Below are 55,751 nucleotides of genomic sequence, written 5' to 3'. Positions count from 1 at the left end.
CCGGGTTGTCCTGGACCTCCTGAGGGCAGAAGAGGCGATGATGCTTCCCCTTCACCTGGTCGAGGCGATAGCCGACCGCCGCGAGGAAAGGGGCGCTCGCCTCCAGGATCACGCCGTCGGGCGAGAAGACGATACTGGGCGTATGAGCGGTCAGGGCCCGGTACAGCGGGGTTCTTCGTATTGTCGTCAGCATTCAGGGCCAGTCTGTTCGGTTTGTCGGATAGCGCCGCGTCCAGGTGTTATCGGCCATGGAGGGAAATGCTTGAGCGAAATGACAGTGGGGCCGGACCGACGTACGTGGCCGTGACTCGGGACCGAAGAGCGGTGTCATGCTGCCGAGGCATAAAGAATCAGGAAACTCTAAATCTTTTAGAGGACTGGAGAGACGGCGATACTTGCTGCAGGAGCGCGAGAAGGCGAGCCCGGTTTCTGGTGGCGTGATGCCGGGTCTCGGTCGGCATCGCGGCGAGGGCGGCGGTAGCAGTGGCGGGGATGGCGACAGAGCGGTGTCTAGAGCCCTGCATCGTTCATCGCGGGGCTAACGGTCACCGGTGCTCACCGTGCTCAGGGGGTGAGCCGCCAGTAAAACATCCCGGCTTTCTTTCGAAGAATCGTGGCGGAGACATGGCTATCGCAGGGCCTTTCCGCCAGTCCGACACACACATGCAGCGGCAGCAGGTGCTCCTCCCGGGGGTGGCAGAACCGGGCATGGGGGGCCTGCTCCCAGTGTGTCAGTCGCTCGGCTCGTTCCGCCTCCTCGATCTCCCCACTGGCGCAAGTCTCCTCGAGCCAGTCTTCGAAGGCCTGGTTGCGGGCCCGAATGGCCGGGGTGTCGGGCGTGTAGAAGGCGCCCATGTTATGGAAGGAAAACCCGGACCCGATCACCAGCAGGTCGTCGATGTCCAGCGCCTGCAACGCACGCCCGATGGCCAGATGCGTCGAGGCATCCAGGCTGTTCACCAGCGACAGCTGCACGCAGGGGATGTCGGCCTCGGGGTACATCAGCTTGAGCGGCACGAACAGCCCGTGATCGAAGCCCCGCTGATCATCGAGTCGCGCAGGTATCCCGGCCTGCTCCAGCGCCTGGTGGACCTGCCGCGCCAGTGCCGGCTCACCCGGGCAGGGATACGCAATCTCGTAGGCCTCGGGCGGGAAGCCGGCGTAATCGTAGATCAGCGGCGGCCTGGCCCCCGAGGTGATCGTCGGCAGCGCTTCCTCCCAGTGGGCGCTGATGACCAGGATGGCGGCGGGTTTGCGCAGCCGGCCAGCGAGCTCCGTGAGCCGCTCCACCATCTCGAGGTGGTCCGGATCTCCCAGCAGCGGCATCGGGCCGCCGCCATGGGCGATGAAGAGAACATCGGTCGTGGTGCTCATGACTGTCGCTTCTCCCATCTCGTAATGTGTTCGTGAACCGTTCGGATTTCATCAGATCTCGCCGGGCCAGCGCGGCTCCTCTGCTCATCCTGCACCGGCTGACAGTTCTCCTGCCAGACTCCGTTTACCAGCATGATCCTGTTCTCCTGTGGCGAGGGGCCTCCCCAAATATGAGGAGGGCCGGTCAGGCGATGAGGGTCGCGCGGCATCTGGACGATCACTCTCCGGCGACGGCGGGTTGCCGGGCTCGGGTATCCGCGAAGCGCTCCAGCAGCAGGTTATCCAGCGCGAACCGTCCCGCCCCCTGAACGGTCAGGGCCAAGGTGACGGCGAACAGGGTCAAGGCATACTCGTAGCCGTTGTTGGCCATGAACAGGCCGTTGCCGATATGCACGGTGAAGATCGCCACCAGCATCGTGAAGGCCGACACCAGCGCCGCCGGACGGGTCAGCAGGCCCAGCACCAGCGCCAACCCGCCGAAGAACTCGGCGCTACCGGCCATTAACGCCATCAGGGTGCCCGGCTCCAGGCCGATACTCGCCATCCACTGGCCGGTGCCTTCTAGCCCATAGCCACCGAACCAGCCGAAGAGTTTCTGCGCGCCGTGGGCGGCCAGGGTCAGGCCGACCGGCACCCGCAGAACCATGGCGGCAACACCGCCGCGGGAGTGGAACAGGGCCTTGGCGAATTGCGTATTCATGAGAGTCACCTCGATGCTTTCGTTGTGGGTGGGTGATCGAGGCCGTCGCCCCGGTCGATGCAGCCACTCTACTCACATCCGATTGAAAGACTAAGGCGACAATTATTGCTTGTTCATCAACATAGCGTTGATAATCGGGATAAGCACAACGTCAGGAAGAGCCGATGGACCGTATCGATGCCATGCGGGCCTTCGTCACGGTGGTGACGGAAGGCAGCTTTACGCGTGCTGCCGAGCGGTTGGAGACCTCTCCACAGCTCGTCAGCAAATATGTCTCCCAGCTCGAGCAGCATCTGGGCGTGCGCCTGCTCAACCGCACCACCCGCAAGGTCCACCTGACCGAAGCGGGGGCACGCTATCACCAGCGCGCCCTGCAGGTGCTCAACGACATCGATGACATGGAGCACCAGCTCGGTGACCTGCACACCCAGGCCAAGGGGCGGCTGCGGATCAGTGCGCCGGTGTCCTTCGCCATTCGCCACCTGGCACCACTGCTGAGCGACTTTCAGCGTGCCCATCCCGCCGTCGACATCGACCTGCAGCTGAATGACCGCAAGGTCGATATCGTCGAGGAGGGCTTCGATATCGCACTACGAATCGGTCACCTGAAGAGCTCCTCGCTGATCGCCAGGCGCATCGCGCCGGTCCGCCTGCTGATGTGTGCGTCGCCGGCCTACCTCAAGCAGCATGGCACCCCTCGGCGCCTGGAAGATCTCGAAGCGCATCGCTATCTGCGCTATAGCTATATGGAACTGGCGGCCGGCGAGACGATATCCAGATGGCTGTCGAGCCGAGACCCGCATCACGGCGGTGATATGGTGAGCAACAACGGGGACGTGCTGGTCGAGGCGGCCATCGCCGGCGCCGGCATCGCCCTGCAGCCCACCTTCATTTCCGGCCCCGCGATCAAGGCAGGAACACTGAGGGTCATCCTGCCGGAGCACGCGCCCGAGCCGATGTCGCTCTATGCGGTGTACGCCCACCGTCAGCTGTTGGCGAGCAAGGTGCGCTGTTTCATCGACTTCCTGGAGGGCTATTTCGGCGAACCGCCGTTCTGGGACAGATTTGATTGACGCAAGGGAGATCGAGGGTCTTGTCGGCAAGCACAGGATTGGCGGCTTCAATCAGTCCTGATGCCTGTCCATGGCTTGGACCCAAAAGAAAAGGGAGATGAAGATGCAACGCAAATCTATTGGCGTTGTGCTGTCTTGCGCGGCACTGGTCGCGGGTGGTTATCTTCTGAATCACCGCAAGACACGAAAGCACGCCCCAGGCAGCATGCGGCCTTCGATGTTCGAGCGGATGATGACAGCCATGCCCGAGGACGCTCCACCGAAAGTGATCTCGACGGTCATGCCGAGATTGCAGGCACAGAACGAAGAAATTCTTGCCCTTCTCAGGGAGCAGAACGAGCTTCTCCGGGCAGCGAAGCGAAGCAAACAGTAAGTGAAGCAAATAGCCGTCAGGACGCTGGACCGCCCCGCCCACCGCCACCCTTAGCGCGCAAAGCCAGGCCGCCTATCTCGGCGCGCCCCATGACCCGCAACGCAGCTATGACGAGACCCGAACGGCGCAGCCGCTCTCCGAGCAGGAACTCCCTGGGCTGGAAGCGCGACTGGCAGATCGTCGACTGGCTCATCCAGTCCGAGGCCTGGCCCTGTTCGTGGCCACCGTATGGAACCCATACTAAATCCATGGAGAACCACAACGAAAAACCGCCACCCGGCATGATCCGTAAGTGGCGGTTTCTCTGATAGTCGTGGTCGGAGCGACAGGATTCGAACCTGCGACCTTTGCAACCCCATTCCGTTTTCAGGACATGTGAGCATGAACAGAAACTAGCTAAGAGTTCCATTTATACCCTACAAAACCTAGGGTTACGAAAGTATTAGTGTGTTGTGGTTGTGGCTCAATGTGGCGCAATATAGCCTGTACCTGTCACCTATTTGTCACCTGGGAATCAGGACATCATGGCAGGCATCACAAAGATGAAGCTCACAACCAAGGCATTAGCCCAACTGGCTAAGCAGCCGCCCACTGTCGACGTGTGGGATACCGAGCTTCACGGATTCCATGTGCGAGCCACCAAGCGTGGCCTAGCTTTTCGTCTCCATTTCCGTACCAAGGCGGGCGAGCGACGCATGATGACCCTTGGCCGCTACGGTGACCCCTTGACGGCGGCTGAGGCTCGTCAACGGGCACGGGATTTACTGGCGTCCGTAACCCAGGGCGGCGATCCGAAAGCCGAGATAGACGAGACCAAGGCCGAAGCAAAGCGCCAGCAGCAGCAAACCCTAGGCGTATACCTGAAAGGCCCTTACACGGCGTTCCAGCATCGCAAGAAGGATGGCAAGGGCACGCTGCGCAGAATCGAGAAGGACTTCGCTGGCTGGCTGGACAAGCCGATGGGTAGCCTTTCACGTGCCGATGTGGAGCGCTGGCAGGCCGAGCAGGAAGCAAAGGACACGCCGCTGGCCTTCAGTAGCCTGAAGCGATCCTATGACGCCATGCATGCCATGCTGGCGCATGCAGCCGAGCGCAAGGTCATACCAGTCAACCCGCTGTCTGGGGTGAAGCTACAAAAGCCCGCCATGACTGAGGAAGACATGGCTGTTCAGGCGGCCCAACGGCGGTATCTGGAGCCGAAGGAGGTGGAAGCGCTGTTTCAAGGCCTGGATGCCTACCAGGATCGAAAGCGCGAGCAGCGTCGGCAGAGCCGGGGCCACGGTAAGGCGTTCCTGCCTAACCTGGATGATCTCACCTATGTGGATCACGTCGTGCCGTGGGTGCTGACCATGTATTACACCGGCTTCAGGCCTGGTGACCTGTTCGGCCTGCGCTGGGAGCACGTCAACCTGGACTTCCGCACCATCCGTAAGGTGATTGAGAAGACCGCCCACCATCATCCGGAGCCGATGTCCTTCCCGCTGTCCAGCGCAGCGTCGGACGTGCTCAAGACATGGCACAGGCAACAGGGTCAGCCTAAGACTGGCCTGGTATTTCCGTCCGCACGAAACGGCAAGCGTATGAGCCAGACGGCGATGCAAAGGCCGTGGGCAAACGTGCGCCAGCTGGCCGGGCTGCCGCACGATCTTCTGTTGTACAGTCTGCGGCACAACTTCGCGTCCCAGTTGGTCATGGCCGGCGTCGACCTGTTGACCGTATCCAAGCTGATGTCTCATTCAGACATTCAGACCACCATCGCGCACTACTCCCACCTTGCCCCTGACCACAAGCGAGATGCCGTGGAAACGTTCGCCAGGACAGCTAGGAAGCAGGGGAGCGCTACCGGCAATGACACGCCGCTGACTGTTGTTTGATAAGGCTGACCTCACCCCATTAGCTGGCTAGCACCGATCACTCGGAAGCATGGTTGCTTCACCACGCCTGTCAGCTTCCTGCTTCACCTGTAGCATTGAACGGAGTCCCAAGACGATGACATTGGAAGCCGTAGTCGCGAAGCACTATCGCGACTTCATCACTCTGGAGGATATTCTCCGGAGCATCTCCGAAAAATATCGGTGCCCGTTGGAGAAGGCATTGCTCGTCGTAGACGAGTTGCTTACCCCTGCCGTTGGACATGGGGCACTTTCCCTGTACGGAGCAGGAGAGCTAAGGCCCCGAAAAATGGTCCGACCCCAGGGCGCCTGGAAGGCACTGCATGAGGGGATGAAAGAGAAGCGCCTCGACAGCGACGCAAGCAGGGCTTATCGGATGATCCTGTTTCGTCGCGAAGAGATTAAAACCCTCCTGGATGAGGCAGGCATTCCCCTCGACACGACGCCGTGTTCGCTCAAGGGTAAAGACGGTGATTCCGCCAAGCATGAAACCCAATATGACGGCTCAATATCGCAACTGAAAGCCCGCATTTTGGAGTTAAAGACGGAGCTCGAAGAGGCTAATGCCGAGATTCATAGGCTCAGCTGTCTTGCTCCACTATATCCCACGAAGCTGACGAAAATAGTCAACGAGATCCAGTGTAACCACTGGGGCGGCTTTGACCCTCACACGGGCAAGCATCGTCCGAACCAGAAAGCCATCATACGGGAGGCTATGAAGACACATGACCTCTCCGAGCGTACCGCGCTCGCAGCGACATTAGTTGCCGCACGTAACGATGAAGATGTGATGTAGCACTCATAGTACTAATGTCTAGCCTCAGGGTAAGAAACCCATCAACCACGCGGGTTTTTAGCCACCCTGAGGGTGCTATGGAGTAGCTACCCTCAGCCCTCAGGGTATTGCCCTCAGGGTTCCCCTCACTCCCATCCTAGAGGCGCCACTCACCCACATAGGGACGCCTCTATGCCCACCAAGCGCAAAGAACCCGGCGACATTGTCGCCGATGCCCTGACTCGCTACCAAGCTGGACTTGATCCTGCCCTGATAGAACTTCCCGAAGTGGCCGTCTTCCCTGGACTGATACCGGCCCAGCCGGCCACTGCGAGGAAATCTCGCAGAACCGGACAGCTCCTGGGGCGACCTGCACCTCCTTTCATCAAGCGAGGGCGCCTCGTCCGTTACCGACTCAAGGACGTGCTGGATTGGCTAGACGATGCACCCCCTACCTATCACTCGAATGCCGAGGCAATTATGGCCCGCCTCCACACACCGGAGACGGAAAGTGAAGGCCACCAGGAGTTTCTGTCATGAGCCGCTGGAAAAAACTGCCAGGCCCCTCATTGCCCACCAGTTTGGCTTTTGAGGGACGTCGTGCGCGCAGATCTAGGTTCTGGTTATCGGGGGATGCGATCCCATCGGTGCCGACGAAGACAGAAAAGATGAAGAAGAAAAAGGCGAGGAAGGCAGCGGCAAAAGCGAGAAAGAGGAAGCAACGATGACGCATCGATACGTACGAGAAAATCCTGACAGGAAGTTTCAAAATACGGAGTTTATCGATGGTTGATGGTAGAAGAAATCCCGCCATTGGCGGAGGGAAAGTGCATGGTGATACATGCGATATCCTTTTGCATTGTGCCGAAGATGATGGCCGAAATTCTAGCCTATTTATGGCTGATGAGGGCTTCATATCTGCTGCCTTCTGTTCGGGATATGGCCAATATCACAGCGCTGAAAATGAGTCGGAAGATCAACGCCGCCCCTACGTCGATATCAAGTGGACCGACATCATTGAGCGGATGAAAAACCCTCAGAACGTACCCAAGAGTGGAGCCCAATGGGCCATCTTCTCGACGCACCCGTCACGGACATTTGAAGAGCAACGCCAGAAGGGCCGCTTTCATGTGCTGGCAGTCGATCTGGATCGTGACCCGCCTCCTGTGAAGGATGCGGTGGTGCGTATTTCCAACCTGGTCAGGGCCGATGTTTGCACCTACACCAGCCGGAGCGCCAAGTGGGATGAGCCGAAGTCGCGCACCCTGATCCCTTTGGCCACGCCGATAGATGGCCGCCGGTATGAGCTCTTGCAGGCATGCCTCAACGACCGCCTGGAAGCAGGGGGGCTCACCCCTGATCGCGCGACCGAGCGGGCCGCACAACTGCACTACCTCCCCAACCGGGGAGAGTATTACGAGACCGCGACGATGGAGTTCCTGGGCACCCTCGACTGGCAAGCGGAGTTCGGCGAAGAGCTGGCAGCCAAGGAGGCGAAGCTGGCCGACCATGAGGCATCCCAACGCCGTCGCCAGGAAGAGTCCGCCCGGAAGTTGAAGGAGCGCCAGCAGCGTCAGGAACAGACCGGCGAGCGTTCGCCTATCGACGCCTACAACGCCGCATACTCTCTGCGCGAGGTGTGGGAGTCCTTCGGTGCCACCTGGCATGGCCGGCGCGGCAGGTCACCCATCAGCACGTCCGGGACGTACGGCATCACCCTGTCCGATGATGGCCAGCACTGGCACTCGTTCCATGCAAGCGACGTGGAGGCCGGTATCGGCACCACCGACGCTACGGCCGTCGGCTGCTGGGGGGATGCCTTCGATCTGTTCGTTTACTTCGAGCACGATGGAGACCGCAACGCCGCCCTGAAGGCGGTGGGCGACATGTTTCAGGTGGAGCCTGGCGTCACCCTCTCCATGCACAACCAGCGGGCCTTCATGCAGGCACAGTCCCATCCCTCGCCCGAGGAGGAGTTCGCTAGCCAGGCTGATCAGGCTGCCGAGAGGCAGCCCCGCCCCTTGCCTGACCCCATGCCGCCAGTGCCACCCTTCGACGCCGAGAAGCTGCTGCCTGCCCCCCTGCGGGGCTATGCAGAGGATGTAGCCCATCGCCAGCAGTCGCCTATTGAGTATTGCGCCGTAGCCGCGCTGGTCGGCCTGGCCGCCGTGGTAGGGCGCAAGATCCTGATGCGTCCAAAGCAGCACGACGACTGGACGATCACGGCGAACCTATGGGGCGCCTTGATTGGCGGGCCTTCCGCAATGAAGTCTCCGGCGCTCGGAGCCATGCGCTTCCCCCTAGATGACATCGAGGCTGATGCCCGTCGCGCTCACGAGCAAATGCAAGCCATCCACATAGGTGATGCCGAAATCGCCGAGATGGAGCACAAGGCCGCCAAGAAGCGGGCCGAGAAGCTGGTCGCTGAAGGCAAGAGCGACGAGGCCAAAACCGTTCTGGAGGAGGTGGACTCCCTGGCGGAGCCACCCGAGCACCCGCCGCGCCTGATCGTCAACGACGCTACCGTCGAGGCTTTGGGCGAAAAACTGAACGAGAACCCCAATGGGGTCCTGCTGTTGCGTGATGAATTGTATGGCTGGGTGGCCAAGATGCAGCAGGAGGAATACGCCAGCGACCGAGCCTTCTACCTGGAGTGTTTCAACGGCAGCGGACGGTACACCTACGACCGAATCGGCAGGGGGACAGTAGCGGTTGAACACTGCATCCTGTCGATCATCGGCGGCATCCAGCCTGCGAGGATCGCCAAGCTGGTGCGCGGAACAACCCGAGGCACAGACGACGACGGCCTGCTACAGCGTTTCCAACTAGCCGTGCATCCCGACCCCGTACCGTCCTGGCGTTGGGTGGATCGACCACCCTCCCGCCAGGCGAGAGAAAGGTATCAAGGAGTCTTTTACCAGCTGCACGCGCTGCCGGCCCCACCCGAAGATGGCGAACCACCCCACCGACACTTCTCCCAGGAGGCGCAGGCCGAGTTCATCCGTTGGTCGGAAGCCCTGCACCGCGAGGCACGAAGTGGGGACCTGCCCCCTGCCATGGAAGCCCACCTGCTGAAGATGCCCAAGACAGTCTGCTCCCTAGCTCTGCTGTTTGCCCTGGTGAACGGTGAGGAAGAGGCGGTCGGCTACGACGCGACACTGAAGGCCTTGGCATGGGCGGATCTCTTACGCCGACATGCTGAGCGTCTCTATAGCGCCGCCACAAGCCAGAACGTGTTGGGGGCCAAGTTGATCTTGAGCCGGAGAGAGAAGCTCCCCCAGCCGTTCAAGGCGAAACAGGTTCAGCAGCGCGGCTGGGCGGGACTGGACACCACCGAAGCCGTCGGGGCCGCCCTCGACCTGCTCGAAGACCACGGCTACCTGACACCTATCGAGACGCGGACCGGTGGTCGGCCCCGTGTCGATTACTACTGGCATCCCAGTCTCGTGACGAGTGCAGAACATCACTCAAAAGCGGCGGGTGACACCCCCCGTAACCCCCCTAAACGGGCTTTACGGGGTTTACGGGGCGTCCCACCTGACGCTGCTGCGGATAACACCCCGAACTCTGCTCCCAGCGAAGGGCTACCTGACGACGATGACGACTGGCTGCACTGAGACGAGACCCGGGAGGCTGCCAGGGGGCTGGCAGCCTAAGGCATGACCTAGAGAGAACGATAATGGCCTACAGAAAGGAAATCCCCCACACGCAAGCAGAACTATGCGAGCTGCTGGAATATGACCCCCAAACCGGTCGGCTAACCCGGCGAGTCGGCTGGAGAACAAGACTGGACTTGGCTGGCGCCGAAGCCGGATGCCGGCGCCGTCGGCCCAACGGTATTCCGTCTAGTGTCCTCATGAGCCTCGGCGGGTCGGAGTACCTCGCCAGTCGGATCATCTGGAAACTGGTCCACGGAGTGGACCCTTCCGGCGAGATCAGCTCTCGAAACGGCATCCCGTGGGACCTTCGCCTTGCCAACTTCCGTGACGGGCCCCGTCAAAGCACCTCTCGCAACCAACGGGGGAGATGCACCAACACCAGCGGATACACCGGCGTATGCTGGAATGCCCGACGGGAGGAGTGGCAGGTGCATATCACCCTTGACGGCAAGCTCCACCACCTTGGTACTTCACCGACAAACTCGCCGCAGCCGTCGTGGCGGCTCAGGCGCGGCTGGAGGCAGGCTTCACCCTCCGCCACGCCACCGGCGGGCACCAGGAGGTGATTGACCGCCTGCCCGATTGGGTGTTGGACCAGGCGTCTAACACCTAGTTATCCGGGTGTGCAGCGGCGGTATTGTTGTATCAAGTGCTGGTCGTGTTAGGAACGCCATGGTAGCTGCGCCCTTTAGCCCAGCCGGTACAAAACCTAGGTTTTGTCCGAAAAGTCTGCTCGCAGGCAACGGTCTATGCACGCCAGGCATACCATGGCCCTGAAGCTGCTGGCTAATTTGTCGTAGCGGGTGCGGACCCGGCGCAGCTCTTTGATCCACCCGAAACAGCGCTCGATGATGTTTCGCTCTCGATAACGGGGCTTGTCGAAGCCTCGCTGGGCGCCAGGACGCGGTTTTCGCTTCATCTTGCGCCGGGCAATGATCGGTTTCATGCGGTGCCGGTCGCAGTAGCGGCGAAGAGGGTCGCTGTCATAGCCCTTGTCGGCCACGATGTAGCGACAGCGCTTACGTGGTCTCCCCCGGCTTCCAGACAGATGAACGTGTTCCATGGCGGGGATGAAGTGGCCTGTATCCGAGTCCTGCCCGGGCGAGAGCGTGAAGGTCAGCGGCCATCCATGCCGATCACAGACCATGTGGATCTTGGTCGTCAGGCCGCCTCGGCTGCGGCCCAAGGCATGGTCTACGGGCTCTTGGTATCCCCCTTTTTGCCGCCTCCAGAGGCGGCACGGGTGGCACGGATCGACGTCGAATCGATCATCCAGGTGTCCAGATCCATCAGGCCATCCTCTCGCAAGCGGAGCTGGAGACGCGCCAGGATGGTCTCGAAGGTGCCGTCATCGCGCCACTGGCGGAACCGGTCATAGACGGTCTTCCACGGGCCGAAGCGTTCTGGCAGATCGCGCCACTTGACGCCCGAGCAGAGGATCCAGAAGATGCCGTTCAGCACCTGGCGGTCATCGCGGCGGGGGCGCCCCGTTCTCTGCGGCGGCGACACGATGTCCTCGATGATGGCCCAGCCGTTGTCGGAGATCTCGTAGCGTCCTGCCATGGGTCACCTATGCTGCTGTGGCATAGATGACATTAGCAAATTCGAGTTTTCGGACAAAGCCTAGGGTTCGAGTTGGCCAACCCGAAAATTGGGCGAGGGGGCATCAGTAGTATCGCAAGAAGGTAGCCGGCCCAACCCCGGGGGGTGGGCCGGTCGCCCATTCTTTCCCCGTCTGACTTTCACTTCCTTCCCATCCTGCCACACACGGGTCTGGCTAATGCCACCATTACTGGCGCCCAGGATGGTCAGCTAGCCCTAGCGGGGTGGTCGGACCTCATAGTCTCTTCAGGACTCTAAGCCAATTAGAGGAAGAACTTATGGATTAATGCGTTAGCGGACCTACTTGGATGATGCGCAGCGCAATCAACAGCGCATCACCATGCAAGCATAGGCGTTGAGCCGTTCGGCGTGCCCGAGAGCACTGGCCAGCCCAAGGCACCTAAATCAGTGTCTGGCTCGTTACTGCAGGAAGTCAGTATCTGTTTCCATCTCGGAAGGTGCTGGGGGCCCGACGGTCTGTAGACGCCGCGCCTGACCGTCTACCACATGGTGATCCTGCAGCTGCTCGGCCAGATCCCGCAGCGCCTGCATACCGCTTGCCACCGCTTGGCTGAGCTCCTCGGCGTCCATCTCCTCAAACGAGGGGTTGGAATCCAGGTCCGCACTTTCGTCCGCGATCTTGTGCCCGGCGTGCTCCAACACCCAGCGGGCCGCGTTGTAGCGAGTGGCAGCGGGTGTAGTGGGGGCCATCAGGTCACGCATGGTGTCCACTGCCTGGGCGGCGAGGTCCCCTTTCAGCGCAGCATCCCGCCGTTGATGCAGGGCCTCAACAACATGAGGGAGCCTCATTAGTCGGTAAGCCTCGACAGCAGGTGCCGAAAACCCTGCCAGCCTCGCAGCTTGTGTTCGCGCTACACCTTTCGATGCGTGGGCAACGAATATCATCTGTTTATCGGTAAGCTTTCGTGACATTTATCTACCAATCCTCTTCAATAAAATATCTATAGGATGCCGACAGTATAGGACAATGGCGATAGATAGTTGTAGACAAAAACTACATCTATCGGCAAAGAAGACGTAGCATAAATTACTGTGAAATGAACCTTTCTAATCACCAAACCTCAGCTACACTGGCCTTGTGGATGTGGTCGAGTGAAGCGTTATTTTCTCCGTATGACAGGTGTTTTTCACCATGATCAAGGGCCATGTCATGATGGATATATGGCAGGGATTGAGAATGACTGTGAAGTGATTACAAAGTAAATGCTGAGTCTTCAAGAAAACGGCCTGCCGTCTCTCAATGGGTTTCTCAGCCATGCGAAGCCAGTCGCCATTTGCATACGGAAGACAGACTTCGAGTAAATTGTTGAAAACAAATAGGAAATTCGGAGTATTTCTTTTGGATGTACGCAGCAGTGGTAAAGTTTAATTAGAAGTGTTTGGATGGTTGGCTAGTATCAACTAAATTAGCATGGATGCGGTCCTTGGGGGCATGATGCCGACGTTTGCAGAGATTAATCCAGTGGCTCGAGCGGTATGGGCCAAAAGTGGTGCCCCTCCCGGACATGGCTTGTTAGCCCATATGCTGGATGTGGCTGCAGCGGCAGAAGTGCTCCTGGAGCATGAGCCGAACAGCACACTGGAGTATTTTGCCAACCAGCTGGGAATGCCAACATCCTCTTTCGTCCGCTGTGCCGCAACCCTGGTTGGCTTGCACGATTTCGGAAAAGCGGTGCCCGGTTTCCAAGCCAAGTGGTCAGAAGGCCGCCAGCAGTGTGAGATAGCCGGACTATCTTTCAGCACGCCATCTTTGAAAGTCACCGATCATGCTCGAGCCAGTGGCGCGCTGCTGCGTGAACACCTTATGGCTCTCGGCTTTGAGCGCCCCTGGGTGCTATCGGTGCTGCAAGCCCTTAGCGCGCACCATGGATACAACTTTCACCTACAGGAGCTGAATAGCTCAACCCCACCATTTGAAGCCCCTGCGTGGGCCAAAGTGAGGGCACTGCTTTTCTCCACTTACTGGAATGCCATGGCGCCGGAGAGGGTGCCGGCAACTGAGGAGGTCTCGCTTGCCTTGGTGGAATGGCTAGCTGGCTTGACCAGCGTTGCCGACTGGATCGGTTCCAATCCAGACTGGTTTCCGCATGGCGAACGGGCTCCTTCCTTGCATGGGCACTTTCATGTGGCTAAAGGGCTCGCGTGCCACGCACTGAAGGAAATCGGCTGGTCCAGTTATCGACCCTTGCTGCCATGTGGCGATTCAACCGATGAGCGACTGGCTCAGGTGCTGAATCGTGACGATGTGGTAGCCAGGCCCCTTCAGCGGTGTGTTGACCAACTTCTCAGTGTTGCCCAAGGGCCGGCGTTGCTTCTCGTCGAGGCCCCGATGGGGGAAGGCAAGACGGAGGCGGCCTTTCTCGCCTATCTGCGCCTGCAAGCCGCGAACAAGCACCGTGGCCTGTATGTAGCACTACCGACGCAGGCAACTGGAAATGCGATGTTCGGTCGGACCCTGGCGTTTCTGAAGGCCTACGGAAGCGAGCAGCCACTCGACATCCAGTTAGTGCATGGAGGGGCCTTGCAGGACGAGCGAGTACAGCATCTCAGGGGGATCCATGGTGAGCGGGACGCAGACATCACCTGTTCTACCTGGTTCTCCCATCGGCGCAGGGGCCTTCTGTCTCCCTACGGTGTCGGCACCATCGATCAGGCCTTGTTCGCCACACTCAACATCAAGCATCACTTCGTCAGGTTATGGGGGCTCTCCAACAGGGTGATCGTGCTGGATGAGGTCCATGCCTATGACACCTACACCAGTGGATTGATCGAAACCTTGCTGCGTTGGCTTCGGGCCCTGGGTTCCTCCGTGGTCCTGATGAGTGCCACGCTCCCGGAACATCGGCGCCAGTCTCTGCTGCAGGCTTGGGGGACGCCATGGGACAAGGTTTCGGCAATCCCATACCCCCGCATGCTGATGGCAGACAGCCAGGGGGTTCAGGGGGATACCTTTGAGTCGCGGCCTCTCTCTCCGATCCATCTGCATTCGACTGGTGAAAGCCTGGAAACGCTGGCGGGCTATGCCATCGAGCAACTCAAGGCCGGAGGTTGCGGTGCCATCATCGTCAATACGGTCAATCGCGCTCAGGGGCTATATCGATTGCTGTGTCAATCGATAGGAGAGGATGCCCAGCTCATTCTATTTCATGCTCGATACCCGGCTGATGAGCGCAGTGCCAGAGAGCGACTCGTTCTGGACGTGTTCGGTGATCAGCACGCGACACGCCCGGACAGGGCACTGTTGATCGCGACGCAAGTGGCTGAACAGTCCCTCGACATCGATTTTGATTTCCTGCTTTCGGATCTGGCTCCCGTCGATCTGCTCCTTCAGCGAGCTGGGCGTCTGCACCGCCATGAGCGGCGGCGGCCCAAGGCACATGGCGATCCGCGATTCACCGTCGCTGGGCTGAAACCAGAGCGGTTGCCGGAAATGAACCAGACCGCTTGGGCCTATGTTTACGAGTCGTATGTGCTGGGACGAACCTGGGCCTTGCTGTCACGCGAGCATACTCTGCGGATGCCCCATGACATCGATCGTTTGGTGCAGGCTGTTTATGGCGATACTTCCCTGCCAGAAGACCTGGATCCTGCGGCCAAGGCCTATATCGAGGGAGATGCATATAACCAGCATCTCATCAGGTTAACGGCCGAGCGTCAGCAGGCCGTCAACATTGCACTGGACCCTGATGACGAACCACAGGTTGCCTATCTGGACAAGCCTCGGGGGACAGAAGATGGCGATGGCCTTGGGCTGGTCAACCGAACGCGCTTGGGGGATGACTCCATCACCGTCGTCCCCGTCCATCAGGTGAGGGGCGGGTGGGCGATTCATCCCGGGGATGCCCCCTTCGACCCCCAGCACATGATTGCCGATGACCTGGCCAGGCAACTCTGCGCCCGCCAACTCAACCTCTCCCGCCGAGATATCGTGCGCGATCTTGTCCGGCAGGAGACACCACCTGCGTTTGCGGCCCACCCCTTGCTGAAACACATGAGGCCACTTGTCCTGGAGGACGGTGAGCTTCTGGTGGGCAGGCTGGTCGTGACTCTGGATCAGGAACTGGGACTGGTTTACGCGTCGGCTGTCGCCGATGAGCACCATGAGGAGAAGTCATGACCACGCGTTTCAACCTGCTCGATGAGCCCTGGCTGACGGTTCGCTTCTGCGATGGCGAGGTCCGAGACATTGGGCTGCTCGAGCTGTTCGCGAAGCTGGAGGAGATCAGTGAGCTCGCCGAGACGTCACCTCCGAGCCTGATAGCGGGGTACCGCCTGCTATTGGCCATCACTCATCGGGCCCTCTCGCACCATGGCGGAGTCTGGAAGGACAAGGATCGTGCTCGTTGGTATCGCGATGGCTTCCCCGTAACGGCGTTGCACGACTACCTCGAGCATTGGCGTGATCGGTTCTGGATGTTTCATCCCGAGATGCCCTTCATGCAGGTGGCTGCGCTGATGGGCATCGAGGAGACGCAACACAAGCAAAAGCCATGGACCCAGGTGTCCTTGGCCAGTGCGAACGGGAACATGCCCATCATGTTTGACCACTCCTGCGATCTGGAGCCTGAACCAATCACGCCAGCAGCCGCGATGCGTGTCTTGCTAGGCTTCCTCCAGTGCACACCAGGGGGGCTGGTCAAGACCATCAAGACATCCGACAAGGCGGGCCCCTTGGCCAATACCGCGGGCGTGCTTCCAATGGGGGGCAACCTTCAGCAAACCCTGTGTTTGGCGCTTCACCCGGCCAGAGGCCGGGAGGATGTTCCCAGCTGGGAGCGTCCCCCCTTGGAGCGTTTGGACCTGACAGCCCCTCCCTCGCTCGCGACTGGGCCCAACGACAGATATTCCCGTCTCAGCCGTGCCGTGCTCTTCGACCATGCCGGCGATGACCAAGTGCGATGGTTGCGCCTGGCGGTGGGGGATGCCCTGCTCGAAGACGCCAATGCGCCTGACCCGATGGCCAGTTACCGTGCCGGCTTCAACCGCATGGAGAGACTGGGCTTCACCGAGGGCAGGGCGTTCTGGCGAGATCTACCCGCGTTGGTGCCCGATGCCGAAGGCAAGGCGTCACAGCCGGCCGCCGTCCTCGGGTGGGCGGCCAACCTGAATGCCTATCTGGACTCACGGCAGGTCGATCAGCCACTGCTGGTGGCCGGCGTTGCCAGTGACCAAGCCAAGTTGCTGCGTTGGCGGAGCGAGCGGCTCTTCCTGCCGGCCAACCTGCTCGAGAATGTCCAGCTGGCCGGCTTTCTACGCGGTGAGATCCAGCGTGCTGAATCCCTGCACGACCGGATTGAGATGCTGGCGAAAAACATGCTTGCCGAGTGCATGCCCGAGCCCCATCGCAAGGACACCCAAGCTCAGGCGCTTAAGGTCGTGGCCACCGGGGGGGCGGCTGCCAAGTTCTTCGCCTCGGTCGAGCGCAGCGTGCCGATGCTGCTCCAGTACATCAGCGCAGGTGATGGGGACAAGGCGACACATTACTGGTCCGCCTGCCTGGCTCAGGCAGCCGAGGAGTGCTGGCAGGTGCTGAGAAGGGAAGCAGGATATACCCCCAGTGCGTTATGTGCCGAGGCCAAAATGTGGCCCCGATTTCGCAGGCTGCTGCTTCAGCTCCAGCCTGACGCTTCGAACTCTGAACTCTTGGAGGAGACCCGCACATGAGCGACTTTGCTCAGGACTTCGTGGCGCATCTGGTCCAGCTACGAAAGGGAAACAGCGGTGCGATGGCGGTACTCCGTCGCAGCTTGAGCTTTTCGCCGGGGGCCTATCCACCGGCATACCCATTTGTGGAGCGGTTCGTCCCATCGAAACGGCATCCACAGGACGCACGTCGATTGGCGCTGTACGTGGTGGCTGGCTTGTTTGCGCTTCATCCGGTGTCTGCGGATCGCAGCCTTTCCAGCAGCCTGGGTGAACTGATGCAACGACGTGAGAGCGCCAGCATCGAAAAGCGCTTCATTGCCCTTCTGGGGGCAGACCCGGAGACGCTGCCGGTTTACCTGAGGCAGGTGATCACCCTGCTGGCCGCAGACGATCTCGGGCTCGACTATGCCAGGCTGCTCAACGACCTGAGTTTCTATCTGAACACCTGGCTTGACCCCGAGCATCGCGACCGGATTCGGCAGCGTTGGGCGCGTGACTTCTATCGAGCGCTGACGCAGGACGCCCATTCGCCAACCACGACCCAAGAGTGAGAGAGCCATCATGAGCCTGTTTATCGAGTTCCACCTGATCCAAAATTTCGCCCCTTCCAATCTCAACCGCGATGACACGGGGTCGCCAAAGGATGCCATCTTTGGTGGTCATCGTCGGGCAAGGGTGAGCAGTCAGTGTTTCAAGCGCGCCATCCGCCTGGCATCACAGGATATGGAGCTCTTGCCTTCGGAACACCGTGCCACACGGACACGTCGCCTGCTGAAGCTGCTGCAGCAGCGGTTGGAAGGTCGTGACCCCGAAGAAGCCAGAGAGAAGGTCAAGGCGGCACTTGCCGCGGCCGGGCTGAAACTGAAAGACGACGGTAAAACAGAGTACCTCCTGTTCCTGGGGGAGCGTGAGATTGCCGGCATGACGTCACTGATCAACGAGCACTGGGACACATTGGTGTCGGAGCCGGAGAGCGAGACCGACAAGAAAAGAAGCAAGAAGCAGGTGAAAGCCAGCTTGCCGCCGGACGTCGTCAAGCAGGTCAAGGGCTTGCTGGATGGGGGGAAGGCCGTCGATATTTCCCTCTTCGGTCGTATGCTGGCGGACCTGCCGGGTGGAAAGAAGGATGCGGCGTGCCAGGTCGCTCATGCCATCAGCACCCATCGGGTCGAGCGCGAGTTTGATTATTTCACCGCCGTAGACGACGTGGAGGACGACGATGAGAGCGGGGCTGGCATGATCAATCATGTGGAGTTCAACTCCGCGACCCTCTATCGCTATGCCGTCATCGACATGGGCAAGTTGGTGAAAAACCTCCAGGGTGACACGGACCTGGCCCTTGCTGCTCTCGAAGCCTTTGTCCTGGCCAAGGTCCGCGCCGTGCCCACGGGCAAGCAGAATTCCTTTGCGGCCCACAACATGCCGGCGTTTGTGGGAGTCTGTTTCCGACATGCGGCCCCCATGAACCTCGTCAACGCCTTCGAACGCCCGGTATTTCCTCGCCAGGACAAGTCGCTGACGGACCTGTCGGTGTCCGAGTTGGACCGGCATGAGACCCACCTGGCCGGCGTGTATGGCGATACCCGGGATCACTGGGGCTACCTCGACCTGACCGGCGCATGGGCAGAAGGAAAGGGCGAAGCGCAGCCTGACCTCTCCTCGTTGGCGGAGTGGGTGAAGACCCAGGCCACCGAGAAGATGGAGGCCTGATATGGCAACGTTACTGCTGCGCCTGCAGGGGCCCATGCAGTCCTGGGGGACCACGAGCCGGTTCGATGAGCGTGACACCCAACTCGAGCCATCAAAGTCGGGAGTACTGGGACTGGTCTGCGCGGCACTCGGGCGTGACCGCAGTGAGCCACTCGATGACCTGGCGTCGCTGCGCATGGGGGTTCGTGTCGACCGTGAAGGCATTCCGATGCGCGATTATCAGACAGCCAAGGGAGTGGCGACGGCAGAGGAGGGCAAGCCCAAGCGTGAGCGTACCGTCGTCAGCCCTCGCTACTTCCTGTCCGACGCGGCATTTCTGGTAGGCCTGGAAGGCGCGGACCAGGCGTTTCTGGAAAGCCTGCAGGCCGCACTATGGTCACCTGTCTGGCCCTTGGCACTGGGGCGGAAGAGTTACACGCCAAGCCTACCTGTTGGCCTGCCAGATGGGGTTCAGCAGTCGGACCTGCTGACCGCACTGAAGCAGTGGCCTGCCCTCGTTCTCCCCGTGGAAGACAGTCTTCGACTGGTGCTGGAAGATCCCCACGAGGGGTCCATGCGCCTTGACCAGCCGATTGCGCCCTTCGCAGAGCGGCGTTTCGGGCCGCGACTTGTGAAACAGGAAGTGATGCATGTACCTGACACGATTGACGCTTGATCCTCGCAACGCCCATGCCCGTCGCGATCTGGCCGATGCCTATGACATGCACCGCACGCTGGTGCGGGCCTTCGTCCGTGACCAGAACGGCACACCCGAGAGGTTTCTCTGGCGCCTTGAGTCAGGGCCAACGGCGTGGGCCACACCGACTCTGCTGGTGCAAGCCAAAGTTCCCGGCCATTGGGACGTCCTGGAGGCCCTGCCTGGCTACCTTCAAGAACCTGCCCATACCAAGGTGATCAACCCTGACAGGTGGGTTCAGCCCCAGCGAGAGTATCGTTTCCGGCTGGTGGCCAACCCGACCGTGACGCACGCCGGGAAGCGCTATGGCCTGGCGGGCGAGGGCGAACAGTTGGCCTGGCTGGAGCGTCAGGGCGCGCGACATGGGTTCCAGGTCTCCTCCGCGCTGGTCTCCGCGAATGACGTGTTGGAAAGCCGCAACAGGGGCCAGGCACCGATCACGGTCAAGCGGGCCTGTTTCGAGGGCGTGTTGAGAGTGGATCAGGCGGACGGCGTTCGCCAGGCCCTGGTCAATGGCCTCGGTCCGGCCAAGGCGTTCGGCTGTGGCCTATTGAGCCTGGGGCGCTGCTAGTACCTCTTGGCCAGAAAGTGCATCGGTCTGCGCAGGGGGCGTCTACTCCGATGCCTCGCTGGGGGTCATCGTGCCATTTCCCCCAGCCCGCTCTTTAACAAGATGCTTGGTGGAATTTCCGAGCCATAAAACTTCCTATTGATTCAAGCGTGTAGAAGAAGAGTATTCCCCGCGCGAGCGGGGATGAACCGTTCACTTGTCCCATGATGATTCTCCTGAGTTAGTACTCCCCGCGCGAGCGGGGATGAACCGTTCCAAGGCATGACGCTTCCCCTGGACGATGGGTGTTCCCCGCGCGAGTGGGGATGAACCAAAGACCCGCGCCGCCGCCCTGCAAGCTCTGTCGTGTTCCCCGTGCGAGCGGGGATGAACCGGTCAACGTCGGTATGGGCAATACCAACCCGGAGTGTTCCCCGCGCGAGTGGGGATGAACCGTTGTCCAGGTACTCCACCAGCACTTCGACCTGGTGTTCCCCGCGTGAGCGGGGATGAACCGCAGATCGGCTCGCCCGTAGCACAGTCGGTCACGTGTTCCCCGCGCGAGCGGGGATGAACCGTGGGGCAACAACCGGCCGTGCAAGATCAAATCGTGTTCCCCGCGCGTGCGGGCGCGCGTGCGGGGATGAACCGATGTCGGGCTTGCAGGGGTACTGCCCGCCCTGATGTTCCCCGCGCGAGCGGGAATGAACCTTACATGCAGGGCTGCGGCGACATGTCGATGGAGTGTTCCCCGCGCGAGCGGGGATGAACCGGTGCTGAAGGTGCGTCGCTTCGGCTACAACGCGTGTTCCCTGCGCGAGCGGGGATGAACCGCTCGTCGACTGGCTGCGCAACGACCGCCGATCGTGTTCCCCGCGCGAGCGGGGATGAACCGGTGACCAAGGGCCACAGCCACGGCGCCGAGATGTGTTCCCCGCGCGAGCGGGGATGAACCGACCTACTTCGTCGCCAAGATCCTCAACAAGGCGTGTTCCCCGCGCACGCGGGGATGAACCGGACTATGGTAATGAGCCGACCGTTGCCGCTGTGACGTTCCCCGCGCATGCGGGGATGGACCTTGGTAATACGGCTTCTTTAACAAGTGGCCCGAGTGCTCCCCGCTTGAGCGGGGATGAACCGCGCCGAGGCGCGCACCTGTACTGGCAATGCCCGTGTTCCCCGCGCGAGCGGGGATGAACCGTGGTCGGCGGGGCTGCGATGGCCTCGGTCATAGTATTCCCCGTGCGAGCGGGGATGAACCGCGCTCGACGTAGCCGCGGCAGACCTTGAGCACGTTTTCCCCGCGCTAGCGGGGATGAACCGCGAGGTCCGCAGGTGGAGGATGGATACACCAGGTGTTCCCCGCGCGAGCGGGGATGAACCGTTGTCGACCACCAACTCGTGACCGAAGAGGTTGGGTTCCCCGCGCAGGCGGGGATGAACCGGTCGCCTGGATGCCGATGGTCAAGGGCGTGCTGGGTTCCCCGCGCACGCGGGGATGAACCGCGAGGCAGTAGCTACCCCGAGGATGCGACGCTGGGTTCCCCGCGCACGCGGGGATGAACCGTGGTACACCGACGCCGCTTGCACGACCGAGCAGTGTTCCCCGCATATGCGGGGATGAACCGTACTTCGCCTTGTCGATCTGCAGTTCGACCTTGTGTTCCCCGCTCAAGCGGGGATAAACCGCACATGACCGACGAGCTGTGGCCGCACATGACGGGTTCCCCGCTGCGCGGGGATGAACCGATTTGGGAGCAGGATGACCCCGCCGGCCTATGGGGTTCCCCGCATGCGCGGGGATGAACCGGTCGAGGACGTGCGCTACATCCTTACCCCGGTTTGTTTCCCCGCGTGTGCGGGGATGAACCGCAGGTCAAGCTCAAGGCTGGCTATGCACGTGAATGTTCCCCGCGCGAGCGGGGATGAACCGAACTATGGTAACGAGCCGACCTTTGCCGCTGGGACGTTCCCCCCGCAAGCGGTGATGAACCGTTCGGGATCAGGTAGGACCGCTCGCCAACAGTGTGTTCCCCGCACCTGCGGGGATGAACCGTTCGGCTTCTTCGATGAGTACACCCAAGATAGGCGTTCCCTGCGTGAGCGGGGATGAACCGATCCTGATCGAGCGAGGTACCTTCGAGGTGGAGTGTTCCCCGCGCGTTCGGAGATGAACCGCGCTCGCCGATATTCGCCTGGCGGCTCATGGGACCTCCTTGGTGCTTTCAGTATAAGGCCTGGAGGTGTCTACGAAACCCGGGGCGATTCATGCTGGATTCATTGAAAAACCTCTGGTGGTGTCTTTGTGCCGTTGAGTGGATCAGGAAAGCCCACGGCTCATGCCGCACTGGCCTCTTTCAGCCGGTGAGTGAGCAGCGTCGGTGCCTCGCGGACCTCCTCGAGGCTGTAGAGGTGCCACCCGACCAGTGTTTCAGGAATGGGATTCGCTCGCCCTTGGTCGGTCCATATCCCTATCTTGCGCTCTGGCCAGGCGAGTTCGAAGGAGCCGACGACTGTCTTGGAGCCATCCTGCACATCCTGGCCGACGACAGGTTCGGGCAGCTCGTTGTCCATGACCCACTCGGCGATGGGAATGGCCTCCTTGCTCAGATGCTGGGCCCATCCGGGCAGCACGGCATAGGGGTCGTCGAGGATGTGCTCCGCCACATGACGCTTGAGCTTGTCGATTTCCTCGAAGACCTGATAGCCGGCCTTGCTGGCGGCCATTACCACCTCGGATTCCTCGTTGAGCAGCAGCACGGCAGGTCCGTCGAGACCGGGCTGGAAGCCATCGGGCCATGCCAGGTCGAGAATTGCCCTCGGAATACCGGTGTGAGCGTCGACCAGCTCATGCTCCAGCTCACCGCTCGGCAGCTTCTGTGCCTCCATCCATTGCTGAAGATCGCGGAGTTGCAGCTCCTCTTCCTCGGATTCGATCCCGCCGGGTATGTCGCGGCTGGGTGCCGGCGTGGAGGCTGTCTCGTAGCTGTCATCGAAGGGATAGAGCTCATCAAGCAGAGCATTCGTGGCCTGTGCCAGCAGCTCCCGGCGCGCCTTGAGGAACTCGGGATAACGGTCGATCTGCCAGAGCGTCTCGTCCATCGGCACCCACTGGCTCTGCAAGGCAGCGGGGTAGTTTCCGCGCACCTCTTCGAAGTACTCCACCGGCAGGCGATTGGAAATGCTCAGGTTCGACCCCTTGGTGAGGAAGCAGAAGTTCGCCAGGGAGTTGATCTGCTTGCGGTCATAGCCATATTCGCGCAGCCGATGCTTGGGGAAGATATGGTGCAGCTCCAGGCTAGAGTTGCTGCCCAGCATGTTCTTCTTGAGGGCAATACCTAGCCCCCAGTCCTTGGCTTCCCCGACCCGGGTCAGCATGTAGAGCAGGGAATAGAAGCGGTTGCCGCGGGTATGGCCGGAGAAGTGGTCGGCGCGTACCTTCAGGCTGCCTCGCCACAGGTGCAGCTCCTGGATCAGTGCCTGGATGCCATCGGGCTGGTTGTCGAGCAGGATATCGAGATCGCGTGAGAGCACGCTCTCGGTGGAACCGGAGTAGCGGCCCCAGATCGCCGAGTGGATGTACCAGTAGAGCATGGCATCCTGAGAGGACTTGTCGGTGATCTTGCCGCCCTGCTCCTCAATATGGCGCACGAGCACCGGGAAGGCGTAGTGGCCGGTCAGTACCTGCTGGTGGTCGAGTCCCAGGCGGTCACCGATCACGTCAAGCAGATAGCTGATGTGCTTGATGGCCTTGTTCAGGCCGCTGACGAACTGTTGGCCATCCAGGTCATGAATGAAGACGAACCTGGCCTCGTTGGTGGTCAGTGTGGTGATGCAGCGCAGCAGCCAGTCCAGCGAGAAGTGGAAGCCCTGCGCCTTCCAGTCCTCGAGCGCCTGTCGCATGCGCGCTCGTGCATCCGGCTGGGTGGAACAGATCCGTGCCAGCGCCAGGTCGCCCTTGGAGAGCTTGGTGCCGCCGCTGTTGACCTTGTTGAAGATATCGACGACCACGTCCAGCGTCTTGTCCTCGCCGGAGATCTGCTCGACATGGACCTCGATGTCGCGAACGTCCCGCAATCGATTGAGGCGGTTCAGGATGGCCGAGAGATCATCGATGGAAATCTCCCCGGAGCTCAGCAGGTGCTTCGTCATGCCCTCGGACCCTTCGCCCATCAGCCGGGTGACGCTGATCCACTTGGGGTCGTTGGCCATGCGACTGGGCATGTAGAACGAGAACTCCTCGGATTCGACATTGAAGTAGAGGTCCGTGAAGGCCCGCTCGTCCCCGTCGAAGAAGGCGGGTGGCTTGCCTCGCACGATGCCGTAAAGCGAGGTGATCCGTTGCTGGCCATCCAGCAGCAGGTTGACCGTACCGGCATTGAGCTGATGATCGCCTCGATGACCCACATTGCTGGCATCGGTGGCCCAGGAGAGCAGGCTACCCACCGGGTAGCGCTTGTATAGCGAGGTCATCAGGCCGCGGACTTGGTCACGATTCCATACATAGCCGCGCTGGAACTCCGGCAGGGCAGTCTGGCCGTTGTCGATCTGGTCGAGGAGGGTGGATATCTTCATTGTACGATGGCTCCAAGCCTGAGGTTTCTACTCTACGGGGCTGTTTTCCTGACGGCCCTTGAGGAATACCGCTATCGCACCATCAGGGTTTGCGGCCGACACCGTATCGAGATGCTCAAAGCCACGTGACCTGAGGTTCTTTTCGCGCCAGCTGTTGCCATTGATGCCACAAACGATGTAGATCACCAGCATGATGAGGCTGGCTAACATACCGACCTCTGTTTCCACGGGAACGGCGCTGAGCATGAGGACGACCACAAGAAGCACTGCACCCAACCCCCACAGTTTCTTTACCAGTGCCCAGATGGGACCGAAGAAGAACCCTGGCCATGACCAGCCTTGCTTTACTGCTTCCTGTTTTCCAGTTGGATGCTGAAATATCTTGAATTCCTTCATTGATTTTCTCTATGTTGTTGTAAGTGTAGGAGATGTTTCTCCGCCACATCTACAGTGTCTTAGTTTGAGAGAATGAAGTTTTCATAGCTATTTTCAAGCTTGCCTGTGGAAACGCATCTAACTTCGTTGCTGCTTACGATGTTTCCATACCCGTTTCGAACCACGACGCCGGCATTCCCGAAAATGTTGACCGTTGCTCTCGTTTGCTCAGGGCCTATTTCGCGAACCAAAACATTGATATTGCTATCAGCTGATTCGAAACGAGCTTGATAGAGTCCAACATTGCCAGTGGGCTCACCGCAGTTAATGACGCCACTGCCAGGCGAGAGTCCATGGTTGGACGATATGAGCCCGGAGTCCTTCTCCATACTGTTAATTGGGATGTTGTTCATGGCGAACCATTCAACAGTGCTCCCCCATACTTCGTCGTAACTTTGGGGGAATACAAAGTTCTTGTCGAAATCTTCCTGAGGGATGTTCTTGACACCCGCAGGTGTGCAGCCACTAATTAATCCTGCTATGGCAAGGTTGATGTATAGTTTTTTCATGTTCCCTCCTGGTTAAAAATAATCTTTTGCTGAATCGCTTGATTCACTGTTTTCTTTGAAGAATTCTTCAGGGGGTTCAGATACTTCATTGCACATTGATGCGGCACGAGTAATTGCGGCCATGGAGCCTTTAAGTCCAAACTCCATATACCAAGGGTCTATGTCTTCACCTGTAAGGCGAAATCTCAGAGTAGACCCGTTAAGCATTTCCTGTAGCAGTTTGGCTTTATCAGGAATCATGAAGTGCAAGTACGCACCAGAGTCGCCCCTTTCAGTGCTGAAGCTGACTAGTCCATTCTGCATATCTCTTCTGTCGACACGCATATCTGCACTCAGGATGTTCCCGTCATTGGTTGCAGGGAAAATTTCATCCATCTCTATTCTTGCTGATATAACAGGATCGCTGCAGTCGGAAGGGTGGTGATCCACTGCGAGGAACAAGTCAGAGTAGTCAGATGCATTGACGGCTCTGAATGATCTTTCCTCACCGAGGTACATTTCGAAGGATGACCACTCACCATGGTTGCGGTAACTCCTTGTGTTATAAGTGGCTGCATTAATCTCGGCAGACGTGTAGAAAAGCGCCAAGACGAAAACGAAAAGAGTCTTATGTTTCATGATGGTTCCTCCTCAAAAAAACGCCCAGGCTTCCTCGTAGTCCTTCTCCCTATCCGGGCGGGTGAAGGGGGCTTGGTATTCCATGGTCTTTTCCCAGGGGCCGCCGGGGAGGGTGTTGTCGAGATAGGTCTTGCGGACGACGCCTTCCTGCAGGTCCTTGATCTCTTCCCAGCCCAGGGCGATGCCGTACTCCGTACGCTCCGGGGATTCGGTGGAGTAGTGGATGTTGTTGTCCAGTTCCTTCCTGTTGGCCTTGCGCGGCAGGCCGACGCCGACGAGGCCCTTGCTGGGGGTGAAGACGATGCGGCCGCGGGCGTCGTTCCAGGTGTCGGCCCCGTACTGGCACATCACCGAGAACTGAACGCAGTAGATGGTCTTGAGCTCTTCCAGGGTCATGCCCAGGCTTACGGCATCGGCAACGAGGATGCCCCCCCGGGGCTGGCTTAGCGCCTGGCGAGTGGGGCTCGAGCTGAAAGGGCAGGGGGTCCATGGCGGCGTGATGGCCGAGATGGATGCGCTCGTCAGTAGGGGCAGTGTCACGCAGCTGGCTCGCCAGGTTGAGCAGCCCGGCTCGATAGCTTTGGGATAGGTCGTCGACTAGCTCGGTTGTGGCCGGGTCGAGAATGCGGATCTCGTCTTCCAGACGGCTGAGGAATTGGGCCTCATGGCCGCGTACCAGTTCGGAAAGACCGGTACAGCCGAGCAAGTAGCCGCCCTCGCTCGAATGATCCAGACGCGTAAGGCGCCACTCGGCGTCGCGAATTTCCAGGCGCATACCTGGTGCGAACTGCTGGTGCTGACCCATTTTCCCCCGGCTTCCTGCATCGGGGACGCGGTTCCCTGGCATCTGTTTGGCGCGCGTCCCTGCGGCTTCTTGGCACTTTCCTACTAAGTGCTCTAATGAACCTTAGCGTAACAAAGTGTGCAGGGGCTGTCTGTTCGCAGTTTGGGTGAGTTGCTGGATGCCGCTTGCATCCGCTGGACCACCTCACAACTCAGCTAGGCTCGAAGGTGGTTGGTGTAGAAGTAGTAGGGCTGGGCCAGTCGAGCGCAGTGGGAGATGAAGGCAGTAGGGGGGTGTCGGGATGTTGCTAATCGTTCATGATTGTTGCCGACGCGTGTCACCTATATGTCACCTAGCGGCGGGCGCAAATAAAAACGGCCACTTGCTCTGTGAGCTAAGTGACCGTTTTTACAGATGTTTCTGGTCGGAGCGACAGGATTCGAACCTGCGACCTTTGCAACCCCATTGCAACGCGCTACCAAGCTGCGCCACGCTCCGACGGTGTTTTCGGGAAGTTTGGCCGTTGTTCCTGGCCCCCGAGAACGAGGCGTATACTAGCGCGGCCTGTGGCAAATGAAAAGTCCTTTTTGCGCTTTCTTTTCAATTGCTTGGCCAGCCGGCGCGTGAGGCCCCGAATCACGCAGCTTCTGTCACAATATCGGCAACGAGGACAGGCTCCCCGGGAGCCGCAAAAAGGAAGACACGATGCCGTTGATCATGGGGATGAGCATGCTGCTGGCATGCCAGTTCGCGGGGGAGCTGTTGGCGAAGGGCTTGCTGTTGCCGATACCGGGGCCGGTGATCGGCATGGTGATCCTGCTGGTGGCGCTGCTGGTGCGAGGCAAGGTGCCTTCTTGCCTGCGCCTGGCGGGTGAGGGGCTACTGCGCTATCTGACGCTGCTGTTCGTGCCCGCCGGGGTAGGGCTGATGGTGCACTTCGAGCTGATCGGCGCAGATCTCTGGCCGATCGCGGTGACCCTGGTGGTGTCCACGGCGGCGACGCTCACCGTGACGGCCTGGGTGCTCGAGCGCTTGCAGCGTCGCAATGCCGCGCATGGCGGTCGGGCGGGGGAGGACGCATGAACCTCGCCTCCTTCGATCAGCTGTGGGTCTATCTCTCCGGCAATCCGCTGCTCTCTCTGCTGGCGACGCTGCTGGTCTTCGCCCTGGCCGTCAAGATCAACCGCGCCGTGGGCGGCACGCCGCTGCTGCATCCGGTCACGCTCGCCATCGCGATGCTGATCACGATGCTGCTGCTGGTGGACATGGATTATGCCACCTACTTCGAGGGGGCCCAGTTCATTCACTTCCTGCTGGGGCCGGCCACGGTGGCCCTGGCGATTCCCCTGTATGACCATCGCCAGCGCGTCTACCGACTACTGTGGCCGCTGCTGCTGGCCTGTGGGGCAGGGGTGCTCACGGCGGTGTCGACCACCCTGGGACTCGCCATGCTGCTCGGCGCCGATACCAAGACGCTGCTCTCGCTGGCCCCCCGCTCGGTGACGTCGCCGATCGCCATGGGGATCGCCGAGCAGATCGGCGGCATCCCCTCGCTGGCGGCCGGTCTGGTCCTGCTGACCGGCTCCATCGGCTGCGCCCTGGGGCCCTGGATCCTGCGTCTGTTGCGCATCACGGATCCGGCCGTTCAGGGTTTCACCATGGGGCTTTCTGCCCACGGTTTCGGCACGGCCCACGCCTTCGCGCGCATGGGCGCTGTCGCCGGCGCCTTCTCGGGCCTGGCCATGGGGCTCTCGGGCCTGCTGACGGCCTTCCTGCTGCCGCTGATTACCCGCCTTCTCGGCGTGGGCTGAACCTTGCCCTCGTCAGAGTTCTTCCCAGACCCGGCGCCGGAAGTCGTGTGACAGCTCGGCGGCCTTCTTCATGCGATCCATCTGCGCATCGGTGAGCTCCGAGATCAACGCCTGGTAGCGCTTCTGCATCTCGGCCGGGGTCTTCGGGGGTTCGCCGTCGAAGGACTGGGCAATCTTCTGGCCGCTCTCGGCGAGCGTCTTGAGAAACTGCGCCTCAAACTGCATGGCCTCGGCCATGCTCTGCATCCAGGCCAGCTGCATGCGCGCCATGGGCGTCACGCCCTGGCTCCACTGTTGCTGCCACCACTCCATCATGGGCTCGGCGGCGGCCAGGGCCGGATTGGTCGCGGTGTCGTCGTGCTGGGTCATGGTCGGTCTCCTCCAGGCGTTCGGGTGTTAGGCGTCTACGTTTCTTCGGGCTTTCTGAGTATAGAAGACGATCCGGCGATGGTGCGCTGCAGCGAAGGTCGCCTGCGGCCTTTTTCGACGCCTGCGTGAAATGCCTTCAACGGGATTCCGTCCGCAACTGGGCTACGGTCATGGGAGGACGCGAGCAACGCGAGAGGAGGGTGGTGATGTGGCAGGCGATCAAGTCGGTGCTGGCCGCCTTTCTGGGCGTGCAGAAGGACGAGCGCCGCCGCGAGGATTTTCGCTCCGAGCGCCCCGGCACCTTCATCGCGGCGGGGCTGATCGTGGGCGTGATTTTCGTGTTGCTGGTGGCCTTCGTCGCGGTGATGGCCGCGCGCTGAGCGCGAGCGTTGATGCCCGCGTTTATCACGCCTGGGCGGGGCGCGTAGAAGAATGGTCTCGCTCTTCTATACTCCTTCAAGCGCTGACTAATACAACAATGACCCAAGGAGGCGTCGATGCGCAGGCTGCTCATGTGGATGGCGGTAGGGGTGACCTTGGCAGCCCTGACGCCGATGGTGCTCGCCAACGGCTGGAACATGCCCGAGGGCGTCACGGCGGTAAGCCGCGATATCTACTCCCTGCACATGATCATCTTCTGGATCTGCGTGGTCATCGGGGTGATCGTCTTCGGGGCGATGTTCTACTCCCTGTTCCGCTACCGCCACTCCCGCGGCGCCAAGGCCGCCACCTTCCACGAGCACACCAGCGTGGAGGTCATCTGGACGGCGATACCGCTGTTGATCCTGGTGGCCATGGCGGTCCCCGCCACCGCGACCCTCAAGACCATGTATGACCCCTCGGAAGCCGACCTCGACGTGATGGTCACCGGGCAGCAGTGGCGCTGGCGCTACGACTACCTGGGCGAGGACGTGGCCTTCACCTCCAATCTGAGCACCTCGCGGGAGCAGATCAGCGGCACCAGCGAGAAGGGCGAGAACTACCTGCTCGAGGTGGACGAGCCCCTGGTGCTGCCGGTGGGGCAGAAGGTGCGCCTGCTGCTGACCTCGGACGACGTCATTCACTCCTGGTGGGTGCCCGAGCTCGCCGTCAAGCAGGATGCCGTGCCCGGATTCGTCAACGAGAACTGGGTGCGCATCGACGAGCCCGGCATCTATCGCGGCCAGTGCGCCGAACTCTGCGGTCGCAACCATGGCTTCATGCCGGTGGTGGTCGAGGCCGTGGAGCCGGAACGCTTCGACCAGTGGATGGCCCAGCGCAAGGAGGCGGCCCAGCAGGAGGCGATGAGTGCCGATCGCGAGTGGGGCCTCGATGAGCTGATGGCCCGCGGCGAGCAGACCTACGGCGCGGTCTGTGCCGCCTGCCACCAGCCGGACGGCAGCGGCAGCCCGCCGGCCTTCCCGGCGCTGGCGGGCAACCAGGCGCTGCTGGACGAGCCGGATCGCCACATCAGCACCGTGATCGATGGCGTGGCGGGATCTGCCATGCCGGCATTCCGCAACACGCTCAGTCCGGTGGAGATCGCCGCGGTGATCACCTACGAGCGCAACGCCTGGGGCAACGAGGCCGGTGACACCGTGCAACCGTCGGAGATCGCCGAGCGCCTCGCCGCCCAGGACGAATGACCGGCGCTTCCGCTCCTCTTTCGTGATGGCCCACAGGAGATGTCCGATGGCTTCCCACCTGCCACCCAAGCCGACTCTGCAGCACAGCACGACCACCGCCGGCGGCATGGCCGAGGCCGGGCATGCCCGGCCGCGCTGGCTGATGCGCTGGCTCTTGACCACCAATCACAAGGAGATCGGCACCCTCTACCTGCTCTTCTCCCTGACCATGTTCTTCATCGGCGGGATCTTCGCCCTGGTGGTGCGTGCCGAGCTGTTCCAGCCCGGCCTGCAGCTGGTGCAGCCCGAGTTCTTCAACCAGATGACCACCATGCACGGCCTGATCATGGTGTTCGGCGCGATCATGCCGGCCTTCGTCGGCCTGGCCAACTGGATGGTGCCGCTGCAGATCGGCGCCCCCGACATGGCCCTCCCCAGGCTCAACAACTTCAGCTTCTGGCTGCTGCCGGTGGCCTTCCTGCTGCTGCTCTCGACCCTGCTGATGCCGGGCGGCGGCCCGAATTTCGGCTGGACCTTCTACGCGCCGCTCTCGACGACCTACGCGCCGCCCTCAACGAGCTTCTTCATCCTGTCGCTGCACCTCGCCGGCATCAGCTCGATCCTCGGCGCCATCAACATCATCGCGACCATCCTCAACCTGCGCGCGCCGGGGATGCGCCTGATGGACATGCCGCTGTTCGTCTGGACCTGGCTGATCACCGCCTTCCTGCTGATCGCCGTGATGCCGGTGCTCGCCGGGGTGATCACCATGATGCTGATGGACATCAACTTCGGCACCAGCTTCTTCAATGCCGCCGGGGGCGGTGATCCGGTGCTCTTCCAGCACCTGTTCTGGTTCTTCGGGCACCCCGAGGTCTACATCATGATCCTGCCGGCCTTCGGCATCGTCTCGGCGATCATCCCGACCTTCTCCCGCAAGCGCCTCTTCGGCTACGCCTCCATGGTCTACGCCACGGCGGCCATCGCGATTCTCTCCTTCATGGTCTGGGCCCACCACATGTTCATCGTCGGCCTGCCGCTGGTGGCAGAGCTGTTCTTCATGTACACCACCATGCTGATCGCCGTGCCGACCGGCGTGAAGGTGTTCAACTGGGTGGCGACGATGTTCCGCGGCTCGATCAGCTTCGAGCCTCCCATGCTCTTCGCCCTGGCCTTCGTGGTGCAGTTCACCGTCGGCGGCTTCTCGGGGCTGATGCTCGCCATCGCGCCCGCCGACTTCCAGTACCACGACACCTACTTCGTGGTGGCGCACTTCCACTACGTGCTGGTGCCCGGGGCGCTCTTCGCGATCCTCGCCGGCGCCTACTACTGGCTGCCCAAGTGGACCGGCCACTACCCGCCGCTGCGCCTGTCGCAGTGGCACTTCTGGCTGTCGGTGATCGGCGTGAACCTGACCTTCTTCCCGATGCACTTCTCGGGGCTCGCCGGCATGCCGCGCCGGATCCCCGACTATGCGCTGCAGTTCGCCGACTTCAATCTCGCCTCGAGCCTCGGCGGCTTCCTGTTCGGCGCCTCCCAGCTGCTCTTCGTGCTGGTGATCATCAAGTGCGTGCGCGGCGGCGAGAAGGCGCCGGCTAAGGCCTGGGAGGGCGCCGAGGACCTGGAGTGGAGCGTGCCGAGCCCGGCGCCGCTGCACACCTTCGAGACGCCCCCGACGTTTAATCCCCGCGAGCACTGAGCGAGCCCATCCGGGCCCAGGAGGCAGCCATGAGCAGCCGTGACGAACAGTCCGCAGGCCGGGAAGGGGTTAGGCGCACCGTGACCCGCACCCTGGTGGTGCTCGGCGGCATGTTCGTCTTCGCCTTCGCCCTGGTGCCGCTCTACGACGTCTTCTGCGACCTGACCGGCCTCAACGGCAAGACCAGCGCGAGAGCCCAGCCGCTGGTCGAGCAGGAGGTCGACGCCTCGCGCACGGTCACGGTGCAGTTCATCACCCGAGGCAGCCAGGGCCTGCCCTGGCATCTCGAGGTGGATACCCGCCAGATTCGCCTGCACCCGGGGCAGCGTGAGGAGGTGTACTTCACCTTCCGCAACAACGGCGATGCGACAACCCGCGCCCGCGCGGTGCCCAGCGTCTCGCCGTCGGCGGCCTCGCTGCACCTTCGCAAGCTGACCTGCTTCTGCTTCCAGGAGCAGCAGCTGGCGGCCGGCGAGAGGTTGGAGGCGCCCCTGGTCTTCCAGCTGACCCGCGACCTGCCGCCCGACATCAAGACGGTGACCTTGGTCTACACCCTCTATCCCGTTCAGTCGACCCAGGCCGAGGTCGCGCGCCTTGAGTCGATCACAGAAGGAGACAGCGCATGAGTGGTGGCAGCTACTACGTACCCGAGTCCAGCAAGTGGCCGATCCTGGGGTCGCTCTCGCTGGGGGCCATGATGATCGGCACGGGCACCCTGCTGGTGCATGGTCTGGCGGGGATGCCGGTAATGGTGATCGGCCTGCTGGCCATCCTCGCGGTGATGACGCTGTGGTTTCGCGACGTCATCCGCGAGTCCCGCGGCGGGCTCTATGACGCCCAGATGGATCGCTCCTTCCGCTGGGGAATGGGGTGGTTCATCTTCTCGGAGGTGATGTTCTTCGCGGCCTTCTTCGGCGCGCTCTTCTACGTGCGCACCTTCGCGCTGCCGTGGCTGGACGGGGAGGGCGCCAAGGGCGTGGCGTCCCTGCTGTGGCCCGATTTCACCGCGTCCTGGCCGCTGCTCAACCCGCCGGACGCGAGCATCGAGGGTCCAAGCGAAACCTTCAGCCCCTGGCACCTGCCGCTGGTCAACACCCTGATCCTGGTGAGCTCCAGCATCACTCTGACCATCGCCCACGAGGGTATCAAGGAGGGCTTTCGCGACAGCGCCCGCTTCTGGCTCACCGTCACGGTGCTGTTGGGCCTCACCTTCATCACCGTCCAGGGGGTCGAGTACTACGAGGCCTATGCCCACTACGGGATCACCCTTCAGGCCGGGATCTACGGCGCGACCTTCTTCCTGCTCACCGGCTTTCACGGGCTGCACGTGATCATCGGTACCATCATCCTGGCGGTGATGCTGTGGCGCGTGTATCGCGGTCACTTCACCGCCGATGATCACTTCGCCTTCGAGGCGGGGGCCTGGTACTGGCACTTCGTCGACGTGGTGTGGATCGGCCTGTTCACCTTCGTCTATGTCTTCTGAGCTTGGGTCTTTTGAGCTCGCGTCTTGTCAGCGGCTCAGGCCCCGAGATCACCGAGATAGAAACCGAAGAACAGCAGGGCCAGCAGCAGCGCCGCCAGGCCCACGCGCAGCTTGAGCGAGACCAGGACGCGGCGAGAGCGGCCCCCGTCTCGGATCAGGAAGCCGGCGCCGGCGGCGAGACTGATCACCATGGCGAGAAAGACGAGAGCAATCATTATCTTGAGTAACATTCACGGCTCCATGAAAGCGTCGGCATCGCAGCGGCATCGTCGCCCAGTCCCGGCGCGTCGGCTCGGCTGGTGGGGGTTCTGGTCCTGCGTGGTGATGGCGGGTCTCGCTCTAGGACTATGGCAGTGGGAGCGGGCCGCCGACAAGCGCGAGTACCTGGCGCGCCTGGAGGCGGCGCCGCGGCTGGAATCGCCGACCAGGACCCCGCCTCCCGGCGCCAGTGTCGTGTTGCGCGGTGAGTACCTGGCCGGGGAGACGCTGTTTCTCGACAACCGAATTCATGAGGGACGCCTCGGCGTGGCGCCTCTTACGCCCTTTCGCGACCAGAAAGGCCAGCTCTGGCTGATCCAGCGTGGTTTCCTGGCGACCGGCCCGACGCGCGACAATCCCTCGGTCGACACGCCCGGTGGCGTGGTTCGGCTGGAAGGGCGCTGGCAGGCCTCGGGCGATGCGGCCCCGCTCTATGGCCCCAATCGCGAGGGCAACCGCCTGCAGCGCATCGACCTCGCGGCCTGGAGCCTCGACGAGGGCGTCGCCCACGCCGGCTGGCTGCACCTTGAGCGAGGGCCCGGCCATCTCGCTTCCTGGTGGCAGCCAAGCGTGGTGCCCCCGGCACGCCACCTGGGCTATGCCCTGCAGTGGTGGGGGCTGGCCCTGGCCGCCCTGGTGATCATGCTGGTGGGCGCGCGTCGCCTCGCGCGTCCCGAATCGATCTCCTCCCCGAGCAAGGAGCCTCCCCGATGACCCACACCGGACGCCAGCGCCTGAAGCTGCTGGCCCTTTTTGCGATCTTCGCACTGCCCATCGTGCTGGCCTGGGGCATGGTGCAGTGGCGCCTCGGCATTCCCGAGGGGCGCACCGCCCACGGCGAGCTTGCGCCCACGCTGCCCAGCCTGGATCAGTGGCCGCTGACGGCGGTGGAAAAGGACGGGGCGAGTGACTGGCTGCTGGTCTTCGACTGTTCCGAGGCCTGTGCTGAGCGCGCCGATCGCTGGTGGCGGCTGCATCGTGCCCTGGGGCGCGAGGCCGATCGGGTCAGCCGGCTGCGGATCGGCGGAGATGCCGAGCCGCTGCCCGGGGCCGCCGTGGCAGAGTGGACGGACGCGGCCGAGTGGCGAAGCGCCCATCGCCTGTGGATCCTCGATCCCGAGGGGCGCGCGGTGCTCGGCTATGGACCCGGGGTCTCGGCGTCCGACGTCCTGACCGATCTGCGCCGCTTGCTGCGGCTGAACCCCGAGTCGCCCCTGGCCCAGTACGCCACCGCCCAGGTCGAGACAGCCCCGGTAGAGACCGCGGCGGGCGAATCAGCCGCAGGGGAGGACGCCGATGATCGGGGATGATGGAGTCGATCGCCAGGAGTCCCGCCGCCGCTGGCTGGTGCGTCTGAGCCTGGCGGGGGTCGTCTTCACTGCCTTGGTGGTGCTGGTGGGGGCCTGGACACGGCTGGTGGATGCGGGCCTCGGCTGCCCCGATTGGCCGGGCTGCTATGGTGCTCTGGTGGTGCCGGACGCCGACAGTGCCCTGGCCCACTCCCCGACGGTGCCGCTGGAGTCCGCCAAGGCCTGGGTGGAGATGGTGCACCGCTACCTGGCCTCCCTGCTCGGGCTCCTGGTCATCAGCCTGATCCTGCTGGGCGCTCGCTGGCGCCGCGAGGCGGGATATCCGTGGCGCACCAGCCTGGCGCTGCTCGCCGTGATCCTGATGCAGGGGGCCTTCGGCGCCTTCACCGTGACGCTCAAGCTATGGCCCCAGGTGGTCACCCTGCATCTGCTGGGCGGGCTCAGCGTGATGGTGCTCTTCCTCTGGCTGCACCTGCGCCTGCGACGCTTCCGGCCCGGCGAGCACCGACTGGTCAGCCCCCGGCCACTGACCCCGCTGTGGCGGCTGGCGCTGGTGCTGCTGGTCGCCCAGCTGGCGCTCGGCGGCTGGACGTCGAGCAACTACGCCGGGATCGCCTGTCAGGGTTTTCCCAGCTGCAACGGCCAGTGGTGGCCGAGCCTGGACTGGAGTGAGGGCTTTCACCTGACCCAGACGGTGGGGCCCAACTATCTGCACGGGCAGCTGCACGCCGAGGCGCGCAGCGCCATTCAGGTCGGGCATCGGCTGGGCGCCCTGGCGCTCGGTCTCGGCCTGCTTCTGCTCGCGATGCGCCATCGCCATGCGGCCGGCATGCGCCCCTGGCTGGGGCTGCTGGTCGGCACCTTTGGGGCACAGCTCGCGCTGGGCGTCGCCAACGTGCTGGCGTGGCTGCCGCTGTGGCTGGCCCTGCTGCATACCGCCGGTGCGGTGGCGCTGGTAGCCGCCATGACGCTCGCCCTGTGGCACTGGCGCTGGTCGAGCGTGACCCAGGGCATCACCGCGCCGGACGCGGGGAATTCGGTAACGAAGGAGGAGTGGGCTCATGTCTGAGGTCGTGATGGAACGTGCCGCGGTCGGCCAGCTCGCCAGCTGGGGCTGGCGAGATCTCTACACGCTGTGCAAGCCTCGGGTGGTGGCGGTGATGCTGGTCTGCACCCTGGTCGGCATGTTGCTGGCGGCGCCGCTTCCGGGGGTGGCAGCGGTGGTCTTCGGCCTGGCGGGTATCGGCCTGGCCGCCGGGGGAGCGGCGGCCTTCAATCACGTGGTCGATCGCCGCCTGGACGCCTTGATGCTGCGCACCGCGGGCCGGCCCCTGGCGACCCAGCGCCTGCCCACCGGGCTGGCGCTTTGCTGGGCGACGCTGCTCTCGGTCTGCGGCATCGGGCTGCTGGCCTGGCAGGTCAACCCGCTCACGGCCTGGCTGACCCTCGGCTCGCTGATCGGCTATGCGCTGATCTATACCGCCTTCCTCAAGCATGCCACGCCGCAGAACATCGTCATCGGCGGGGTCGCGGGGGCGGCGCCGCCGCTGCTCGGCTGGACGGCGGTCACCGGGCAGCTGGGCCCAGAGCCGCTGCTGCTGATGCTGATCATCTTCGCCTGGACCCCGCCGCACTTCTGGGCGCTGGCGATCCACAAGCGCGACGAGTACGCCCGGGCCGGCGTGCCGATGCTGCCGGTCACCCACGGCGAGGCCTTCACGCGGCTGCAGGTGTGGCTCTATGGCTGGCTGACGGTGGCGGTCACACTGCTGCCGTTTGCCATCGGCATGAGCGGGGCGCTCTACCTGGTCGGCGTGATGGCCCTCAATCTGCGCTTCATGGTCTGGAACTGGCGGGTCTGGCGCGGCCGGGATCCCAAGGCGCCGCTGGCGGCCTTCTGGTTCTCCATCCGCTATATCCTCGGCGTGTTCGGCGTGCTGCTGCTGGATCACTATGCCACGGCCTGGCGGCTCCTGGGCTGAGTTCGCCGGCTGAGTTAGGAGGCCGGCCGTGCCTGAACGACGTCTTTCGGATATCAGACGCCTAGGTTCTGTCTGGAAAGTCGGCACGCAGGCAGCGGTCTATGCACGCCAGGCATACCATGGCCCTGAAGCTGCTGGCCAACTTGTCGGACAGGGTGCAGACCCGGCGTAGCTCCTTGATCCACCCGAAACAGCGCTCGATGATATTTCTGTCGCGATACCGAGGTTTGTCAAAGCCCCTCGGCGCGCCAGGGCGCGGCTTTCGCTTCATCCTGCGCCGGGCAATGATCGGCTTCATCCGGTGTCGGTCGCAGTAGCGGCGAAGTGGGTCGCTGTCATCGCCCTTGTCCGCCACGATGTGGCGACAGCGCTTACGTGGCCTGCCCCTGCTTCCAGACAGATGGACGTGCTCCATGGTGGGGATGAAGTGCCGCGTATCTGAATCTTGTCCCGGAGAAAGCGTGAAGGTCAGCGGCCAACCATGCCGGTCACAGACCATGTGGATCTTGGTCGTCAGGCCGCCTCGGCTCCGTCCCAGGGCATGGTCTACGGGGTCTTGCTGTCCCCCTTTTTGTCGCCTCCAGTGGCGGCCCGGGTGGCGCGGATCGACGTCGAATCGATCATCCAGGTGTCCAGGTCCATCAGGCCATCCTCGCGCAGCCGAAGTTGGAGGCGAGCGAGGATCACTTCGAAGGTGCCGTCGTCTCGCCATTGCCGGAAGCGATCGTAGACGGTCTTCCAAGGGCCGTAACGCTCTGGAAGGTCGCGCCACTTGGCGCCTGAGCACAGGATCCAGAAGATGCCGTTCAACACCTGACGGTCATCGCGGCGGGGGGCGCCCCGTAGTCTGTGGCGGTGATTCGATATCCTCGATGAAGGCCCAGCCGTTGACGGAGATCTCGTAGCGTCCTGCCATGGGTCACCTATGCTGCTGCGGCATAGGTTATATTAGAAAATTCAACTTTTCTGACAAAGCCTAGAGCCTATATGTAGAAAGTGACATTGTTCCGTGCGGCAGGACACCAATAGGGACTTATTTCGGAGTCTGAGGCAATCACGAAAGGCATCGTGTCTTCCGAATCTCTCTTCGTTAGCGCCCTTCGATAAAAAAGGCCATTTCCCTTCAGGAAACGGCCCGGAGCATGACGGAATTAATGAAAATAGTGATATTAATTACTGGGTATGCTGGTTTATTTCTTGCTTTTATCAGCTTGACGCTGACTCTTTTTTCTGAGCAACATCGACTTCCTTCTCGCCCTTTTTCATGCTTTCTTCGACCTGATCCTGGTCTTCATGAACATCTTCCTGACGTTGCTTCTGGCCTTGCTGAATGTTGTCCTCGATCTGTTGCTTGCCTTTCTGCATGCTCTCCGTCGCTAATTGCTGGCTTTCTTTCAGATATTCCTGGGTCAGTGTACGAATCTTGTCCGTGTCGGCCTTAAATCGCTCACTCATTTCCTGAATGGTCTGTTGTTGCTCTTCAACCACTTTCTGGAAACTTTCGGAATCCTTGACATCGAGCCAGGAACGAGATAGGGCCAGGCTGGTATCAGCAAAAGCACGAACGGCATCGTTTTGTGTCGAGAATAGCTCTTGGTAATAATCGGTCGTCAGTGACCCATGGGCACGTACCGGCTCAACGATGGCGTTCTCGAACTGTTGCTTGGATTGATCTGTCGTTTTCTCGACAGTCTGATCAATATCCTTCCTGGTTTTTTTAGCACTCATCTAGCACCTCACTTTCATGCAACTGTGAAACTCAATAATTTCATTGGCTTTTACGTACACTACCTCGCCATAAGGCTCAGCAACGCTTTCGCCAGCGGGATCGCATTTAAGTCCGTCAATGCCTTGATCACTTCCCTTTCGTGACGGCCCTTTCACATGATCAACTAGAGCCTAACGGGTAATGGACGATCTAGAGCCTAACGGGTAATGGACGATCGTTCCGTGCGGCAGCGCACACTGTGCGGCGCATATGGAGGGGGTTTTGCGGGGCACGGGTCATCAAGGGTGATAGGTCATTCCCGCTCATCTCGCGTCGAGCGCAGCAGCACCCGGTCCATGCCGCGGGCGGTCAGCACGCGCCTGAGGGCGGCGAAGAGGTGGGTGGGCACGGTCACCGCATAGCGGGGCCTGGGGCGCGGGTGCTCCAGGGCGTGGATCAGCTTGGCCACCACGGCGTCCGGGCCCAGGGTGAAGGTTGCCTTGCCGCCCTCGCTGGCCAGGCGTGCCTCCACCTTGCGGTAGGTCTCGGCGTGGGCGCTGTGCAGGGTATCGATGTTGGCCCGAAAGGCGCGATGGACGTTCTCGCGAAAGCGGCTGGTGATGGGGGCAGACTGGATCAGGCTGATGTGGATGCCGCTGCCGGAAAGCTCCTGGCGGAGGGTGTCGGCGAGGCCCTCCAAGGCGAACTTGGAACACACATAGGCCCCCCGCGGTAGGGCAGGGCGGCGAACCCCAGCACCGAGCTGATGTGCACGATGCGCCCGTGCCCTTGGGCGCGCATCATAGGCAGCACGCGGGTGGTGAGCTCGTGGGTGCCGAGCAGGTTGGTCTCGAGCTGTTCGCGCAGCACCTCGTGGGAGAGGTCCTCCACCGCGCCGGGCTGCCGTAGGCGCCGTTATTGAACCGCGCCGTCAATCCACCGCCGGTGCGCTCCTTAGGTTTTGTCCGAAAAGTCGAATCTGCTAGCCGCAGCAGCATAGGTGACCCATGGCAGGACGCTACGAGATCTCCGACAACGGCTGGGCCCTCATCGAGGACATCGTGTCGCCCCCGCCGCGATGACCGCCAGGTGCTGAACGGTATCTTCTGGATCCTCTGCTCGGGCGCCAAGTGGCGAGATCTTCCAGAGCGTTACGGCCCTTGGAAGACCGTCTACGATCGCTTCCGGCAATGGCGAGACGACGGCACCTTCGAAGCCATCCTGGCTCGTCTCCAGCTTCGCTTGCGAGAGGATGGCCTGATGGACCTGGACACCTGGATGATCGATTCGACATCGACCCGCGCCACCCGTGCCGCCACTGGAGGCGGCAAAAAGGGGGACAGCAAGAGTCCGTAGACCATGCCCTGGGACGGAGCCGAGGCGGCCTGACGACCAAGATCCACATGGTCTGTGATCGGCATGGATGGCCACTGACCTTCACGCTCTCGCCCGGGCAGGACTCAGATACGCGCCACTTCATCCCGGCCATGGAACACGTCCATCTGCCTGGAAGCAGGGGCAGGCCACGTAAGCGCTGTCGCCACATCGTGGCGGACAAGGGCGATGACAGCGATCCTCTTCGCCGCTACTGCGACCGACACCGGATGAAGCCGATCATTGCAAGGCGCAGGATGAAGCGAAAGCCGCGCCCTGGCGCGCCGAGGGGCTTTGACAAGTCCCGCTATCGAGAACGAAATATCATCGAGCGCTGTTTTGGCTGGATCAAGGAGCTGCGCCGCGTCTGTACCCGATACGCCAAGTTGGCCAGCAGCTTCAGAGCGATGGTATGCCTGGCCTGCATAGATCGCTGCCTACGTGCCGACTTTCCAGACAGAACCTAGAGGAAAAGAGCCCGGCCTGGCGGCCGGGCTCTTCACGTGTCCGAGCGGGTGATCTCTCACCAGAAGGCGAGGATCAGGAAGTAGGCCATCAGGGTCACGACCACCGTGCTGACCAGGTTGAGCATGAAGCCGGCGTGGATCATCGACTGGATCTTCATGCGGCCGGTGGCGAAGACGATGGCATTGGGCGGCGTGGCCACCGGCATCATGAAGGCGCAGCTGGCGGCGATGGCCGCGGGCACCGTGATCAGCAGGGGGGAGATGTCCAGCGACAGCGCCAGGGCGCCGAGCAGCGGCAGGAAGGCGGCCGCGGTGGCGGTGTTGGAGGTCACCTCGGTGAGGAAGATGATCACCAGCACCACCACGCCGACCATCGCCAGCAGCGGGAAGACACCGAAGATGCCGAGCTGCTGGGCGATCCATTCCGCCAGCCCCGAGCGGCTGATGGCGCCGGCCAGCGCCAGGCCGCCGCCGAACAGCAGCAGGATGCCCCAGGGCAGCTCCCTGGCGGCGTCCCAGTCCATCAGGCGCGTGCCATCGCCGCGGCCGGCGGGCACCAGGAACAGGGCGATGCCGGCGATGATGGCGATGCCCGTGTCGGAGAGCCAGTCGAGCCCGGCATCGTTGAGCAGCGGCCGCAGCATCCAGGTCACCGCCGCCAGCAGGAAGATCAGGCCCACGCGGCGCTCGGGTGCGCCGATTCGGCCGAGTTTCTCCAGTTCGTCACGCACCATGCCGGCGCTGTCGTCATCGGTCTTCAGGTTGAAGTTGCGGCGGGTCAGCCACCACCAGGCGCTGATCATCATGGCCGCACTGATCGGCAGACCGATCATCATCCACTGGGCGAAGCCGAGGTCGATGCCGCGGTCCTCGGCCAGGTAGCCCGCCAGCAGGGCATTGGGCGGGGTGCCGATCAGAGTGGCCACGCCCCCGATGCTGGCGGAGTAGGCGATGGCCAGCAGCAGCGCCGTGGCGTAGCGATTCAGCTCGGCCGGGTCGGCGTCGTCCAGCAGGCTGATGACCGACATGCCGATGGGCAGCATCATGATGGCGGTGGCGGTATTGGAGACCCACATGCTGAGAAAGCCGGTGGCCAGCATGAAGCCGCCGATCTGGCGGCGCGGCTGGTGGCCGACCACGCGCAGGACATGCAGGGCGATGCGCCGATGCAGGGCCCAACGCTGCATGGCGATGCCGAGCAGGAAGCCGCCGAGGAAGAGATAGATGATCGGGTTGGCGTAGCTGGCCGCGGTCTCATTCATGTCGCCGATGCCCAGCGCCGGTACCAGGGCCAGCGGCAGCAGCGAGGTGGCGGGGATCGGGATGGCCTCGGTGGACCACCAGGTGGCCATCAGCAGCGCCAGGCCGACGCAGGCCCAGGCCGGGTCGGACATGCCGGTGGGTGCCGGCGCCAACAGGGTCAAGAGTACCCAGAGCGGGCCCAGCCACAAGCCGATGCGCGCGGAGAGGGCAGGCCCCGAGGGCGTGGTGTGAGAGTCGTCGGGTGTGGGCATCGTCGTTCCGTCGTTCCATGCGTGGTGGGTGGAGGGGGATTCTACGCAAGGCGCAGGCCGGCTGCCGAGCCTTGATCGGTAAATGGATCTGGCCGCCTCGCCAGGCCGTTCAGACGTGATTTCGGGGTCTGGCGGGCGGCATGTAGAATGAAGGGCCCTGACACGAACCGACACGGGACATGCCCATGAACCCTACCCTGGCACTCATTCTCCTCGGCCTGGCGCTGGCGATCATCGCCGGTCTCGGGGCCTATGCCTTCACGCTCTGGAAGGAGGTGCGGCGGCGTCGGACCTTCCGGGAAGAGGAACTGCGGCGTGCCCATGAGAACTGCCTGGAGAATCTCGAGATGGTGGCCTCGGCCCTGGCCCAGGAGCAGGTCGATATCACCGAGGGATCCTGGCGCTGCAAGGTGCTGCTGGAGATCCTCGATCAGGACCTGACGCAGCGTCCCGACTTCCAGGCCTTCGACGAGGTCCATCGCCGTACCCAGCACCTGCACACCCATACCGCCCGCAAGGCCTTGAGCCCCAAGGCGCGGTTCCAGGAGGACCGCGAGCGTCTGGCGGTCGAGGACGAGATGCGCGAACCGGTGCTCAAGGCCGCGACGGCGGTGATCGAGTTTCGTCGCGGCTGGCCGGGCAGCCTGCACTGATGTCCGTGGGGGCGGTGCCTGCAGGAGGGGGCGCTTTGGCCCCTTCATTGATTGCAACCGCCCAGACTCTGCGGCAAGCTTGGCGAATCACGTTGACGGCTAATATGCATTGGATGCCCTAGCCGCCGTGCCTGTAACTGGCCGAGAAAGGTTTTACGTGCTTTCTTGGAGGGTGCAGGAAGCGGTTCGGGGGCCGTTTCCCTCGGTTCATTCCTCGGAACCCCCTGGCGATGGCATTACTCACCTGCCGTGCCGGGTTAGTAGTTAAGAAGAAGGAGTCTTGCATGAAAAAATCAACGACTGGTTTGTTGCTTGGTTCCGCGCTGGTGGTCGGGCTCTCCGGCTGTGCCAGCTCGGGGTCACAATCCTCCGGCATGGACAGCGGCGTTTCCTCTGACCGTGCCTGGTATCAATCGCCCTTCGTCTGCGGCCTGGCCGGCGGCCTGATCGGCGGTGGCATCGGTTATGGCACGAGTGGCGAATCCGACGAGGATAAGGGGGCGGCCATCGGCGCCACCGCCGGCGCTGCAATCGGTGCCATGCTATGCGCCGAGCCCAACCGTAGCCCGGCGCCGGCACCGCGCGACACCGATGGCGATGGCGTCTTCGATGCCGATGACCAGTGCCCGGGCACTCCGGCCGGCGTGGCCGTGGATGCCGTGGGTTGTCCGCTCGACTCCGACGGCGACGGCGTGCCGGACTATCAGGACCAGTGTCCGGGTACCCCGGCCGGTGCCGAGGTCAACGCCCTGGGCTGTGAGGAAGACCTGGTGCTGCGCGACGTGAACTTCGAGTTCGACTCCGCCGTCCTGACCATGGGCGCCGAGGACATCCTCGCCGATGTGGCCGACAAGCTGCGTGCTAACGAGAATGTCCGCGTGCGCATCGAGGGTCACACCGACTCCATGGGTAGCGATACCTACAACCAGGACCTCTCCCAGCGTCGTGCCGACTCCGTCGCCGACTACCTGGCGAGCCAGGGCGTCTCGATGGATCGCATGCGCACCGTCGGCTATGGCGAGTCTCAGCCGGTGGCCAGCAACGAGACCGAGGCGGGTCGTGCCGAGAACCGTCGCGTGGAACTGGGCGAGTGGGAGTGATCCTGCCCTGACCCGAGCCACCGTCCCGGCACTGTCCGGGGCGTGACGGAAGTTCGAGAGAAGGCGCCTTCGGGCGCCTTTTCTCGTGTCGGGGTCCTGTCCCTTGGCCATCTCCCCCGTGGCGCCCCACGGGACGCTTCTGCTAGGCTATGCGGCTTTCAGACCACGACCATTCGTCTGGCGACACGTGATCCCTGGTATGGATCACCACTGCGCACAAGGAAGCCTTCATGCCCATCGTGACCCTGCCCGACGGCAGTCAGAGAACCTTCGACGAACCCCTCAGCGTGATGCAGCTGGCCGAGAGCATCGGCCCCGGTCTCGCCAAGGCCTGCGTGGCCGGCAAGATCGACGGTGTCCAGGTGGATGCCGCCGATGTCATCGACCACGATGCCGAGGTGGCGATCCTCACCGCCCGTGACGCGGAGGGCCTCGAGGTCATTCGCCACTCCTGCGCCCACCTGATCGGCCATGCCGTCAAGCAGCTCTATCCCGAGGCCAAGATGGCCATCGGCCCGGTGATCGAGGACGGTTTCTACTACGACGTCGATTTCGGGCGCTCGGTGACCCCCGAGGATCTCGAGACCATCGAGGCGCGCATGAAGGCGCTGATCGATCACGAGTACGACGTGGTGCGCGAGTATGTCGACCGCGATCACGCCATGCTGCAGTTCCTGCATCGCGACGAGCCCTACAAGCAGGAGATCGTGCGCGGCATTCCCGAGGGAGAGACCATTCGTCTCTACCATCACGAGGAATACCTCGACATGTGCCGGGGCCCTCACGTGCCCAATACGCGGCACCTCAAGGCGTTCAAGCTGACCAAGCTCTCCGGGGCCTACTGGCGCGGTAACGCCGAGAACCCCATGCTGACCCGCATCTACGGCACCGCCTGGGGCGACAAGAAGCAGCTCAAGGCCTATCTCAAGCGCCTCGAGGAGGCCGAGAAGCGCGATCACCGCAAGCTGGCCAAGAAGATGGATCTCTTCCACCTCCAGGAAGAGGCTCCGGGCATGGTCTTCTGGCATCCCAACGGCTGGACGATCTATCAGGCGCTCGAGCAGTACATGCGTCGCGTGCAGATCGAGCACGGCTACCAGGAGATCAAGACGCCTCAGGTGGTCGACCTCTCGCTGTGGAAGGCCTCGGGGCACTGGGGGCACTACAGCGAGCTGATGTTCACCACCGAGTCGGAGAAGCGCGAGTACGCGGTCAAGCCGATGAACTGCCCCTGCCACGTGCAGGTGTTCAACCAGGGGCTGAAGAGCTACCGCGACCTGCCGCTGCGCCTCGCCGAGTTCGGCAGCTGCCACCGCAACGAGCCCTCCGGCTCGCTGCACGGCCTGATGCGGGTGCGCGGCTTCACCCAGGACGACGCGCACATCTTCTGCACCGAGGGGCAGATCCAGGCCGAGGCCGAGGCCTTCATCGCCCTGACCCTGCAGGTCTACAAGGAGCTCGGCTTCGACGACGTGGAGCTCAAGCTCTCCACGCGCCCCGAGGGCTTCATGGGCGAGCCGGCGCTGTGGGATCGCGCCGAGGCCGGCCTCGAGGCGGCGCTGAACGCCACCGGTCTCGAGTGGGAGCTGCAGCCGGGCGAGGGCGCCTTCTACGGGCCCAAGATCGAGTTCTCGCTGCGCGACTGCCTCAACCGCGTCTGGCAGTGTGGTACCCTGCAGCTCGACTTCAACCTGCCGGGTCGCCTGGGGGCACAGTTCGTCGACGAGGATGGCGTGCGCAAGACGCCGGTGATGCTGCATCGCGCGATCCTCGGCTCCTTCGAGCGCTTCCTGGGCATCCTGATCGAGCACTATGCCGGCGCCATGCCGCTGTGGCTGGCGCCGCAGCAGGCGGTGGTCATGACCATCACCGATGCTCAGCGTGATTACGCCGTCTCGCTGGTCGAGCGGCTGCAGAAAGTCGGTCTGCGCGTCAAGTCGGACTTGAGGAACGAGAAGATCGGCTTTAAAATCCGAGAGCATACGTTGCAGAAGGTCCCCTATCTCCTGGTGGTGGGAGATAAGGAAGTCGAGTCCGACTCGGTGGCCCTGCGCACCCGCAGCGGCGAGAATCTCGGGACGATGACGGTAGACGCCTTCATCGAGCGGATTCAGACCGAACGGCAATAGCGACATCTTCCAAGCGATAGTGGAGACGGAACCATCAAGAGAAGCAACCCAAGAGGGCGCGTTCAGGATAAACGCCCCCCGATGAACGAGCGCATTACCGAGGATCAGGTCCGCCTGATCGATAGCGACGGCGAACAGCTGGGCGTCGTGCCCACCAGCGAGGCGCTGGAGCGAGCCGAAGCGGCCGGAATGGACCTCGTGCAGATTTCCAACGCCGATCCCATCGTCTGCAAGATCATGGATTACGGTAAGTTCGTCTTCGAGCAGAAGAAGCAGAAGTCTGCTCAGAAGAAGAAGACGAAGCAGATCCAGGTCAAGGAAGTGAAGTTCCGGCCTGGCACCGACGAGGGTGACTATCAGGTCAAGATGAAGAACCTGATTCGATTCCTCGAAGGTGGCGACAAGGGCAAGGTCACCCTGCGTTTTCGCGGTCGTGAAATGGCGCACCAGGACATCGGCCGCAAGCTGATGGAACGGATTGCCGCCGACCTCGAGGAGCTGGGTACCGTGGAGTCCTTCCCGAAGATGGAAGGGCGCCAGATGATCATGATCATTGCCCCCAAGAAGAAGTGATTCGACGGCCCGTTTAACGGCCGGAAGGCAGGCTTGCCTTCCGGTGGCCCCGAATTTTCTGAAAAATCTCGAGCGGAGTTATTCTCATGCCGAAAATCAAGAGCAACAGCGGCGCTGCCAAGCGCTTCAAGAAGACGGCCAACGGCTTCAAGCACAAGCAGTCGTTCCGTAGCCACATCCTGACCAAGAAGTCCACCAAGCGGAAGCGTCAGCTGCGTGGGATGAAGCAGATCCACGACGCCGACAAGTCACTCATCCAGCGGATGCTGCCGACTCTGTAACTTCCCGGGTGAACCCCTCTAACATCAGGAGAAAGCTATGACTCGCGTCAAGCGTGGTGTCGTCGCACGTCGTCGTCACAAGAAGATTCTTAAGCAGGCCAAGGGTTACTACGGTGCCCGTTCGCGCGTCTTCCGCGTCGCCAAGCAGGCCGTCATCAAGGCCGGCCAGTATGCGTACCGCGACCGTCGCCAGCGCAAGCGTCAGTTCCGTGCCCTGTGGATCCAGCGTATCAACGCCGGTGCCCGCCAGCACGGCCTGTCCTACAGCCGCTTCGTCGGTGGCCTGAAGAAGGCCGGTATCGAGATCGACCGCAAGGTGCTGGCCGATCTGGCCGTTCACGAGAAGGCTGCCTTTGCCGCCATCGTCGAGAAGGCCAAGGCTGCCCAGTAAGGGAGTCGACCCTGGCCGGTGAGCGGCTCGTGTCGCGCCGCCGGTCCGTGATCGTCGCAGGGGAAGAGCAGCCGCTCTTCCCCTGTTTTTTTGAAAGACTTCTTTGAAAGACTTCGGAGCTCAACGGATGGACCACCTTCCCACTCTGGTTGCCGAGGCCCGCGACGCCATCCACGCCGCCGACAGCCTGGCCGCGCTGGACGACCTGCGCGTGCGCTATCTCGGCAAGAAGGGCGAGATCACCGCCCTGCTCAAGGGGCTCGGCAAGCTGCCCGCGGAGGAGCGCCCGGCCGCCGGGGAGCGGATCAACCAGGCCAAGCAGGCGCTGGGCCAGGAACTCGACGAGCGCCGCCAGGCGCTGGAGAAGGCGGCGCTGGAGGCGCGCCTGGCCGCCGAGCGCCTGGACGTGACCCTGCCGGGGCGCGGCCAGCCCAGCGGCGGCCTGCACCCGGTGACCCTGACCCTGGAGCGCATCGAGGCGATGTTCACGCGCATCGGCTATGACGTGGCGGTCGGTCCGGAGATCGAGGACGACTACCACAACTTCGAGGCCCTCAATATCCCCGCCCATCACCCGGCGCGGGGCATGGCCGATACCTTCTACTTCGATGCCACCCGGCTGTTGCGCACCCACACCTCGCCGGTGCAGGTGCGGACCATGAAGGAGGCCGAGCCGCCGATCCGCATCGTCTGCCCGGGACGGGTCTATCGCAGCGACTCCGATCTGACCCACACCCCGATGTTCCATCAGGTTGAGGGCCTGCTGGTCGACGAGGACGTCAGCTTCGCCGACCTCAAGGGCACCATCCAGGACTTCCTGCACGCCTTCTTCGAGCGTGACGATCTCTCGGTGCGCTTCCGTCCCTCTTATTTCCCCTTCACCGAGCCCTCGGCCGAGGTCGATATCGAGTGCGTGATGTGCAGCGGCGACGGCTGCCGGGTCTGCTCGCACAGCGGCTGGCTGGAGGTGATGGGCTGCGGCATGGTGCACCCCGAGGTGTTCCGCCACTCCGGCATCGATACCGAGCGCTATACCGGGTTCGCCTTCGGCATGGGTGCCGAACGCCTCGCCATGCTGCGCTACGGCGTCAACGACCTGCGGCTGTTCTTCGACAACGACCTGCGCTTCCTGCGCCAGTTCGCCTGATCGATCACCGGATAAGCAGAACACAGGAGTTGTCATGAAATTTTCCGAACAGTGGCTGCGCGACTGGGTCTCGCCGGCCCTTTCTACCCAGGCGCTCGCCGACCAGATCACCATGGCCGGCCTCGAGGTCGATGCCGTGGAGCCCGTGGCCGCGAGCTTCAGTGACGTGGTGGTCGCCCAGGTGGTGGCCAAGGCGCCGCATCCGGACGCCGACAAGCTCAACGTCTGCCAGGTCGACGACGGCAGCGGTGAGCGGGTGCAGGTAGTGTGTGGCGCCCCCAACGTGGCCGAGGGCCAGCGGGTGGCCTTTGCCCGGGTCGGCGCCGTGCTGCCCGGCGACTTCACCATCAAGAAGGCCAAGCTGCGCGGCGTGGAGTCTTGCGGCATGATCTGCTCCGCCTCGGAGCTCGGCCTCGCGGAGGAGACCTCCGAGGGCATCCTCGAGCTGCCGGCCGATGCGCCGGTGGGCGAGGGCTTCCGCGACTTCATGGGGCTCGATGACCACACCATCGAGGTCGACCTCACCCCCAATCGTGGAGACTGCCTGAGCGTGAAGGGCCTGGCCCGCGAGGTGGGGGTGCTCAACCGCCTGGCGGTCGAGGGGCCGGCGCTTGCCCCGGTGCCGCCGGTCCATGACGAAAGCTTCCCGGTGCGCGTCGAGGACGGCGAGCGCTGCCCGCGCTATCTCGGTCGTTTGATCAAGGGCGTCGACGTCACCGCCGAGACGCCGCTGTGGATGGTCGAGCGGCTGCGCCGCAGCGGCATCCGCGCCATCGACCCGGTGGTCGACGTCACCAACTACGTGATGCTCGAACTCGGCCAGCCGCTGCACGCCTTCGACCGCGCCAACCTGCACGGCAGCGTGATCGTGCGGCTGGCACGGGAGGGCGAGCGCCTGGTGCTGCTCGACGGCCAGGAGATCACCCTGGAGGGCGAGACCCTGGTGATCGCCGACGAGCACGGCCCGCTGGCCATCGCCGGCGTCATGGGTGGCGAGCACTCCGGCGTCAGCGCCGAGACCCGCGACATCTTCCTCGAGTCGGCCTTCTTCTCGCCGCTGGCCGTGGCCGGTCAGGGCCGTCGCTACGGCCTGCACACCGATGCCTCTCATCGCTTCGAGCGTGGCGTCGACCCGGCACTCGCCCGCGAGGCCGCCGAGCGGGCCACCGCGCTGCTGCTTCAGATCACCGGCGGCGAGCCGGGGCCGCTGATCGAGGTGGCAAGCGACCCGCATCTGCCCGGCGCCCGCCAGGCGATCCTGCGCGCCGCTCGTCTCGAGCAGGCACTCGGCAAGTCGCTGCCCGGCGACGAGGTCGCCGAGATCCTCGAGCGCCTGGGGCTCGGCGTCGCGGCCACCGGCGAGGGCTGGACGGTGCAGGTGCCGAGCTGGCGCTTCGACATCGCCATCGAGGAGGACCTCATCGAGGAGGTGGCGCGCATCCATGGCTATAACCGTCTGCCGGTGCGTCGTCCCCAGCTGCGCCTGGCGCTGCGCCCCGCGGATGAGGCCCATACGCCGCTGGGCCGGCTGCGTCGCCAGATGGTCGCCCGCGGCTATCAGGAGGCGGTGACCTACAGCTTCGTCGCCCCGGAACTGCAGCAGGCGCTGCATCCCGAGGCCATCTCGCCGGCGCTCGCCAACCCCATCTCCAGCGACCTGTCGGTGATGCGCGCGAGCCTCTTCCCGGGCCTGGTGCGCGCCCTCACGCACAACCTGAACCGTCAGCAGAGCCGGGTGCGGCTGTTCGAGACCGGCCTGGTGTTCCGCGGCGAGCTCGACCACCTGCACCAGCTGCCGATGCTCGGCGCGCTGGTCTGCGGGCCCCGTGAGCCCGAGGGCTGGTCCGGCGACAAGGCCGCGGTCGATTTCTTCGACCTGAAGGGCGACCTCGAGAGCCTGCTGGCGCTGGGCGAGCCCGAGGCCTGGCGCTTCGAGCCGGGCGAGCATCCGGCCCTGCATCCGGGGCAGTGTGCGCGCATCCTGCATCGCGGTGAGGAGGCCGGCTGGATCGGCACCCTGCATCCGGCGGTGCGTGCCAAGCTGGGCCTCAAGGTCGATGCGCTGCTCTTCGAGGTGCGCCTCGACGCCCTTACCCAGGGGCGGGTGCCGGCCTTCACGCCGCTGTCGCGCCATCCCGAGGTGCGTCGTGACCTGGCGTTCCTGGTCGACGCCGAGCTGCCGGTCCAGTCGCTGCTGGATACCCTCCGCGGCCAGGCCGGCGAGTGGCTGGTGGACTCGCACCTGTTCGATGTCTATCAGGGCAAGGGTGTTCCGGAGGGACGCAAGAGCGTGGCCCTGGGCTTGACCTGGCAGCATCCATCGCGCACGCTTAATGACGAGGAAATCAATCAGTTGGTTGATGCCATCGTCGCGGAATCGCACCAGCATCTGGGCGCAGAGCTGCGTTCATGACCGGAGCGCGTGACAAGGCTGCGCACGTCAGCGAGGCGAGCCCCGGCGATCGGCAGGACCAGCGCCACGAGGACGACAACATGGGTGCGTTGACCAAGGCGGAACTGGCCGAACATCTGCACGCCGAGCTTGGCCTCTCCAAGCGCGAGGCCAAGTCCATGGTGGAGGCCTTCTTCGAGGAGATTCGTGGCTGTCTGCGTGAGAACGAGCAGGTCAAGCTGTCGGGGTTCGGCAACTTCGACCTGCGCGACAAGCGCGAACGTCCCGGTCGCAACCCGAAGACCGGCGAGGAGATTCCCATCTCCGCGCGGCGCGTGGTCACCTTCCGGCCCGGCCAGAAGCTCAAGAGCCAGGTCGAGGGATTCGACGGCGAGGTGCACTGAGCGCCGCCGGTGGTTGCGATAACCGTCGGTCGCCAGGCAAGACGCCACTCCTCGGAGTGGCGTCTTTGCATTGGGCCCTCTTGGCGCTTCAGGGGCGTGGCCTACACGGCGCCGCCGCTCTCCAGCGTCCAGGTGATCACCACCTTCAGCACGTAGCCCAGCATCCCGGCGCCGAGCACCACGAACAGCATGAGGGTGCCGAAGCGTCCGGCCTGGGACTTCTTGGCCAGATCCCAGATGATGAAGCACATGAAGAGGATCAGGCCGCCGATCATGATCGGCGTGATCCAGGTCTCGAAGGCGTGCCGCATGGTGTCTCCTAGCAGGAAGGGTGAATGCCCGACCATTATACTCGGACTCCCCGTGCTCGGCAGTCATCCTGGCGTGGCCCCATGCCGCACCCCCGTGTTAATATCCGAGTGAAATCCTCAGGTAAATCCATGACATGCCCATGCTCAAGATCTTCGTAGGCACCATGTATGGCGGTGCCCTGGACGTCGCCGAACAGGTCAAGCCGCTCTTCGAGGAGGCCGGTTACGAGGTGGCGATCTTCGACCAGCCGACCCTCGACGACCTCATCGGCTCGCCCACCGACCTGGCGCTGTTCTGCGTCTCCACCACCGGTAGCGGCGACCTGCCCGGCAATATCGTGCCGTTCGCTCGGGCGCTCGAGGAGCAGAGCCCCGGCCTTGGCAGCCTGCGCTACGGCCTGATCGCCCTGGGCGACAGCTCCTACGGCGATACCTACTGCGGTGCCGGGCGCTACCTCGACGAGCTGCTCGAAGGTCAGGGCGCCCAGCGGCTCGGCGAGCGCCTCGAGGTCGATGCCATGGAGACCTTCATGGCCGATGATGCCGCGCTGCCCTGGGTCGAGGAGTGGATCGACGCCCAGCAGCTGAAGGTGGCCTGAGATGGGGGCCACACCGAGCGCGGAGCGCGTCAGCCTGCTGCTGGGGCTCGGCGTGCTGATGCTGGCGACCCTGCCGCGCTATCTGGCCGCCGGCCTCGAGACGCGCCAGTCGTTGATGCTGATGGCGCTGGCCGTGGTCGCGATCGCGACCCTGCTGCAGTGGCGGATGCTCGAGGATGCGGCGCGCGCGCGCCTGCCGGGGCTGCTGTGTCGGCTGGTGCTCTGCCTGGGGGCAGGGGCGGTCTTCATGACCGCCTGGCACGCCCTGACCAGCGACTTCTTCGGCTGGGAGCTCGTCGCCTCCCACGGCGCCACCCTGGGCCTGCTGCTGCATGCGCTCTGGCTGTGGTGGCGGCCGACGCGCGCCTAGCCGCGGCGGCGGTCGACCCGCCGTGAGTGGCCGGATAGCGCCCGACGGACGCTGTCACGACCGCTGTTATAACCGTCGTTACGATCAAGCAACCTCGAGGCCCCGCCGGATCCGTGATCCGGCGGGGCCTCTTGCATCCCGGTCAGGCGCCGGTTCGGCTAGCCGAGGGTGTAGCAGGGCACGTAGTCGCCGGCGAGCTTCATGCGACCCTGATCGACGAAGGAGGAGAGCAGCTCGTCTAGGCGCGCCATCAGCTCTGGCTCGGCGTGCAGCCGGAAGGGTCCGTGGGCCTCGATGGCCCGTAGGCCCTGCTCCTTGACGTTGCCGGCGACGATGCCCGAGAACGCGCGGCGCAGGTTGGCCGCGAGCTCATGCACCGGCTGCTCGCGGTGGAGCGCCAGGCTCGCCATGGCCTCGTGGGTGGGTTCGAAGGTTTCCTGGAAGTTGCGCGCCACGGTCAGGCGCCAGTTGTAGTAGAAGGCGTCCTGGCGGCTGCGGCGATACTCGGCGACCCGGTCGATGTTGACGCGCATGGCCCGGGCTACCTCGACGGGGTCGTCGACGATGATGCGGTAGTGGCGGCGCACCTCTTCGCCCAGGGTGTAGACCAGGAATTCGTCGATGCGCTTGAAGTAGTCGGCGGCGCTCGCGGGGCCGGTGAAGATGACCGGCAGCTCCATGTCGGTGTTGTCGGGGTGCAGCAGGATCCCCAGCAGGTACAGGATCTCCTCGGCGGTGCCCACGCCGCCGGGGAAGACCAGGATGCCGTGACCCAGGCGCACGAAGGCCTCTAGGCGCTTCTCGATGTCGGGCATCACCACCAGCTCGTTGACGATGGGGTTGGGTGCCTCGGCGGCGATGATGCCGGGCTCTGAGACCCCCAGGTAGCGCCCCTGGCTGCGCCGCTGCTTGGCGTGGGCCACGTTGGCGCCCTTCATGGGCCCCTTCATGGCGCCCGGCCCGCAGCCGGTGCAGATATCCAGCTCGCGCAGTCCCAGGTGATAGCCCACCGCCTTGGTGTAGTCGTACTCCTCGCGGGAGATCGAGTGGCCCCCCCAGCAGACCACCAGGCTCGGATCCCGGCCCGGCTTGAGGGTGCCGGCCTTTCTCAGGATATGGAACACCGCATTGGTGGTGCCTTCCGCGGTCTGCAGGTCGAAGCGATGGCGGGTCTGGATCTCGTTGTAGACGTAGACGATGTCGCGCAGCACCGCGGAGAGGTGCTCGCGGATGCCGCGGATCATCTTGCCGTCGACGAAGGCCTCGGCGGGGGCGTTGGTGATCTTCAAGCGCACGCCGCGGTCCTGTTGCTGAACCTCGATATCGAAGTCGCGGTAGGTCTCGAGCAGGGCCAGGCCGTCATCGGTGAGGTTGCCGCAGTTGAGCACCGCCAGCGAGCAGTTGCGCAGCAGGTCATGCAGCCCGCTGCGGGAGGTGTCGTGCAGGCGCTCGACCTCCTGCTGGGAGAGGATCTCGAGGCTGCCTTCCGGTGAGATGGTGGTGGAAATGGTGTCGGGCATCCGTGGCGTTCCCTGTCGTCATGGCCGGATTGGTCGTGCCTCGATGCTACCACGCCGACCATCGGGCGGGCAGCGCTGCGGCCCCGGCGGCGAGCTGATAGAATCACCGCTGCCAGGCCACCGCCCTCGACGTGACATCCCATGTTCAACGCCCGCTATTTTCGCACCTTCATCACGCTGGTCGAGACCGGCAGCTTCACGCGCACCGCCCGGCGTCTCGAGATGACACAGCCCGGCGTCAGCCAGCACGTCCGCAAGCTCGAGCAGTACCTCGGCAAGTCGCTGCTCGATCGCCAGGGGCGGCGCTTCGTGCTCACCGAGGCCGGCCGCCGCGCCTACGACTATGCGCTCAAGCTGTTCGCCGAACACGAGCAGTTCCGCCACTCCCTGGACAACGACAGCCTGGACTGCGGCGAGTGCCGCCTCGCCTCGCCGGGCAGCATCGGACTGATGCTCTATCCGTTCATCCTCGGTCAGCAGCAGATGCAGCCGGGCCTCACCGTCAGCTACAGCTTCGCCTTCAACGGCGAGATCGTCGCCGACGTCCTCGCCGGCCGCCACGATCTCGGCATCGTCACCGAGCCGGTACGCCATCCGGAGCTCGACTGCGAGCCCTGGCACCAGGAGCCGCTCTGCCTGGTGGTGCCGGCGGACTTCGCCGGCAACGGGCTGGGCGACCTGATGGCGCTTGGGGTAATCGGCTATCCGGGCGGCAACGATCATGCCGGGGCGCTGTTGCGCGCCAATTTCCCCGACTTTCGCTCGATGAGTCACTTCCCGCGTCAGGGCTTTACCAACGAGGTGGGCATGGTGCTGGATGCGGTGGCCCGGGGGCTAGGCTTTGCGGTGGTCTCACGGGTGGTGCTGGAGACCTCGCCCTGGCAGCGCCAGGTCAAGGCGCTCTCCCTGGCCCAGGCGTGCCACGAGTTCCTCTACCTGGTGACCCGCACCGGCGCGCACATGCCGCGGCGCTACGTGCGCCTGCTCGAGGGCTACCGCGAGCAGCGCCGCCACGAGCGCCTCGGCTATGGTGAGGTGATCGAGAGCTGAGGTGATCGAGGACCGAGACGGTCAAGGAAGGCGTCGATCGGGAATGAGTCGATCGAGGCCTGAACGCGCAGGGCCCCGCCGAAGCGGGGCCCTTTTCATTGGCGATCAGGCGGCGCCGGGGAGGCGCCTCATGACAGGCTTAGTGACATCTCAATCACGGTACTCGTCGATGCTCGGGCAGGAGCAGATCAGCTGCCGGTCGCCGAAGACGTTATCGACCCGGTTGACCGCCGGCCAGTACTTGGCCGCCTTGACGGCCTCTGACGGGAAGGCACCG

At 63.0% G+C, this 55,751-nt stretch carries 54 protein-coding genes, 1 tRNA gene and 2 pseudogenes (1 of these 57 running past the window's edge); 37 read left to right on the top strand and 20 right to left on the bottom strand.

The annotated features are described in order from the left end of the window. The 3 genes from ABE957_RS10420 to ABE957_RS10410 all read right to left on the bottom strand — a co-directional run. Positions 1-193, bottom strand: the 5' portion of a protein-coding gene (locus ABE957_RS10420; protein ID WP_349758616.1) for a methyl-accepting chemotaxis protein. 1,061 nt of this gene lie to the left of the window's left edge; the window shows 193 of its 1,254 coding nt (coding positions 1-193); its start codon is at positions 191-193; the stop codon falls past the left edge of the window. Positions 194-564: 371 nt separating this feature from the next. Next, entirely contained in the window at positions 565-1,374 is an 810-nt protein-coding gene (locus ABE957_RS10415; protein ID WP_349758615.1) for a DODA-type extradiol aromatic ring-opening family dioxygenase, read from the bottom strand. A gap of 217 nt (positions 1,375-1,591) precedes the next feature. Beyond that, positions 1,592-2,074 carry a DoxX family protein gene (locus ABE957_RS10410; protein WP_349758614.1) on the bottom strand — a complete coding sequence of 161 codons (483 nt, stop codon included), beginning with the start codon at positions 2,072-2,074 and terminating at the stop codon, positions 1,592-1,594. A 164-nt stretch (positions 2,075-2,238) separates the two neighbouring features. On the opposite strand from ABE957_RS10410, the gene ABE957_RS10405 reads away from it, so the two are divergent. From ABE957_RS10405 to ABE957_RS10380, 6 genes are all read left to right on the top strand, one after another. Continuing rightward, positions 2,239-3,147, top strand: coding sequence for a LysR family transcriptional regulator (locus ABE957_RS10405; RefSeq protein WP_349758613.1), 909 nt, complete (start codon positions 2,239-2,241; stop codon positions 3,145-3,147). 97 nt (positions 3,148-3,244) lie between these two features. After that, positions 3,245-3,520: a hypothetical protein gene (locus tag ABE957_RS10400; RefSeq protein ID WP_349758612.1), complete on the top strand. Its 276-nt coding sequence runs from the start codon at positions 3,245-3,247 to the stop codon at positions 3,518-3,520. 524 nt (positions 3,521-4,044) lie between these two features. Continuing rightward, a complete protein-coding gene (locus tag ABE957_RS10395; RefSeq protein WP_349758611.1) occupies positions 4,045-5,394 on the top strand; it encodes a site-specific integrase in 1,350 nt (449 codons plus the stop codon). A 115-nt stretch (positions 5,395-5,509) separates the two neighbouring features. Next, complete coding sequence (locus ABE957_RS10390) at positions 5,510-6,208, top strand: hypothetical protein (RefSeq protein ID WP_349758610.1); 699 nt, start codon at positions 5,510-5,512, stop codon at positions 6,206-6,208. 515 nt (positions 6,209-6,723) lie between these two features. Continuing rightward, a complete protein-coding gene (locus ABE957_RS10385) occupies positions 6,724-6,915 on the top strand; it encodes a hypothetical protein (RefSeq protein WP_349758609.1) in 192 nt (63 codons plus the stop codon). A 57-nt stretch (positions 6,916-6,972) separates the two neighbouring features. After that, entirely contained in the window at positions 6,973-9,804 is a 2,832-nt protein-coding gene (locus ABE957_RS10380; protein ID WP_349758608.1) for a YfjI family protein, read from the top strand. Positions 9,805-10,555: 751 nt separating this feature from the next. Here ABE957_RS10380 and ABE957_RS10375 read toward each other — a convergent pair. Then, a protein-coding gene (locus ABE957_RS10375; protein WP_349758607.1) for an IS5 family transposase occupies positions 10,556-11,409 on the bottom strand; the annotation gives its coding sequence in 2 pieces (ribosomal slippage) (positions 10,556-11,055 and positions 11,055-11,409; 855 coding nt in all). Positions 11,410-11,868: 459 nt separating this feature from the next. Then, positions 11,869-12,171, bottom strand: coding sequence for a hypothetical protein (locus ABE957_RS10370; protein WP_349758606.1), 303 nt, complete (start codon positions 12,169-12,171; stop codon positions 11,869-11,871). Between the two features lie 709 nt (positions 12,172-12,880). Here ABE957_RS10370 and cas3 point away from each other — a divergent pair. The 6 genes from cas3 to cas6e are packed head-to-tail and all read left to right on the top strand — an operon-like array spanning position 12,881 to position 20,072. Continuing rightward, positions 12,881-15,586 (top strand): CRISPR-associated helicase Cas3', encoded by a 2,706-nt coding sequence (cas3, locus tag ABE957_RS10365; RefSeq protein ID WP_349758605.1) that lies wholly within the window; start codon positions 12,881-12,883, stop codon positions 15,584-15,586. Further along, complete coding sequence (gene casA, locus ABE957_RS10360) at positions 15,583-17,133, top strand: type I-E CRISPR-associated protein Cse1/CasA (protein ID WP_349758604.1); 1,551 nt, start codon at positions 15,583-15,585, stop codon at positions 17,131-17,133. Before cas3 ends, casA begins: the two co-directional genes overlap by 4 nt. After that, positions 17,130-17,666, top strand: a complete 537-nt coding sequence (casB, locus tag ABE957_RS10355) for a type I-E CRISPR-associated protein Cse2/CasB (RefSeq protein ID WP_349758603.1) — start codon at positions 17,130-17,132, stop codon at positions 17,664-17,666. The genes casA and casB overlap by 4 nt, the downstream gene beginning before the upstream one ends. Positions 17,667-17,676: 10 nt before the next feature. Beyond that, entirely contained in the window at positions 17,677-18,825 is a 1,149-nt protein-coding gene (gene cas7e / locus ABE957_RS10350; protein WP_349758602.1) for a type I-E CRISPR-associated protein Cas7/Cse4/CasC, read from the top strand. A 1-nt stretch (position 18,826) separates the two neighbouring features. Beyond that, the gene (gene cas5e, locus ABE957_RS10345; protein WP_349758600.1) at positions 18,827-19,480 is read left to right on the top strand and encodes a type I-E CRISPR-associated protein Cas5/CasD; all 654 of its coding nucleotides are present in this window, start codon (positions 18,827-18,829) and stop codon (positions 19,478-19,480) included. After that, complete coding sequence (gene cas6e / locus ABE957_RS10340) at positions 19,455-20,072, top strand: type I-E CRISPR-associated protein Cas6/Cse3/CasE (RefSeq protein WP_349758599.1); 618 nt, start codon at positions 19,455-19,457, stop codon at positions 20,070-20,072. The genes cas5e and cas6e overlap by 26 nt, the downstream gene beginning before the upstream one ends. Before the next feature lie 2,316 nt (positions 20,073-22,388). Here the strand turns inward: cas6e and ABE957_RS10335 are convergent. Genes ABE957_RS10335 through ABE957_RS10315 form a run of 5 tightly spaced genes read right to left on the bottom strand, consistent with a single transcriptional unit; the run spans position 22,389 to position 26,584 of the window. Beyond that, on the bottom strand, positions 22,389-24,626 hold the full coding sequence (locus tag ABE957_RS10335; protein ID WP_349758598.1) for a GmrSD restriction endonuclease domain-containing protein: 2,238 nt from the start codon (positions 24,624-24,626) through the stop codon (positions 22,389-22,391). A gap of 27 nt (positions 24,627-24,653) precedes the next feature. Further along, positions 24,654-25,022, bottom strand: coding sequence for a DUF2628 domain-containing protein (locus ABE957_RS10330; protein ID WP_349758597.1), 369 nt, complete (start codon positions 25,020-25,022; stop codon positions 24,654-24,656). Between the two features lie 59 nt (positions 25,023-25,081). Then, the gene (locus ABE957_RS10325) at positions 25,082-25,570 is read right to left on the bottom strand and encodes a hypothetical protein (protein WP_349758596.1); all 489 of its coding nucleotides are present in this window, start codon (positions 25,568-25,570) and stop codon (positions 25,082-25,084) included. 12 nt (positions 25,571-25,582) lie between these two features. Further along, the gene (locus ABE957_RS10320; protein WP_349758595.1) at positions 25,583-26,188 is read right to left on the bottom strand and encodes a hypothetical protein; all 606 of its coding nucleotides are present in this window, start codon (positions 26,186-26,188) and stop codon (positions 25,583-25,585) included. A 12-nt stretch (positions 26,189-26,200) separates the two neighbouring features. Continuing rightward, complete coding sequence (locus tag ABE957_RS10315; RefSeq protein ID WP_349758594.1) at positions 26,201-26,584, bottom strand: hypothetical protein; 384 nt, start codon at positions 26,582-26,584, stop codon at positions 26,201-26,203. Between the two features lie 268 nt (positions 26,585-26,852). Here ABE957_RS10315 and ABE957_RS10310 point away from each other — a divergent pair, with 268 nt between their 5' ends. Next, the gene (locus tag ABE957_RS10310) at positions 26,853-27,080 is read left to right on the top strand and encodes a hypothetical protein (RefSeq protein WP_349758593.1); all 228 of its coding nucleotides are present in this window, start codon (positions 26,853-26,855) and stop codon (positions 27,078-27,080) included. 313 nt (positions 27,081-27,393) lie between these two features. Here ABE957_RS10310 and ABE957_RS10305 read toward each other — a convergent pair. Further along, positions 27,394-27,470 (bottom strand) — tRNA-Pro (locus ABE957_RS10305). Between the two features lie 207 nt (positions 27,471-27,677). On the opposite strand from ABE957_RS10305, the gene ABE957_RS10300 reads away from it, so the two are divergent. Both ABE957_RS10300 and ABE957_RS10295 read left to right on the top strand, forming a co-directional pair. After that, on the top strand, positions 27,678-28,055 hold the full coding sequence (locus tag ABE957_RS10300; RefSeq protein ID WP_349758592.1) for a CidA/LrgA family protein: 378 nt from the start codon (positions 27,678-27,680) through the stop codon (positions 28,053-28,055). Further along, a complete protein-coding gene (locus ABE957_RS10295; protein ID WP_349758591.1) occupies positions 28,052-28,783 on the top strand; it encodes an LrgB family protein in 732 nt (243 codons plus the stop codon). The genes ABE957_RS10300 and ABE957_RS10295 overlap by 4 nt, the downstream gene beginning before the upstream one ends. 12 nt (positions 28,784-28,795) lie before the next feature. On the opposite strand, the gene ABE957_RS10290 is transcribed toward ABE957_RS10295, so the two are convergent. Beyond that, the gene (locus ABE957_RS10290) at positions 28,796-29,152 is read right to left on the bottom strand and encodes a hypothetical protein (protein WP_349758590.1); all 357 of its coding nucleotides are present in this window, start codon (positions 29,150-29,152) and stop codon (positions 28,796-28,798) included. A 206-nt stretch (positions 29,153-29,358) separates the two neighbouring features. On the opposite strand from ABE957_RS10290, the gene ABE957_RS10285 reads away from it, so the two are divergent. From ABE957_RS10285 to ABE957_RS10265, 5 genes are all read left to right on the top strand, one after another. Further along, positions 29,359-29,532, top strand: a complete 174-nt coding sequence (locus ABE957_RS10285; protein ID WP_108446478.1) for a DUF2970 domain-containing protein — start codon at positions 29,359-29,361, stop codon at positions 29,530-29,532. 117 nt (positions 29,533-29,649) lie between these two features. Next, positions 29,650-30,777 (top strand): cytochrome c oxidase subunit II, encoded by a 1,128-nt coding sequence (coxB, locus tag ABE957_RS10280; RefSeq protein WP_349758589.1) that lies wholly within the window; start codon positions 29,650-29,652, stop codon positions 30,775-30,777. Between the two features lie 46 nt (positions 30,778-30,823). Further along, positions 30,824-32,455: a cytochrome c oxidase subunit I gene (ctaD, locus tag ABE957_RS10275; protein ID WP_349758588.1), complete on the top strand. Its 1,632-nt coding sequence runs from the start codon at positions 30,824-30,826 to the stop codon at positions 32,453-32,455. A gap of 29 nt (positions 32,456-32,484) precedes the next feature. Beyond that, positions 32,485-33,081, top strand: coding sequence for a cytochrome c oxidase assembly protein (locus tag ABE957_RS10270; RefSeq protein ID WP_349758586.1), 597 nt, complete (start codon positions 32,485-32,487; stop codon positions 33,079-33,081). Then, on the top strand, positions 33,078-33,941 hold the full coding sequence (locus tag ABE957_RS10265) for a cytochrome c oxidase subunit 3 (protein ID WP_349758585.1): 864 nt from the start codon (positions 33,078-33,080) through the stop codon (positions 33,939-33,941). Before ABE957_RS10270 ends, ABE957_RS10265 begins: the two co-directional genes overlap by 4 nt. Before the next feature lie 35 nt (positions 33,942-33,976). Here the strand turns inward: ABE957_RS10265 and ABE957_RS10260 are convergent, their stop codons facing one another. Next, positions 33,977-34,171: a DUF2909 family protein gene (locus tag ABE957_RS10260; RefSeq protein ID WP_089848852.1), complete on the bottom strand. Its 195-nt coding sequence runs from the start codon at positions 34,169-34,171 to the stop codon at positions 33,977-33,979. Here ABE957_RS10260 and ABE957_RS10255 point away from each other — a divergent pair. The 4 genes from ABE957_RS10255 to cyoE are packed head-to-tail and all read left to right on the top strand — an operon-like array spanning position 34,161 to position 37,491. Further along, positions 34,161-34,913, top strand: coding sequence for an SURF1 family protein (locus ABE957_RS10255; protein ID WP_349758583.1), 753 nt, complete (start codon positions 34,161-34,163; stop codon positions 34,911-34,913). The two genes, ABE957_RS10260 and ABE957_RS10255, sit on opposite strands and share 11 nt — an antisense overlap. Beyond that, positions 34,910-35,509, top strand: coding sequence for a redox-active disulfide-containing membrane protein (locus ABE957_RS10250; protein WP_349758582.1), 600 nt, complete (start codon positions 34,910-34,912; stop codon positions 35,507-35,509). The genes ABE957_RS10255 and ABE957_RS10250 overlap by 4 nt, the downstream gene beginning before the upstream one ends. Continuing rightward, positions 35,496-36,578, top strand: coding sequence for a COX15/CtaA family protein (locus ABE957_RS10245; RefSeq protein ID WP_349758581.1), 1,083 nt, complete (start codon positions 35,496-35,498; stop codon positions 36,576-36,578). The genes ABE957_RS10250 and ABE957_RS10245 overlap by 14 nt, the downstream gene beginning before the upstream one ends. Continuing rightward, positions 36,571-37,491: a heme o synthase gene (gene cyoE, locus ABE957_RS10240; protein ID WP_349758580.1), complete on the top strand. Its 921-nt coding sequence runs from the start codon at positions 36,571-36,573 to the stop codon at positions 37,489-37,491. Before ABE957_RS10245 ends, cyoE begins: the two co-directional genes overlap by 8 nt. 61 nt (positions 37,492-37,552) lie before the next feature. On the opposite strand, the pseudogene ABE957_RS10235 reads toward cyoE, so the two are convergent. The 4 genes and pseudogenes from ABE957_RS10235 to ABE957_RS10220 form a co-directional block, all read right to left on the bottom strand. Further along, a pseudogene (locus tag ABE957_RS10235) lies at positions 37,553-38,407 on the bottom strand (IS5 family transposase). A 290-nt stretch (positions 38,408-38,697) separates the two neighbouring features. Beyond that, positions 38,698-39,219, bottom strand: a complete 522-nt coding sequence (locus ABE957_RS10230; protein ID WP_349758578.1) for a phasin family protein — start codon at positions 39,217-39,219, stop codon at positions 38,698-38,700. A gap of 293 nt (positions 39,220-39,512) precedes the next feature. After that, on the bottom strand, positions 39,513-39,917 hold the full coding sequence (locus tag ABE957_RS10225) for a Rossmann-fold NAD(P)-binding domain-containing protein (RefSeq protein ID WP_349758577.1): 405 nt from the start codon (positions 39,915-39,917) through the stop codon (positions 39,513-39,515). After that, a complete protein-coding gene (locus ABE957_RS10220) occupies positions 39,836-40,069 on the bottom strand; it encodes an SDR family NAD(P)-dependent oxidoreductase (protein ID WP_349758576.1) in 234 nt (77 codons plus the stop codon). Before ABE957_RS10220 ends, ABE957_RS10225 begins: the two co-directional genes overlap by 82 nt. Positions 40,070-40,206: 137 nt before the next feature. On the opposite strand from ABE957_RS10220, the pseudogene ABE957_RS10215 reads away from it, so the two are divergent. Continuing rightward, positions 40,207-41,040: pseudogene (locus ABE957_RS10215) on the top strand (IS5 family transposase). Positions 41,041-41,096: 56 nt separating this feature from the next. Here the strand turns inward: ABE957_RS10215 and ABE957_RS10210 are convergent. Beyond that, the gene (locus ABE957_RS10210; protein WP_349758575.1) at positions 41,097-42,554 is read right to left on the bottom strand and encodes an SLC13 family permease; all 1,458 of its coding nucleotides are present in this window, start codon (positions 42,552-42,554) and stop codon (positions 41,097-41,099) included. Positions 42,555-42,739: 185 nt separating this feature from the next. Here ABE957_RS10210 and ABE957_RS10205 point away from each other — a divergent pair, with 185 nt between their 5' ends. The 9 genes from ABE957_RS10205 to ihfA all read left to right on the top strand — a co-directional run bounded on the left by ABE957_RS10205 (position 42,740) and on the right by ihfA (position 51,624). Beyond that, a complete protein-coding gene (locus ABE957_RS10205; protein ID WP_349758574.1) occupies positions 42,740-43,207 on the top strand; it encodes a DUF2489 domain-containing protein in 468 nt (155 codons plus the stop codon). Between the two features lie 284 nt (positions 43,208-43,491). Next, positions 43,492-44,307, top strand: a complete 816-nt coding sequence (locus ABE957_RS10200; protein WP_349758573.1) for an OmpA family protein — start codon at positions 43,492-43,494, stop codon at positions 44,305-44,307. Positions 44,308-44,537: 230 nt separating this feature from the next. Further along, entirely contained in the window at positions 44,538-46,436 is a 1,899-nt protein-coding gene (gene thrS, locus ABE957_RS10195) for a threonine--tRNA ligase (protein ID WP_349758572.1), read from the top strand. Positions 46,437-46,469: 33 nt separating this feature from the next. Next, positions 46,470-47,009, top strand: a complete 540-nt coding sequence (gene infC / locus ABE957_RS10190; protein ID WP_349758749.1) for a translation initiation factor IF-3 — start codon at positions 46,470-46,472, stop codon at positions 47,007-47,009. Positions 47,010-47,095: 86 nt separating this feature from the next. After that, positions 47,096-47,290 (top strand): 50S ribosomal protein L35, encoded by a 195-nt coding sequence (gene rpmI, locus ABE957_RS10185; RefSeq protein ID WP_349758571.1) that lies wholly within the window; start codon positions 47,096-47,098, stop codon positions 47,288-47,290. Between the two features lie 37 nt (positions 47,291-47,327). Further along, a complete protein-coding gene (rplT, locus tag ABE957_RS10180; RefSeq protein WP_021817421.1) occupies positions 47,328-47,681 on the top strand; it encodes a 50S ribosomal protein L20 in 354 nt (117 codons plus the stop codon). 127 nt (positions 47,682-47,808) lie between these two features. Continuing rightward, entirely contained in the window at positions 47,809-48,828 is a 1,020-nt protein-coding gene (pheS, locus tag ABE957_RS10175; protein WP_349758570.1) for a phenylalanine--tRNA ligase subunit alpha, read from the top strand. Between the two features lie 34 nt (positions 48,829-48,862). Further along, entirely contained in the window at positions 48,863-51,241 is a 2,379-nt protein-coding gene (gene pheT / locus ABE957_RS10170; RefSeq protein WP_349758569.1) for a phenylalanine--tRNA ligase subunit beta, read from the top strand. Between the two features lie 80 nt (positions 51,242-51,321). Continuing rightward, a complete protein-coding gene (gene ihfA / locus ABE957_RS10165) occupies positions 51,322-51,624 on the top strand; it encodes an integration host factor subunit alpha (protein WP_349758748.1) in 303 nt (100 codons plus the stop codon). Positions 51,625-51,725: 101 nt separating this feature from the next. Here ihfA and ABE957_RS10160 read toward each other — a convergent pair whose 3' ends face one another. Continuing rightward, a complete protein-coding gene (locus tag ABE957_RS10160; RefSeq protein ID WP_349758568.1) occupies positions 51,726-51,935 on the bottom strand; it encodes a DUF2788 domain-containing protein in 210 nt (69 codons plus the stop codon). Positions 51,936-52,069: 134 nt separating this feature from the next. Here ABE957_RS10160 and ABE957_RS10155 point away from each other — a divergent pair, with 134 nt between their 5' ends. Together ABE957_RS10155 and ABE957_RS10150 are read left to right on the top strand one after the other, a co-directional pair. After that, complete coding sequence (locus tag ABE957_RS10155) at positions 52,070-52,534, top strand: flavodoxin (RefSeq protein ID WP_349758567.1); 465 nt, start codon at positions 52,070-52,072, stop codon at positions 52,532-52,534. 1 nt (position 52,535) lies between these two features. Further along, positions 52,536-52,904 (top strand): hypothetical protein, encoded by a 369-nt coding sequence (locus ABE957_RS10150; RefSeq protein ID WP_349758566.1) that lies wholly within the window; start codon positions 52,536-52,538, stop codon positions 52,902-52,904. Positions 52,905-53,062: 158 nt separating this feature from the next. Here the strand turns inward: ABE957_RS10150 and ppnN are convergent, their stop codons facing one another. Further along, positions 53,063-54,424: a nucleotide 5'-monophosphate nucleosidase PpnN gene (gene ppnN / locus ABE957_RS10145; protein WP_349758565.1), complete on the bottom strand. Its 1,362-nt coding sequence runs from the start codon at positions 54,422-54,424 to the stop codon at positions 53,063-53,065. Positions 54,425-54,565: 141 nt separating this feature from the next. Between ppnN and ABE957_RS10140 the strand changes: the two genes are divergently transcribed. Further along, the gene (locus tag ABE957_RS10140; protein ID WP_349758564.1) at positions 54,566-55,474 is read left to right on the top strand and encodes a LysR family transcriptional regulator; all 909 of its coding nucleotides are present in this window, start codon (positions 54,566-54,568) and stop codon (positions 55,472-55,474) included. The last annotated feature ends 277 nt before the right edge of the window (positions 55,475-55,751 follow it).

The sequence above is a fragment of the Halomonas pelophila genome, assembly GCF_040196315.1.
GTDB classification, from domain to species: Bacteria; Pseudomonadota; Gammaproteobacteria; order Pseudomonadales; family Halomonadaceae; genus Halomonas; species Halomonas pelophila.
The sequence above is the reverse complement of the archived record's forward strand: the minus strand, read 5'-3'. Positions and strand labels throughout refer to the sequence as shown.

What these genes read in the sequence shown, in the direction of transcription:
- ABE957_RS10415 (WP_349758615.1), bottom strand. Translation starts at nt 1,374, where the DNA reads ATGAGCACCACGACCGATGTTCTCTTCATCGCCCATGGCGGCGGCCCG.
- ABE957_RS10410 (WP_349758614.1), bottom strand. Translation starts at nt 2,074, where the DNA reads ATGAATACGCAATTCGCCAAGGCCCTGTTCCACTCCCGCGGCGGTGTT.
- ABE957_RS10405 (WP_349758613.1), top strand. Translation starts at nt 2,239, where the DNA reads ATGGACCGTATCGATGCCATGCGGGCCTTCGTCACGGTGGTGACGGAA.
- ABE957_RS10400 (WP_349758612.1), top strand. Translation starts at nt 3,245, where the DNA reads ATGAAGATGCAACGCAAATCTATTGGCGTTGTGCTGTCTTGCGCGGCA.
- ABE957_RS10395 (WP_349758611.1), top strand. Translation starts at nt 4,045, where the DNA reads ATGGCAGGCATCACAAAGATGAAGCTCACAACCAAGGCATTAGCCCAA.
- ABE957_RS10390 (WP_349758610.1), top strand. Translation starts at nt 5,510, where the DNA reads ATGACATTGGAAGCCGTAGTCGCGAAGCACTATCGCGACTTCATCACT.
- ABE957_RS10385 (WP_349758609.1), top strand. Translation starts at nt 6,724, where the DNA reads ATGAGCCGCTGGAAAAAACTGCCAGGCCCCTCATTGCCCACCAGTTTG.
- ABE957_RS10380 (WP_349758608.1), top strand. Translation starts at nt 6,973, where the DNA reads ATGGTTGATGGTAGAAGAAATCCCGCCATTGGCGGAGGGAAAGTGCAT.
- ABE957_RS10370 (WP_349758606.1), bottom strand. Translation starts at nt 12,171, where the DNA reads ATGCGTGACCTGATGGCCCCCACTACACCCGCTGCCACTCGCTACAAC.
- cas3 (WP_349758605.1), top strand. Translation starts at nt 12,881, where the DNA reads ATGGATGCGGTCCTTGGGGGCATGATGCCGACGTTTGCAGAGATTAAT.
- casA (WP_349758604.1), top strand. Translation starts at nt 15,583, where the DNA reads ATGACCACGCGTTTCAACCTGCTCGATGAGCCCTGGCTGACGGTTCGC.
- casB (WP_349758603.1), top strand. Translation starts at nt 17,130, where the DNA reads ATGAGCGACTTTGCTCAGGACTTCGTGGCGCATCTGGTCCAGCTACGA.
- cas7e (WP_349758602.1), top strand. Translation starts at nt 17,677, where the DNA reads ATGAGCCTGTTTATCGAGTTCCACCTGATCCAAAATTTCGCCCCTTCC.
- cas5e (WP_349758600.1), top strand. Translation starts at nt 18,827, where the DNA reads ATGGCAACGTTACTGCTGCGCCTGCAGGGGCCCATGCAGTCCTGGGGG.
- cas6e (WP_349758599.1), top strand. Translation starts at nt 19,455, where the DNA reads ATGTACCTGACACGATTGACGCTTGATCCTCGCAACGCCCATGCCCGT.
- ABE957_RS10335 (WP_349758598.1), bottom strand. Translation starts at nt 24,626, where the DNA reads ATGAAGATATCCACCCTCCTCGACCAGATCGACAACGGCCAGACTGCC.
- ABE957_RS10330 (WP_349758597.1), bottom strand. Translation starts at nt 25,022, where the DNA reads ATGAAGGAATTCAAGATATTTCAGCATCCAACTGGAAAACAGGAAGCA.
- ABE957_RS10325 (WP_349758596.1), bottom strand. Translation starts at nt 25,570, where the DNA reads ATGAAAAAACTATACATCAACCTTGCCATAGCAGGATTAATTAGTGGC.
- ABE957_RS10320 (WP_349758595.1), bottom strand. Translation starts at nt 26,188, where the DNA reads ATGAAACATAAGACTCTTTTCGTTTTCGTCTTGGCGCTTTTCTACACG.
- ABE957_RS10315 (WP_349758594.1), bottom strand. Translation starts at nt 26,584, where the DNA reads ATGACCCTGGAAGAGCTCAAGACCATCTACTGCGTTCAGTTCTCGGTG.
- ABE957_RS10310 (WP_349758593.1), top strand. Translation starts at nt 26,853, where the DNA reads ATGGCCGCGTACCAGTTCGGAAAGACCGGTACAGCCGAGCAAGTAGCC.
- ABE957_RS10300 (WP_349758592.1), top strand. Translation starts at nt 27,678, where the DNA reads ATGCCGTTGATCATGGGGATGAGCATGCTGCTGGCATGCCAGTTCGCG.
- ABE957_RS10295 (WP_349758591.1), top strand. Translation starts at nt 28,052, where the DNA reads ATGAACCTCGCCTCCTTCGATCAGCTGTGGGTCTATCTCTCCGGCAAT.
- ABE957_RS10290 (WP_349758590.1), bottom strand. Translation starts at nt 29,152, where the DNA reads ATGACCCAGCACGACGACACCGCGACCAATCCGGCCCTGGCCGCCGCC.
- ABE957_RS10285 (WP_108446478.1), top strand. Translation starts at nt 29,359, where the DNA reads ATGTGGCAGGCGATCAAGTCGGTGCTGGCCGCCTTTCTGGGCGTGCAG.
- coxB (WP_349758589.1), top strand. Translation starts at nt 29,650, where the DNA reads ATGCGCAGGCTGCTCATGTGGATGGCGGTAGGGGTGACCTTGGCAGCC.
- ctaD (WP_349758588.1), top strand. Translation starts at nt 30,824, where the DNA reads ATGGCTTCCCACCTGCCACCCAAGCCGACTCTGCAGCACAGCACGACC.
- ABE957_RS10270 (WP_349758586.1), top strand. Translation starts at nt 32,485, where the DNA reads ATGAGCAGCCGTGACGAACAGTCCGCAGGCCGGGAAGGGGTTAGGCGC.
- ABE957_RS10265 (WP_349758585.1), top strand. Translation starts at nt 33,078, where the DNA reads ATGAGTGGTGGCAGCTACTACGTACCCGAGTCCAGCAAGTGGCCGATC.
- ABE957_RS10260 (WP_089848852.1), bottom strand. Translation starts at nt 34,171, where the DNA reads ATGTTACTCAAGATAATGATTGCTCTCGTCTTTCTCGCCATGGTGATC.
- ABE957_RS10250 (WP_349758582.1), top strand. Translation starts at nt 34,910, where the DNA reads ATGACCCACACCGGACGCCAGCGCCTGAAGCTGCTGGCCCTTTTTGCG.
- ABE957_RS10245 (WP_349758581.1), top strand. Translation starts at nt 35,496, where the DNA reads ATGATCGGGGATGATGGAGTCGATCGCCAGGAGTCCCGCCGCCGCTGG.
- cyoE (WP_349758580.1), top strand. Translation starts at nt 36,571, where the DNA reads ATGTCTGAGGTCGTGATGGAACGTGCCGCGGTCGGCCAGCTCGCCAGC.
- ABE957_RS10230 (WP_349758578.1), bottom strand. Translation starts at nt 39,219, where the DNA reads ATGAGTGCTAAAAAAACCAGGAAGGATATTGATCAGACTGTCGAGAAA.
- ABE957_RS10210 (WP_349758575.1), bottom strand. Translation starts at nt 42,554, where the DNA reads ATGCCCACACCCGACGACTCTCACACCACGCCCTCGGGGCCTGCCCTC.
- ABE957_RS10205 (WP_349758574.1), top strand. Translation starts at nt 42,740, where the DNA reads ATGAACCCTACCCTGGCACTCATTCTCCTCGGCCTGGCGCTGGCGATC.
- ABE957_RS10200 (WP_349758573.1), top strand. Translation starts at nt 43,492, where the DNA reads ATGAAAAAATCAACGACTGGTTTGTTGCTTGGTTCCGCGCTGGTGGTC.
- thrS (WP_349758572.1), top strand. Translation starts at nt 44,538, where the DNA reads ATGCCCATCGTGACCCTGCCCGACGGCAGTCAGAGAACCTTCGACGAA.
- rpmI (WP_349758571.1), top strand. Translation starts at nt 47,096, where the DNA reads ATGCCGAAAATCAAGAGCAACAGCGGCGCTGCCAAGCGCTTCAAGAAG.
- rplT (WP_021817421.1), top strand. Translation starts at nt 47,328, where the DNA reads ATGACTCGCGTCAAGCGTGGTGTCGTCGCACGTCGTCGTCACAAGAAG.
- pheS (WP_349758570.1), top strand. Translation starts at nt 47,809, where the DNA reads ATGGACCACCTTCCCACTCTGGTTGCCGAGGCCCGCGACGCCATCCAC.
- pheT (WP_349758569.1), top strand. Translation starts at nt 48,863, where the DNA reads ATGAAATTTTCCGAACAGTGGCTGCGCGACTGGGTCTCGCCGGCCCTT.
- ihfA (WP_349758748.1), top strand. Translation starts at nt 51,322, where the DNA reads ATGGGTGCGTTGACCAAGGCGGAACTGGCCGAACATCTGCACGCCGAG.
- ABE957_RS10160 (WP_349758568.1), bottom strand. Translation starts at nt 51,935, where the DNA reads ATGCGGCACGCCTTCGAGACCTGGATCACGCCGATCATGATCGGCGGC.
- ABE957_RS10155 (WP_349758567.1), top strand. Translation starts at nt 52,070, where the DNA reads ATGCCCATGCTCAAGATCTTCGTAGGCACCATGTATGGCGGTGCCCTG.
- ABE957_RS10150 (WP_349758566.1), top strand. Translation starts at nt 52,536, where the DNA reads ATGGGGGCCACACCGAGCGCGGAGCGCGTCAGCCTGCTGCTGGGGCTC.
- ppnN (WP_349758565.1), bottom strand. Translation starts at nt 54,424, where the DNA reads ATGCCCGACACCATTTCCACCACCATCTCACCGGAAGGCAGCCTCGAG.
- ABE957_RS10140 (WP_349758564.1), top strand. Translation starts at nt 54,566, where the DNA reads ATGTTCAACGCCCGCTATTTTCGCACCTTCATCACGCTGGTCGAGACC.